General features: G+C 69.3%; 53 protein-coding genes and 1 tRNA gene (2 of these 54 running past the window's edge). 29 read left to right on the top strand and 25 right to left on the bottom strand.

The features are described from left to right. Positions 1-331, bottom strand: the 5' portion of a protein-coding gene (locus B141_RS0123195) for a hypothetical protein (protein ID WP_026257501.1). Its footprint begins 914 nt before the window's first position; 331 of the gene's 1,245 nt are visible here — the first part of the coding sequence; it begins with the start codon at positions 329-331; its stop codon lies off the left edge, out of view. 578 nt (positions 332-909) lie between these two features. Here B141_RS0123195 and B141_RS42245 point away from each other — a divergent pair. From B141_RS42245 to B141_RS0123170, 5 genes are read left to right on the top strand one after another with little or no spacing between them, the layout of a single operon-like run. Then, positions 910-1,902 carry an AAA family ATPase gene (locus tag B141_RS42245; protein WP_157181224.1) on the top strand — a complete coding sequence of 331 codons (993 nt, stop codon included), beginning with the start codon at positions 910-912 and terminating at the stop codon, positions 1,900-1,902. After that, positions 1,899-2,894 (top strand): DUF58 domain-containing protein, encoded by a 996-nt coding sequence (locus B141_RS0123185; RefSeq protein WP_020577578.1) that lies wholly within the window; start codon positions 1,899-1,901, stop codon positions 2,892-2,894. Before B141_RS42245 ends, B141_RS0123185 begins: the two co-directional genes overlap by 4 nt. After that, positions 2,891-3,844, top strand: coding sequence for a VWA domain-containing protein (locus B141_RS0123180; RefSeq protein ID WP_020577577.1), 954 nt, complete (start codon positions 2,891-2,893; stop codon positions 3,842-3,844). The genes B141_RS0123185 and B141_RS0123180 overlap by 4 nt, the downstream gene beginning before the upstream one ends. A 24-nt stretch (positions 3,845-3,868) precedes the next feature. Next, on the top strand, positions 3,869-4,630 hold the full coding sequence (locus B141_RS0123175) for a DUF72 domain-containing protein (RefSeq protein WP_020577576.1): 762 nt from the start codon (positions 3,869-3,871) through the stop codon (positions 4,628-4,630). A gap of 53 nt (positions 4,631-4,683) precedes the next feature. Then, positions 4,684-5,253: a DUF3145 domain-containing protein gene (locus B141_RS0123170; protein WP_020577575.1), complete on the top strand. Its 570-nt coding sequence runs from the start codon at positions 4,684-4,686 to the stop codon at positions 5,251-5,253. Positions 5,254-5,721: 468 nt separating this feature from the next. Here B141_RS0123170 and B141_RS0123165 read toward each other — a convergent pair whose 3' ends face one another. From B141_RS0123165 to B141_RS42240, 4 genes are all read right to left on the bottom strand, one after another. Continuing rightward, on the bottom strand, positions 5,722-7,104 hold the full coding sequence (locus B141_RS0123165; protein ID WP_020577574.1) for a (Fe-S)-binding protein: 1,383 nt from the start codon (positions 7,102-7,104) through the stop codon (positions 5,722-5,724). Positions 7,105-7,119: 15 nt separating this feature from the next. Continuing rightward, entirely contained in the window at positions 7,120-8,313 is a 1,194-nt protein-coding gene (locus tag B141_RS0123160; RefSeq protein WP_202805878.1) for an FAD-binding oxidoreductase, read from the bottom strand. Continuing rightward, positions 8,294-9,748, bottom strand: coding sequence for an FAD-binding oxidoreductase (locus B141_RS0123155; protein ID WP_020577572.1), 1,455 nt, complete (start codon positions 9,746-9,748; stop codon positions 8,294-8,296). The genes B141_RS0123160 and B141_RS0123155 overlap by 20 nt, the downstream gene beginning before the upstream one ends. A 198-nt stretch (positions 9,749-9,946) precedes the next feature. Beyond that, a complete protein-coding gene (locus tag B141_RS42240) occupies positions 9,947-11,383 on the bottom strand; it encodes an MFS transporter (RefSeq protein ID WP_020577571.1) in 1,437 nt (478 codons plus the stop codon). 174 nt (positions 11,384-11,557) lie between these two features. Between B141_RS42240 and aceB the strand changes: the two genes are divergently transcribed. Further along, complete coding sequence (aceB, locus tag B141_RS0123145; RefSeq protein WP_020577570.1) at positions 11,558-13,156, top strand: malate synthase A; 1,599 nt, start codon at positions 11,558-11,560, stop codon at positions 13,154-13,156. A 21-nt stretch (positions 13,157-13,177) separates the two neighbouring features. On the opposite strand, the gene B141_RS0123140 is transcribed toward aceB, so the two are convergent. After that, positions 13,178-14,284: an enolase C-terminal domain-like protein gene (locus B141_RS0123140; RefSeq protein WP_020577569.1), complete on the bottom strand. Its 1,107-nt coding sequence runs from the start codon at positions 14,282-14,284 to the stop codon at positions 13,178-13,180. Positions 14,285-14,326: 42 nt separating this feature from the next. Next, entirely contained in the window at positions 14,327-15,349 is a 1,023-nt protein-coding gene (locus tag B141_RS0123135) for a LacI family DNA-binding transcriptional regulator (RefSeq protein ID WP_020577568.1), read from the bottom strand. Between the two features lie 268 nt (positions 15,350-15,617). On the opposite strand from B141_RS0123135, the gene B141_RS0123130 reads away from it, so the two are divergent. After that, positions 15,618-16,031: a GNAT family N-acetyltransferase gene (locus B141_RS0123130; RefSeq protein ID WP_020577567.1), complete on the top strand. Its 414-nt coding sequence runs from the start codon at positions 15,618-15,620 to the stop codon at positions 16,029-16,031. A gap of 350 nt (positions 16,032-16,381) precedes the next feature. After that, positions 16,382-18,526, top strand: a complete 2,145-nt coding sequence (locus tag B141_RS0123125; RefSeq protein ID WP_169512962.1) for an alpha-amylase family protein — start codon at positions 16,382-16,384, stop codon at positions 18,524-18,526. A 249-nt stretch (positions 18,527-18,775) separates the two neighbouring features. Here the strand turns inward: B141_RS0123125 and B141_RS0123120 are convergent, their stop codons facing one another. The 7 genes from B141_RS0123120 to B141_RS0123090 all read right to left on the bottom strand — a co-directional run bounded on the left by B141_RS0123120 (position 18,776) and on the right by B141_RS0123090 (position 26,099). Then, positions 18,776-20,236, bottom strand: a complete 1,461-nt coding sequence (locus tag B141_RS0123120; RefSeq protein WP_020577565.1) for an acyl-CoA carboxylase subunit beta — start codon at positions 20,234-20,236, stop codon at positions 18,776-18,778. A gap of 47 nt (positions 20,237-20,283) precedes the next feature. Continuing rightward, positions 20,284-21,519 carry a beta-ketoacyl-[acyl-carrier-protein] synthase family protein gene (locus B141_RS0123115; protein WP_020577564.1) on the bottom strand — a complete coding sequence of 412 codons (1,236 nt, stop codon included), beginning with the start codon at positions 21,517-21,519 and terminating at the stop codon, positions 20,284-20,286. 217 nt (positions 21,520-21,736) lie between these two features. Continuing rightward, positions 21,737-21,982, bottom strand: a complete 246-nt coding sequence (locus B141_RS0123110; RefSeq protein WP_020577563.1) for an acyl carrier protein — start codon at positions 21,980-21,982, stop codon at positions 21,737-21,739. A gap of 65 nt (positions 21,983-22,047) precedes the next feature. Beyond that, on the bottom strand, positions 22,048-23,046 hold the full coding sequence (locus B141_RS0123105) for a beta-ketoacyl-ACP synthase III (RefSeq protein WP_020577562.1): 999 nt from the start codon (positions 23,044-23,046) through the stop codon (positions 22,048-22,050). Then, positions 23,043-24,230, bottom strand: a complete 1,188-nt coding sequence (locus tag B141_RS0123100; RefSeq protein WP_020577561.1) for an acyltransferase domain-containing protein — start codon at positions 24,228-24,230, stop codon at positions 23,043-23,045. The genes B141_RS0123105 and B141_RS0123100 overlap by 4 nt, the downstream gene beginning before the upstream one ends. An 88-nt stretch (positions 24,231-24,318) precedes the next feature. After that, entirely contained in the window at positions 24,319-25,491 is a 1,173-nt protein-coding gene (locus B141_RS0123095) for a PucR family transcriptional regulator (RefSeq protein WP_237742781.1), read from the bottom strand. A 131-nt stretch (positions 25,492-25,622) separates the two neighbouring features. Next, positions 25,623-26,099 carry an NUDIX hydrolase gene (locus B141_RS0123090; RefSeq protein WP_026257497.1) on the bottom strand — a complete coding sequence of 159 codons (477 nt, stop codon included), beginning with the start codon at positions 26,097-26,099 and terminating at the stop codon, positions 25,623-25,625. A 104-nt stretch (positions 26,100-26,203) separates the two neighbouring features. Between B141_RS0123090 and B141_RS0123085 the strand changes: the two genes are divergently transcribed. Next, positions 26,204-27,217, top strand: coding sequence for a PHP domain-containing protein (locus tag B141_RS0123085; RefSeq protein ID WP_020577558.1), 1,014 nt, complete (start codon positions 26,204-26,206; stop codon positions 27,215-27,217). A 714-nt stretch (positions 27,218-27,931) separates the two neighbouring features. Here the strand turns inward: B141_RS0123085 and B141_RS0123080 are convergent. Then, positions 27,932-28,543, bottom strand: a complete 612-nt coding sequence (locus tag B141_RS0123080) for a hypothetical protein (RefSeq protein WP_020577557.1) — start codon at positions 28,541-28,543, stop codon at positions 27,932-27,934. Between the two features lie 203 nt (positions 28,544-28,746). On the opposite strand from B141_RS0123080, the gene B141_RS0123075 reads away from it, so the two are divergent. The 3 genes from B141_RS0123075 to B141_RS0123065 all read left to right on the top strand — a co-directional run bounded on the left by B141_RS0123075 (position 28,747) and on the right by B141_RS0123065 (position 31,423). Next, positions 28,747-28,947, top strand: coding sequence for a hypothetical protein (locus tag B141_RS0123075; RefSeq protein ID WP_020577556.1), 201 nt, complete (start codon positions 28,747-28,749; stop codon positions 28,945-28,947). A gap of 181 nt (positions 28,948-29,128) precedes the next feature. Beyond that, the gene (locus B141_RS0123070; RefSeq protein ID WP_020577555.1) at positions 29,129-30,640 is read left to right on the top strand and encodes an SPFH domain-containing protein; all 1,512 of its coding nucleotides are present in this window, start codon (positions 29,129-29,131) and stop codon (positions 30,638-30,640) included. 198 nt (positions 30,641-30,838) lie between these two features. Beyond that, positions 30,839-31,423 (top strand): alpha/beta hydrolase, encoded by a 585-nt coding sequence (locus B141_RS0123065; protein ID WP_157181212.1) that lies wholly within the window; start codon positions 30,839-30,841, stop codon positions 31,421-31,423. A gap of 109 nt (positions 31,424-31,532) precedes the next feature. Here B141_RS0123065 and aceE read toward each other — a convergent pair whose 3' ends face one another. Beyond that, a complete protein-coding gene (gene aceE, locus B141_RS0123060; protein WP_020577553.1) occupies positions 31,533-34,298 on the bottom strand; it encodes a pyruvate dehydrogenase (acetyl-transferring), homodimeric type in 2,766 nt (921 codons plus the stop codon). A 244-nt stretch (positions 34,299-34,542) separates the two neighbouring features. Between aceE and B141_RS0123055 the strand changes: the two genes are divergently transcribed. From B141_RS0123055 to B141_RS0123035, 5 genes are all read left to right on the top strand, one after another. Further along, positions 34,543-34,755: a DUF1918 domain-containing protein gene (locus B141_RS0123055; protein ID WP_020577552.1), complete on the top strand. Its 213-nt coding sequence runs from the start codon at positions 34,543-34,545 to the stop codon at positions 34,753-34,755. After that, a complete protein-coding gene (locus B141_RS0123050) occupies positions 34,756-35,169 on the top strand; it encodes a YjbQ family protein (RefSeq protein ID WP_020577551.1) in 414 nt (137 codons plus the stop codon). A gap of 127 nt (positions 35,170-35,296) precedes the next feature. After that, complete coding sequence (locus B141_RS0123045; protein WP_020577550.1) at positions 35,297-35,728, top strand: DUF3052 domain-containing protein; 432 nt, start codon at positions 35,297-35,299, stop codon at positions 35,726-35,728. Between the two features lie 121 nt (positions 35,729-35,849). Further along, positions 35,850-36,314 (top strand): peroxiredoxin, encoded by a 465-nt coding sequence (locus B141_RS0123040; RefSeq protein WP_020577549.1) that lies wholly within the window; start codon positions 35,850-35,852, stop codon positions 36,312-36,314. 34 nt (positions 36,315-36,348) lie between these two features. Further along, a tRNA-Val gene (locus B141_RS0123035) sits at positions 36,349-36,420 on the top strand. A 19-nt stretch (positions 36,421-36,439) separates the two neighbouring features. Here B141_RS0123035 and B141_RS0123030 read toward each other — a convergent pair. Together B141_RS0123030 and B141_RS0123025 are read right to left on the bottom strand one after the other, a co-directional pair. Beyond that, positions 36,440-37,090 (bottom strand): response regulator, encoded by a 651-nt coding sequence (locus tag B141_RS0123030; protein ID WP_020577548.1) that lies wholly within the window; start codon positions 37,088-37,090, stop codon positions 36,440-36,442. Further along, the gene (locus B141_RS0123025) at positions 37,087-38,247 is read right to left on the bottom strand and encodes a sensor histidine kinase (protein ID WP_020577547.1); all 1,161 of its coding nucleotides are present in this window, start codon (positions 38,245-38,247) and stop codon (positions 37,087-37,089) included. Before B141_RS0123025 ends, B141_RS0123030 begins: the two co-directional genes overlap by 4 nt. Positions 38,248-38,444: 197 nt before the next feature. Here B141_RS0123025 and B141_RS0123020 point away from each other — a divergent pair, with 197 nt between their 5' ends. The 4 genes from B141_RS0123020 (at position 38,445) to B141_RS0123010 (ending at position 41,180) form a co-directional block, all read left to right on the top strand. Continuing rightward, a complete protein-coding gene (locus B141_RS0123020) occupies positions 38,445-38,903 on the top strand; it encodes a hypothetical protein (protein ID WP_020577546.1) in 459 nt (152 codons plus the stop codon). 6 nt (positions 38,904-38,909) lie between these two features. Further along, the gene (locus B141_RS46000) at positions 38,910-39,260 is read left to right on the top strand and encodes a hypothetical protein (RefSeq protein ID WP_020577545.1); all 351 of its coding nucleotides are present in this window, start codon (positions 38,910-38,912) and stop codon (positions 39,258-39,260) included. Positions 39,261-39,265: 5 nt separating this feature from the next. Further along, positions 39,266-39,745 carry an alpha/beta hydrolase gene (locus B141_RS45995; RefSeq protein ID WP_157181211.1) on the top strand — a complete coding sequence of 160 codons (480 nt, stop codon included), beginning with the start codon at positions 39,266-39,268 and terminating at the stop codon, positions 39,743-39,745. Positions 39,746-40,028: 283 nt separating this feature from the next. Further along, the gene (locus tag B141_RS0123010) at positions 40,029-41,180 is read left to right on the top strand and encodes a Gfo/Idh/MocA family protein (protein WP_020577543.1); all 1,152 of its coding nucleotides are present in this window, start codon (positions 40,029-40,031) and stop codon (positions 41,178-41,180) included. An 86-nt stretch (positions 41,181-41,266) separates the two neighbouring features. On the opposite strand, the gene B141_RS0123005 is transcribed toward B141_RS0123010, so the two are convergent. From B141_RS0123005 to B141_RS0122995, 3 genes are all read right to left on the bottom strand, one after another. Then, the gene (locus tag B141_RS0123005; RefSeq protein WP_020577542.1) at positions 41,267-41,557 is read right to left on the bottom strand and encodes a hypothetical protein; all 291 of its coding nucleotides are present in this window, start codon (positions 41,555-41,557) and stop codon (positions 41,267-41,269) included. Next, positions 41,557-41,700 (bottom strand): hypothetical protein, encoded by a 144-nt coding sequence (locus B141_RS49520; protein ID WP_020577541.1) that lies wholly within the window; start codon positions 41,698-41,700, stop codon positions 41,557-41,559. The genes B141_RS0123005 and B141_RS49520 overlap by 1 nt, the downstream gene beginning before the upstream one ends. A 202-nt stretch (positions 41,701-41,902) precedes the next feature. Then, positions 41,903-43,264 carry a mannitol dehydrogenase family protein gene (locus B141_RS0122995; RefSeq protein ID WP_020577540.1) on the bottom strand — a complete coding sequence of 454 codons (1,362 nt, stop codon included), beginning with the start codon at positions 43,262-43,264 and terminating at the stop codon, positions 41,903-41,905. Between the two features lie 107 nt (positions 43,265-43,371). Between B141_RS0122995 and B141_RS0122990 the strand changes: the two genes are divergently transcribed. Beyond that, entirely contained in the window at positions 43,372-44,559 is a 1,188-nt protein-coding gene (locus tag B141_RS0122990; protein WP_084678458.1) for an RNA-guided endonuclease InsQ/TnpB family protein, read from the top strand. Between the two features lie 44 nt (positions 44,560-44,603). Here the strand turns inward: B141_RS0122990 and uxaC are convergent, their stop codons facing one another. The 3 genes from uxaC to B141_RS0122975 form a co-directional block, all read right to left on the bottom strand. After that, positions 44,604-46,019 carry a glucuronate isomerase gene (uxaC, locus tag B141_RS0122985; protein WP_020577538.1) on the bottom strand — a complete coding sequence of 472 codons (1,416 nt, stop codon included), beginning with the start codon at positions 46,017-46,019 and terminating at the stop codon, positions 44,604-44,606. A gap of 91 nt (positions 46,020-46,110) precedes the next feature. Further along, positions 46,111-46,935 carry a sugar phosphate isomerase/epimerase family protein gene (locus tag B141_RS0122980; RefSeq protein ID WP_020577537.1) on the bottom strand — a complete coding sequence of 275 codons (825 nt, stop codon included), beginning with the start codon at positions 46,933-46,935 and terminating at the stop codon, positions 46,111-46,113. A gap of 52 nt (positions 46,936-46,987) precedes the next feature. Further along, entirely contained in the window at positions 46,988-48,016 is a 1,029-nt protein-coding gene (locus B141_RS0122975) for a LacI family DNA-binding transcriptional regulator (protein WP_020577536.1), read from the bottom strand. A 222-nt stretch (positions 48,017-48,238) separates the two neighbouring features. Between B141_RS0122975 and B141_RS0122970 the strand changes: the two genes are divergently transcribed. The 5 genes from B141_RS0122970 to B141_RS0122950 all read left to right on the top strand — a co-directional run bounded on the left by B141_RS0122970 (position 48,239) and on the right by B141_RS0122950 (position 52,950). After that, positions 48,239-49,066 (top strand): sugar phosphate isomerase/epimerase family protein, encoded by an 828-nt coding sequence (locus B141_RS0122970; protein ID WP_020577535.1) that lies wholly within the window; start codon positions 48,239-48,241, stop codon positions 49,064-49,066. A 181-nt stretch (positions 49,067-49,247) separates the two neighbouring features. Continuing rightward, entirely contained in the window at positions 49,248-50,336 is a 1,089-nt protein-coding gene (locus B141_RS42230) for a Gfo/Idh/MocA family protein (protein WP_020577534.1), read from the top strand. Continuing rightward, positions 50,333-51,175: a sugar phosphate isomerase/epimerase family protein gene (locus B141_RS0122960; RefSeq protein ID WP_020577533.1), complete on the top strand. Its 843-nt coding sequence runs from the start codon at positions 50,333-50,335 to the stop codon at positions 51,173-51,175. Before B141_RS42230 ends, B141_RS0122960 begins: the two co-directional genes overlap by 4 nt. Positions 51,176-51,187: 12 nt before the next feature. Continuing rightward, a complete protein-coding gene (locus B141_RS0122955; protein ID WP_237742780.1) occupies positions 51,188-52,489 on the top strand; it encodes a lactate racemase domain-containing protein in 1,302 nt (433 codons plus the stop codon). 62 nt (positions 52,490-52,551) lie between these two features. Next, positions 52,552-52,950: a hypothetical protein gene (locus B141_RS0122950; RefSeq protein WP_020577531.1), complete on the top strand. Its 399-nt coding sequence runs from the start codon at positions 52,552-52,554 to the stop codon at positions 52,948-52,950. 86 nt (positions 52,951-53,036) lie between these two features. On the opposite strand, the gene B141_RS0122945 is transcribed toward B141_RS0122950, so the two are convergent. Continuing rightward, entirely contained in the window at positions 53,037-54,026 is a 990-nt protein-coding gene (locus B141_RS0122945) for a pirin family protein (protein ID WP_020577530.1), read from the bottom strand. 145 nt (positions 54,027-54,171) lie between these two features. On the opposite strand from B141_RS0122945, the gene B141_RS0122940 reads away from it, so the two are divergent. Together B141_RS0122940 and B141_RS0122930 are read left to right on the top strand one after the other, a co-directional pair. After that, entirely contained in the window at positions 54,172-54,633 is a 462-nt protein-coding gene (locus B141_RS0122940) for a MarR family winged helix-turn-helix transcriptional regulator (protein ID WP_020577529.1), read from the top strand. 876 nt (positions 54,634-55,509) lie between these two features. After that, positions 55,510-56,409: the 5' portion of a glucuronyl esterase domain-containing protein gene (locus B141_RS0122930; RefSeq protein ID WP_020577527.1), read on the top strand. It continues 273 nt past the right edge of the window; only the first 900 of its 1,173 coding nucleotides appear in the window; it begins with the start codon at positions 55,510-55,512; its stop codon lies beyond the right edge, outside the window.

The following is a 56,409-nucleotide window of genomic DNA, read 5'->3' as shown; positions in this document are numbered from 1 at the left end:
GCGCCGACAGCCCAGCCGCGTCGAGCAGCGCGAGTGCCGCCTCAGGACGCCCGTCGGTGTACGCAGTTGCCACCCACGGCACCGCGTCGTACGGCGCCGCACCCAACACCTGCTCCGGCCCGCGTGCGGCGAGTGCGTCCAGGGCGGAGGTGAGCCGATCACGGACGGCGGAGTCGGCGGCCGCACCGGCGTGGAGCACCGTCAGCGCCGCGGCTCGCCCGGTCGGGTCGTACCCGAGAAAGACCACACCGGCCTCGTGTTCGGCGAGGCGGCCACGCAGGTGGAACAGCCCCAGTGTCGTCGGATCACCCGGGCGCAGGCCTTCGGTCATTCATAACCCCGTTTCGGTCGAAGGCGTCAGGACGGTGAGGTACACACAGTGAGACACGAACTGAGGCACACACGGTGTGGTTCCGGCCCGGCGCGGGCTTCGCCCGCCTGGGCCCACCCCCGCGGTGTGGGTTCCGGCCCCACGCGGGCTTCGCCCGCCTGGGCCTACCCCCACCACATGAGGTTCGCGCGGAGGCTCCCACACAGGGATGGCACCCTTGGTCGCGACGCCCGACGATACGACGTCCCCGTCTGGAGAGGAACCGCCACATGACGACGCCGGATCGGAGCGAGGTCTCCGCCGGGATGTCTGAGGATCACCCGGACGCGACCGTACCCGCCGAACGCGGTGAGGTCGACCAGGCCGCCTCGCCCGCTGTCGACGGCGCGCCCTGGCCCGGGAGCGACTCCCACCCCACGCCGGGGAGCGACGGCCAGCCGGCGCCCGGCCACCCGACGCCCGGCCACCCGACGCCCGCCCACCCGGCGCCGGGCACCACTCACCCGACCACCACCCACCCGACCTCCGCGCACCCGGGCACGGGTTCGGGCCCGGGCAGTGGGGTCGGCGCCGAGGCGATGCTCGCGGCGGAGGCGCTGCAGGAGGTGAAGCGGGTCATCGTCGGTCAGGAGCACATGGTCGAACGCCTCATGGTGGCACTCCTCGCCCGCGGCCACTGCCTTCTCGAAGGCGTCCCGGGCGTGGCCAAGACGCTCGCCGTACGCACGTTCGCGACCGTGGTGGGCGGGGAGTTCGCGCGGTTGCAGTTCACCCCTGACCTGGTGCCCTCCGACATCGTGGGAACGCGTATCTACCGGCCGAGCAAGGAAGCGTTCGACGTCGAGCTCGGCCCGGTGTTCGTCAACTTCGTCCTAGCCGACGAGGTCAACCGCGCACCGGCGAAGGTGCAGTCGGCGATGCTCGAGCTGATGGCCGAACGCCAGGTCTCCGTCGGCGGTCGGACGTTTCCGTTGCCGGCGCCGTTCATCGTCATCGCCACCCAGAACCCCCTCGAGTCCGAGGGCGTCTACCCGCTCCCGGAGGCGCAGCGGGACCGCTTCCTCGTCAAGGTCGACGTCCACCTGCCCGATGCCGAGGAGGAGTACCAGATCCTGGAACGCATGAGCGTCGATCCGCCGACGCCGCGCCAGATCCTGCACCCCGACCGCATCCTCGCCCTGCAGCAGGCCGCAGACCGGGTGTTCGTCCACCGGCTCGTCGCGGATTACGTCGTACGCCTGGTGCTCGCCACCCGCCGGCCGGTGGAATACCACCTGCCCGAGCTCACCCAGGTGATCGAGGTCGGCGCCAGCCCACGGGCCACGCTCGGCCTGGTGTCGTCCGCGCGGGCGCTGGCGCTGATGCGTGGCCGCGACTACGTGCTGCCCCAGGACGTCCAGGACGTTGCCCGGGACGTGATGCCGCACCGTCTCGTCCTCGGATTCGACGCGGTCGCCGACGGCTTGTCGGCGTCCAGTGTGGTCGAACGCGTCCTCGCGGTCGTCCCGCCGCCCCGTCCGGTCTGGAGGCAGGACACGCAGGGTGCGGCCGGTCGACCGGAGTTCCGGTGAGCCGGACGGCCCCGAGCGGGAACGCCGGTCAGCTCAGCCTGGCCCGGCTCGCACCCGAGCGGGCGCTGCGTCGCCTGGAACTCACCATCGTGCGCCGGCTCGAAGGCTTCCTGCACGGCGAGCACCTGGGATTGTTGCCCGGTCCCGGCACCGACCTTGCCGAGGCGCGGGCGTACCGCCCCGGAGAAGACGACGTACGCCGGATGGACTGGTCCGTGACTGCCCGCACGGCCACGCCGCACGTGCGGGACGTGATCGCCGACCGGGAGCTCGAGACCTGGGTTCTTGTCGACATGTCGGCATCGATGGACTTCGGTACCGCCGCGTTGGAGAAGCGGGAGCTCGCGGTCGCCGCGGTGGGCACGGTCGGTTTCCTCACCCACCGGCTGGGCGACCGGTTCGGCGGGGTGGTCGTGCGCGGTGGCCGGATCCGCCGCTGGCCGGCGCGGTCCGGTCGACTGGCGCTGTACGGGCTGTTGCGGTCGCTGTTGGCCGAGCCGCGAACGGAGCCGGAGGAGCCGGACGACGATTTCGCAACCGCTGTCGACCAGTTCTCGCGGGCCTATCAGCGGCGTGGTCTGCGGGTCGTCGTGTCCGACTTCCTCGACGGATCGGGCAACGACCCGGGGCTCCCGCTGCCCTGGGAGCGGGCGATGAAGCTCTTGTCTGCACGGCACCAGGTGCTGGCGGTCGAGGTGCTCGACCCGCTGGAGCTGGAGCTGCCCGACGTCGGCGTGGTGTGGTTGACCGACCCCGAGACGGGCGGGGTCCGCGAGGTCAACACTGGCGACGCGGCGCTTCGAGTGCGGTACGCCGAGGCTGCGGCAGCGCACCGCGAGCGGGTGCGCGCGACCCTTCGGCGGTCGGGTGCGGCCCACCTCACCCTGCGGACCGACCGGGACTGGGTGTCTGACACCGCGCGGTTCGTGCTCGGGCACCGCCGGGTCGCCCAACGACTGCATGGTCCACCGACGAGAGGAACCGCCGGATGACGTTCCTGGCTGCCGGACGGCTGTGGCTGCTACTGCTCGTCCCTCTACTCGTGGCGGCGTACCTCCTGCTGCAGTGGCGCCGCCGGAAGTACGCGATGCGGTTCACGAACCTCTCACTGCTGTCGCGGGTGGCGCCCAAGCGTCCCGGTTGGCGCCGACACGTCGCGGCAGCGCTCATGATCGTCACCGTGAGCCTCCTGGTCACGGCGTTCTCCCGGCCGCAGCTGGAGGTGGAGGTGCCCCGGGAACGCGCGACGATCGTCCTCACCGTGGACGTCTCGATCTCCATGCGCGCCGACGACGTACAGCCGACCCGGCTCAAGGCGGCCCAGGACGCGGCCCGGGAGTTCGTCAAGAACCTTCCGCCGAAGTTCAACATCGCGCTGGTGTCCTTCGCGGGTACGGCGAGCATCCTCGTGCCGCCGACCACCGACCGAACGGCTGTCTACCGCGCGGTCGACGGTCTCGAGCTCGCCCAGTCGACAGCGACCGGCGAGGCGATCTTCACGTCCCTCGACGCGCTCAAGCTGGTGCCAGCCGATCCGCAGCATCCGAAGGAGCCGGCGCCGGCCCGCATCGTCCTGCTCTCGGATGGCTACCGGAATGTCGGGCGGAGCGTCGAGCAGGGGATCCAGGCGGCGCAGGCGGCGAAGGTGCCGATCTACACGATCGCGTTCGGGACGCCGTTCGGCACGGTCGAGATCGAGGGCCAGCGGACGCCGGTGCCGGTCGACGAGAACACCATGCGCCAGATCGCCGAGGCCACCGGCGCCCAGACCTACACCGCGGCGTCCAGTCAGGAGTTGGAGCAGGTCTACTCCGATATCGGCTCCTCCATCGGATACACGAAGGAGCAGAAGGAGGTCACGTCGGCGTTGGTGGGCTACGGCCTCATCGCGGCGCTGGCCACCGCCGCCGCGTCCCTGCTGCTGCTCGGCCGCATCCCGTGACAAGCCGCTGGGCACAGTGGAGGCATGCCGATTCTCGTCGGGACCTGCGGGTGGAGCTATCGCGACTGGCGCGGGACCTTCTACCCGCCTGAGGTGCCGCAGCGGGCCTGGCTCAGCTATTACGCGGACCACTTCGCCACCGTTGAGCTGGACAACGCCTTCTACCGGCTGCCGTCGTACGACATGTTCGCGGCGTGGCGCGACGCCCTGCCCGGTGACGAGGTGGTCGCCGTCAAGGCGAGCCGGTACCTCACCCACATCAAGCGCCTGCGTGAGCCGGCCGAGCCCGTCGGCAGGCTGGTTGAGCATGCGCGCGGCCTTGGCGACCGGCTCGGGCCGATCCTGCTGCAGCTCCCGCCCAACCTCCGTGCGGATCGGGACCTGCTCGCGGAGTGCCTCGCGGCGTTCCCGTCCGACGTCCGCGTCGCCGTCGAGCCACGGCACGAGTCGTGGTGGACGGATGACGTACGCCGGGTGCTGGAGGAGCAGCGGGCCGCGCTCACCTGGACCGACCGGCTGGGGCACCCTCTGACGCCGCTCTGGCGTACCAGCGAGTGGGCGTATGTCCGCTTCCACGAGGGGCGGGCCACGCCGTGGCCGCGGTACGGCCAGGCGGCTCTGACGTCCTGGGTGAAGCGGATCGCCGAGGCGTATGAGGACGACGCGGATGTTCACGTGTACTTCAACAACGACCCTGGGGGTGCGGCCGTGACGGACGCCGCGGCGTTCGCGCGGGTCGCCCGCAAGGCCGGATTGACGGTGACCCGCACGCCCGACACGCCGTGACTGACGCGCGACACGCGGGGGACTCGTGGCGTGTCGTCCTTGGTTCGTGCACAATGATCGCGGCACTGGACTATCTGCCCGACGAGGACGCTGGGGAAGGCGCTCGCTCGACCGGAGAGGTGGTCTCGGTGACGACACGAGGCGTGCTGTACGTCCATTCAGCGCCGTCGGCGGTCTGCCCCCACGTGGAGTGGGCCGTCGCTGGTGTTGTTGGTGCGCGCGTGAACTTTGACTGGTCCGCCCAGCCAGTGTGCGTCGGTTCCTACCGGACCGAGCTTTCCTGGCAGGGCGAGCCGGGCACTGCGGCGACCCTTGCTTCAGCGCTGCGCGGGTGGCAACAACTTCGGTACGAAGTGACCGAGGAACCCAGCCAGGGCTGCGAGGGCGCCCGCTACTCCTACACGCCCAGCCTCGGAATCTTCCATGCCGTCACCGGCCCGCACGGCGACATCCTCATCCCCGAGGATCGGCTGAAGGCGGCGATGGTCAAGGCGAGCCTCGGCGAGACCACCCTCGAAGACGGGCTCGAGCGGCTTCTTGGCAAGCAGTGGGACGACGAACTCGAAACCTTCCGGCACGCGGGTGACGGCGCTGCCGTGCGGTGGCTGCACCAGGTCGTCTGAGAGCGAGGGGCGGGTCTTCACATCAGGCCGCGGAAATCGCGCGCGGACCTGTTGGCCCGTGACCTGGAGCGGGCGCGGAGTCACGAGATAGCGATCGCGGACAGTGTCAAAACAACCCCTTATGGCTACAGCGTGTATGCGAATGTGCCCGCTTTCCCTTTGCTGTAAGGGATATTGACGAAATTGAAAGAACTTACTGACTGCTAGGTCTTGACCTGGACATGGTCCCTATAGGTAATGTCTTGGTGACGCAGGGCGCATCTAGTGAATACCTCCCAGATGTGATGCAGGGCAACCAGACGTGGCCGCGCGGCGCCGACAGGGGCGACCTCGGCAGCCGGGAACGCGGCCGCACCACGTAGGGCGTGGCCGGAGTTATGGCCACGCCCTTGCCCTCGTAAATCCCCACTGTTGACCCCAACGCCGGAAGACGTTTCTCGGATTCTTCCGCGGCAGCACGGCCGTCCCCTAGCGCGGAAGGCCCGTCCCGCGGATGGACGCGTCGACGAGTTCGACGGGGTGCATCAGCGGGATGTGCTCGGCGCCCAGATGACGGCGGATCTGCAGCAGGCAGCCCGGATTGGCGGTGGCCACGGCGTGCGGATGGACCGAGCGCAGGTTCTCGACCTTGCGCGCGCCGAGGTCGGCGGCAGCCTCGGGTTCGAGCAGGTTGAAGACGCCGGCGGAGCCGCAGCAGAGTTCGGCCTCGGGGATGTCGACCACCTCCAGACCCGGGATGGTGCGAAGCATCGCGCGTGGCTGGGCGCGTACCCGCTGGGCGTGGCCGAGATGGCAGGCGTCGTGATAGGCGACCCGAGCCTCGATCGGATGTCTCGGCGCGCGGGGTTCGAGTTCGGCCAGCACTTCGGTGACGTCGCGGACCCTCGCCGCGAACGCCGCCGCCCGGTCGGCCCAGGCTGGATCGTCGCGTAGCAGCCCGCCGTAGTCCTTCATGGCAGACCCGCAGCCGGCCACGTTCACGACGATGGCGTCGACGTCGTACGTCTCGAACGTCTCGATGGTCTGCCGAGCCCGGTCAAGCGCCTCAGGCTCCCGCCCGGTGTGCATGCTGAGCGCGCCGCAGCAGCCCTGCCCGCGCGGGATGAGGACCTCGCACCCTTCGGCGGCCAGCGTTCGGACGGTCGCGGCGTTCACCTTGGTGAAGAAGACGCTCTGGACGCAGCCGGTCAGGAACGCGATCCGGCGCCTTGGCGTGCCGACGGCCGCGACCCGCTCCGGCACACGACCCGTGAGGTCGCGCAGGCGCACGTCGGGGAGCAGCGCCTCGAGCGCGCGGAGTCGGGCCGGAAGGCGGTCGACGACCCGCCCGCGGCGCAAGGCTCGGGCCAGCCCGAGGCGTTGGTAGAGGAGCCCGCCGAGGGCCGCGACGCGGAGCCGGGCAGGATAAGGGAAGAGCGCGAAGACCAGTCCGCGAAACGCCCGGTCGCGCCAGGTGCGGGCATGGTGGCGTTCGATCTGGGGCCGCATCGACTCCAGCAGCTTGTCGTACTGCACGCCGGACGGGCAGGCGGTGACACAGGCCATGCAGCCGAGGCAGGTGTCGAAGTGGCGTACCAAGGTCGCGTCGAACTCCGCGTCCCCTTCGCGTACGAGGTCCATGAGGTAGATGCGTCCGCGCGGGGAGTCCATCTCCTCGCCCCACAGGGCGTAGGTGGGGCAGGTCGGAAGGCAGAACCCACAGTGGACGCAGTCGTCGATCAGTTCCTTGGCCGGTGGGTGGTGGGCGTCGAAGTTGCCGTGCCGCTCCCGCTCGTCCACGGTGCCTTCGCCGCCGCTGGTCGAGGCGAAGATGTCACCGGGTTCCTGGAACTCCGCGACGTCCTGGCTCATAGGTACGCCCTCCCCTCAGGCGAACCACGGCGCGAAGCGGCCCGGGCCCAGCCGCTCGTCGTGGTCCATTCGCTTCTTGAGCGCCCGCAGCAGCGGCGCCGTCGCGGGCGCACGGCCCCAACTTCCAACAAGCTCGTCGAGCCCGGGGATCCGCTGGTGCAGCGTGACGCTTCCGCCCGCGGCCAGAACCTCAGAACGCCAGCCCGCCAGGACGGCCGCGTGCTCGGCGGGTTGACCACCGCGAAGACGTACCGTGTGAACGCCGATCCCGACGCTGGACGTCAAGGTTGCCTTGACGGAGGGTCCGGTGGTCAGAGCGTCGAGCCGCGCGGCCAACTGGGGGAGGAGATCGGGCCGCGTCCCCGCGCGGAGGACCGTGTCGCCGTCGCCTCCAACGACGGTGCCGGCGAGCGCCTGCCACACCGCCGTCTCGTCCGCGCCCTCGAGGACCTCGCCCGACGCGGCGAGGGCCACCGCCTTGCGTACCCGCGTCGCCACCCCAGAACGCGTCCCCTCGAACCGGATGAGCAGGCGCCCTTCGTGCCAGTCCAGGGCGACAGGCTCCAGCGGGCAGGCAAGCAGGGCGGTCGCGTGGGCGAACCCCGCCGCGACGTCGCACGGAACCGCGAGCGTCGCGGTCGCCTCCGGAAGCGGATGCAGGCGCAGGACGACCTCGGCGACCAGGCCGAGGGTGCCGAGCGAGCCGGAGAACAGCTTGGTGAGGTCGTACCCCGCGACGTTCTTGATGACATGCCCACCCGAGCGGGCCACCGTGCCGTCGGCCAGCACGACGGTGACGCCGATGACGAGGTCGCGGAGGGTGCCGTACGTCGCGCGAAGTGGCCCGCCGTCGGCGGTCGCGAGCAGGCCTCCGACCGTCGCACCGAGTGGGATCCGCGCCGCGTCGAGCGCCACCCGCTGCCCGTCAAGCCGCTCCTGCAGTGCGGCCAGCGACATACCCGCCCCCACGGCGACGGTCATGTCCGCGGGGTTGTACGCCAGGAGTTGGTCCAGCCCGGTGGTGTCCAGGACGACGTCGACGTCACCCACAGGCGCACCCCACGACTGGGCCGTGCCCGCACCGTGGAGGAGGACCCGCTGGCCGGACCGGGCGGCCTCGAACATCAGGTCGCGGGCCTGCCGCAGGTCACTCGGTCGCACGGTGGGCACGTCGCGTGCCTGCATCCGGTCAGAGACGCTCGATGACACCGGCAGCCTCCAGGGGGTGCGGGCGGTAGGGGCCGGGCTTCTCACCGCACAGCCGCGGTGTCGGGAGAACCTTGCCCGGGTTGCAGAGCCCGTCGGGGTCGAACGCCCGGCGTACCCGGTCCATCGTCGCGAGGTCCTCCTTGCCGAACATCACCGGCATCGAGCACGCCTTGTCCGTGCCGATGCCGTGCTCGCCCGACAGCGAGCCGCCCAGGTCGACACAGAGTTCGGCGATCGCCTTGGACAGCTTCTCGGCCCGGTCGTGCTCGCCCCGGGACTCGTCGTAGAGCACCAGGGGGTGGAGGTTGCCATCGCCCGCGTGGAAGACGTTGGCCACCCGCAGGCTGGCTTCGGCACCCATCGCGGCGATCGTGCTGAGCGCCTCGGTCAGCCGGGTACGCGGGACCACGCCGTCCTGCACGAAGTAGTTGGGGCTGATCCGGCCCATCGCGGCGAAGGCGGCCTTCCGTCCGGTCCAGATCCGGGCACGTTCGGTGTCGTCCGCGGCGATCCGGATCTTCGTCGTACCGTTCGCGTGGCAGATCTTCTGCACGGTTTCGAAGAGTTCGCCGCACTCGTCGGCCGGGCCGTCCAGCTCGATGACCAGGGCGGCGGGCGTGTCGAGGGTGTATCCCGCACCCACGGCCGCCTCGGACGCCTCGATCGCGAGCTGGTCCATGATCTCCATGGCCGCGGGGACGACGCCGGCGGCGATGATGCCGGTGACCGTGTCTGCCGCCTGCTCGATTGAGGGGAAGTCCGCCAGCAGGGTCCTGACCGTCTCGGGCTTGCGGAGCAGGCGTACGACCACCTTCGTCACGACGGCGAGCGTGCCTTCGGAGCCGACCACCAGCCCGCGCAGGTCGGGTCCGGCCACCTCGGGTGAGTCACCACCCAGCCACACCAGCGTGCCGTCGGGCAGGACCGCCTCGAGGGCGAGGACGTGGTGGGTGGTGAAGCCGTACTTCAGGCAGTGGGCGCCGCCGGAGTTCTCCGCGACGTTCCCGCCGATCGTGCACACCTGCTGGCTGGACGGGTCGGGCGCGTAGTAGAGGTCGTACGCCGACGCGGCCTGGCTGATCGCGAGGTTGGTGACGCCGGGTTCGACCACGGCCCGGTGGTTGGTCGGGTCGACCTCCAGCACGGCACGCATCCGCTGCAGGGAGACCACCACACCGTCGGCCACGGGGAGGGCGCCGCCGGACAGGCCGGTTCCGGCGCCGCGGGCAACGAACGGGATCTGGGCGCGGTGGCAGGCGGCCACGACCTCCGCCACCTCGGCCGACGATGAGGGGAGTACGACGAGCGCGGGGGTGACGCGATAGCCGGCCAGGCCGTCGCATTCGTAGGTCCGGAGTTCGGTGGGCTCGGAGATGACGCCCGCCGGCCCGACAATCGCCCGCAGAGTGTCTCGCAGGTGCTCGATGGCGTTCATAGGCGCTCGCCCTCCGCCGTTCATGGCTGCCGCCCCTCCGCGCCACGCCCGGCTTGGTCGCGCTGGCGACGGTGCTGTTCCGGCCCCGCACGGGCTTCGCCCGTCCGGGCCCACCCCCAACCCTGCCCGCTCGACCCCACGCTAACGCGTCGAAGCGCGGGCAGGTCGGCCCATACCGGCCAGCCTCGCGCCGAGCCCTCAGAGGTCGTCCACGCTGGCGCGGACTCGGCGCGCGGTCCCGTGCCAGGCGAGCGCGAGGATCACCAGGACCACGGACGCACAGGTCATGATCAGTCCGACCTGGTGCAGGCCGCGACTACTCAGCTCGTGCTCGAACACAATGCCGAGCACACTTGTCGACAGGATCGCTCCGAGGTACCGGAACGTCTGGAACAACCCACCCGAGGACCCCATCCGCGACGGCGGGCTGGCTTCGTACAACGCCGTCTGCAGGCCGAGGTTGTTGAACCCGCCCGGTATCCCGAAGAGGAGCGCGACGCCGACCAGGATCACCAGCGGCGTGGAGTCGTCGAGCACCTGGATGGTGAGGGCGGCGACGAGGAGCACGACCGAGCCGAGGACGAGCGTCGCCCGGGATCCCCGGCGGCCCACCATCGCGGCGGCGACCGGCGTCATCAGGACGCCCATCGCCGCGACGGGCAGGACGAGCAGACCGACGGTGTCGCTTGTGAACCCACGCACCGACCCCAGCCACAACGGGAGTCCGAAGAAGACGCAGTAGAAGACCAGGTTCACCCCGCCTTGCTGGATGAGGACCGAGGAGAGGTGGCGGTTGGCGGCGAGGCCGCGTACGTCGAGGAAGGGCACCGCCGTCGAGCGTTCGCGGACGACGAGGAGCACACCCAGAACGACCACCGCAGGAACCAACCACCACTGGGGATGGTCGGCCAAGGAGAGCAGGAAGATCAGCAGACCGGCGAGGGTGGCAGTGAACAGCGCGGTGCCCGGCAGGTCGAGCGTCTTCAGGAGGTCGCCGCGCTGCCGGGGCGGGTGCGGCAGGCGGGGAAGGAACCGGATCGCGAGGAGCGCGCCGACCGCGGTGACCGGCACGTTGACGAGGAAGACCGCCTGCCAGCCGGCCGAGGCGATGAGGAACCCGCCGATCACCGGGCCGAGTGCGGCGCTGGTCGCGGCCGCGATGCTGAGCGCGGCGAGTGCCCCGGCTGGTGAGCTGGGAGCACTGGGAGTACGCCCGCGCCCGCCGCCCGCGCTGCCCTGCCCAGGTCCCGCGGCGGCGGCCCGGATCAGCACGAGCGCGGCGGGATAGGCCGTGGAGGTCCCGAAGGCCAGGAGGACCCGGGCACCCACCAGCCACCAGAAGCCCGGGGCGAAGGGAGCCACCACCGACACCGCGCAGACCAGGCCGAGACCGGCCAGGAACATCCTCCGCGCGCCGAAGAGATCGACGAACCTCCCCATCAGCGGCTGCCCGACCGCCGCCGCGAGGTAGAAGCCGGAGACGAGCCAGCTGGAGGTCGCGACCCCGACCTCGAACTCATGCTGCAGCGGGACCAGCGCCACCGCGATCATCGAGGAGTTGAGGGGGTTCAGGAGGGTTCCGGGCGCTACGGACGCGATGAGGCGTGCGGGCGCTCCTGATCGTCCCTCGGGCACGCCGCTTATCCTCCCAGCCGCTGTCAAAAGGTCCTACCGCTTGCCACGGCCGATCCTCGACGTGCTCCTGCGGAGCCCCTCGCGGATGTGCTAGACGTGGCAGCGGGGCTCGTTTCTGCGGAACGCGCCCCTGTGCGCGAGGTTCGCACGGGTACACCGAGGAGGGCGCTGATCGTGGTGGATGTCACGGTGACGGGCAGTCAGGTCGAGCGCGGCGAGGAGGTGCTGACTGGCGAGGCGCTGGCGTTCCTCGGCGAGCTGCAGGAGCGGTTCGGGAACCGCCGCGACGAGCTACTGGTCCGGCGGCGCGAGCGCCGGGCCGAGATCGCGCGTACCGGCCGGCTGGACTTCCTCCCAGAGACCCGGGAGATCCGCGAGGACCCGAGCTGGCGCGTCGCGCCGGCACCGCCCGACCTGCTCGACCGGCGGGTGGAGATCACCGGGCCGACCGAGCGGAAGATGACGATCAACGCCCTCAACTCCGGGGCGAACGTCTGGCTCGCCGATCTCGAGGACGCCAACACACCCCACTGGGCGAACGTCATCGGCGGCCAGGTCAACCTGCGGGACGCGATCCGCCGCGAGATCTCCCTCAGCTCGCCCGACGGTAAGTCGTACACGCTGCGCGAGGATGCCCCGCTCGCCACGATCGTCGTACGCCCGCGCGGGTGGCACCTCAACGAGCGCCACCTGCGGCTCGACGGCAAGCCGCTGGTGGGTGCGCTGGTCGACTTCGGGCTTCACTTCTTCCACAACGCGCGGGAGCTTCTCGACCGGGGGAGCGGACCGTACCTCTACCTGCCCAAGATGGAGAGCCATCTCGAGGCCCGGTTGTGGAACGACGTGTTCACCTTCGCCGAGCAGCGACTGGGCATCCCGGCCGGTACGATCCGCGCGACGGTCCTCATCGAGACGATTCCCGCGGCGTTCGAGATGGAGGAGATCCTCTACGAGCTGCGCGAGCATGCCTCGGGCCTGAACGCCGGGCGCTGGGACTACCTCTTCAGCATCATCAAGAACTTCCGCGACGCGGGTCCGTCGTTCGTCCTCCCCGACCGCAATGCGGTGACCATGACAGCGCCCTGCATGCGGGCTTACACCGAACTCCTGGTGGCGACCTGCCACGGTCGTGGCGCCTTCGCGATGGGTGGGATGGCGGCGTTCATCCCGAGCCGGCGCGACCCGGAGGTCAACAAGACCGCGCTCGCCAAGGTGCGCGCTGACAAGGAACGCGAGGCCTCTGACGGCTTCGACGGCTCCTGGGTCGCCCACCCTGACCTGGTGCCGATCTGCAAGGAGGTCTTCGACGCGACCCTCGGCGACCGGCCGAACCAACTCGACCGCCTGCGCGACGACGTGACGGTCACGGCCGACCAGTTGCTGGACGTGAAGTCGACGCCGGGTTCGGTCACCGAGGCCGGCCTCCGCAGCAACATCTCAGTGGCCCTGCAGTATCTCGCCGCCTGGCTCGGCGGCAACGGCGCGGTGGCGATCTTCAACCTGATGGAGGACGCCGCGACCGCCGAGATCTCCCGCTCCCAGATCTGGCAGTGGATCGGTAACTCCGTCAAGCTCGACACCGGCGACATCGTGACCCCGGACCTCGTCCACCGGATCGAGGACGAGGAACTCGCCAAGATCCGCGATGCCGTCGGGGATGACGCCTTCGCCCGCGGACACTACCCGCAGGCGCGGGAGTTGTTCGAGAAGGTCGCGTTGGCGCCCGACTACGCCGACTTTCTCACGATCCCGGCGTACGACCTCATCGACTGAACGCCCGCGCCCGCCGCCTGCTCAGCCCGAAGGCGCGGTGGTCGCGGGGAGCGGCAGCCCGAATCCGGGAGCGTCGGGCACGTGGAGCATCCCGTCGAGAAGTTGGTACGCACTGCCGTCGACGCCTTCGGTGTGCCCCGGCACCCCCTCGACGACCAGGACGTTGCCGAGCCCGGCGGCGAGTTGGGCGGCGTACAGGGTTTTCAGCGGCTGTCCCCAGGCGTGGGGAGAAGCGCGCACGCCGACCTCCTCCAGCACCGGCATCACCCGCCGCCAACGACTGATGCCGTACGACATGACGTCCATGAGGAGGACGTCGAGCAGTCCCTCCTCGCTGAGGTGCAGCAGGAACGGTACGTCGGGCGCGGCCTCGCCGTCGGCGATCAACGTCCCCGAGCCCCGCCGGGTGAGTTCGGCACGGAGCCGGCGGAGATCTGCCCGCGTCTCCTGGAAGGGTTCCTCCACCCAGAACAACCCGCAGTCGGCGACCTCGTCGAGATAGCCGAGGAAGCTCTCGCCGGTGTAGCCGTCGTTGGCGTCCACGAGGATCTCCGCCTCCGGGTAGGCGGCGCGCACAGCCCGGGTGACCTCGATGTCGCGACGGAGCCCGGCATCGGCGTCCATCCACCGGTGGCCGCGGCCGATCTTGAGTTTGAACGCGCGGAAGCCGAGGTCGTGGTCGGCCCGGCAGTTGGCGAGCACCGCGTCGAGGCCGCGCGGCGCGTCTGCGGGGTCGAGGTCGTCGAAGTAGATGGCGCCGTCGTAGCAGGGAACGACGGTCTCGCCGCGGCCGCCGAGCAGCTGGTGGACGGGCAGCCCGAGGATCTGCCCGGCGAGGTCGTGCAGCGCGAAGTCAAGCGGGAGGGCCTGCGGCTCGATGGTCCCGACGGCCGGGTCGAGGAGGTCATCCACTCGGCGTCCGACCAGTCCCTGGGTGCCCTGGAGATCACCGGCGGCGATGCCCCAGCCGGTCGCGCCGGTGTCGGTGTGGACGACGGCGACCGGAACGGACCCGCCGGCACCGTGCGAGCCGAGCCGGGCGTTGCGCCCGACAGTGCGTGGGTAGTGGTCGCGCAGCACGTGGCTGTCGATGCGTGCGATGCGATGGTCGGCGAGGGTGGCGGTCATGGCACATTGCCTCCGGGAGATGCCGGGTCAGGGACGGCAGGGTCAGGGGACAGGTGTGTGTGCGGTCGAACCACGGATCACGAGGTCGCACGGGAGCCTGGTCACGACCGGCTCGGCCGAGGGGTCGGCGATTCGCCTGCGGAGAAGGTCGACGCCGCGGTCGACGATCGCTCCCACCGGCTGATCGACCGTGGTGAGGTCGAACGACTCCCACGATGCCATGTCGGTGTTGTCGAAGCCGGCGACCCAGAGGTCGTCGGGAACCCGCACCCCAAGCGAGCGGGCGCCGTCGAGAACGCCGAACGCCAGGACGTCGGTGATGGCGAAGATCGCCGTCGGCGGATCGTTCTGGCTGAGCATCCGGCGGGCGGCGGCGTGCCCGTGCTGGTGGGAGAACCCGCCGACGGCGACGTTGCTCGGTCTGATGGTGATGCCGGCTTCGGCCAGTACCGCCCGGAAGCCCTGCTCCCGGTCGCGGGCGGTGCTCACCGAGAGCGGTGAGGTGACGAGGCCGATGTCGAGGTGGCCGGCCCGGAGAAGGTAGGCCGCGAGGTCCCGCGCTCCCTGCCAGTTGTCGCCGAGCACCTGGTCGCAGGCCAGTTCCTCGATACCGCGGTGCAACAGGACCGTCGGGATACCTGAGGAAAGGGCAAGCGTGTGCAGGCGGGACGTGAAGGTGGCCGAGGTGAACACGAAGCCGTCAACCAGGCGCTGCTGGATCGCCTGGCCGGCAGCCGCCTCGTCCGGGTCGTGTTCGACGTTCCACAGGATCATCTGCAGGCCATGAGCGCTCAGCTTGCGGCCGATGAGGTCGAGCATCGTCGAGTGGAACGGGCTCGTCACCCGGGACATGAAGACGCCGACGGCATCGGTACGCCCGGTCTTCATGGCGCGCGCGACGGCGTTCGGGGTGTAATTGGATTCCGCCAGGACCTTCAACACCCGGGCGCGAGTCTCGGCGTTGACCCGTGGGCTGTTCGTGAGCACGCGTGACACGGTCGACTGGGACACTCCGGCGAGCCTGGCGAGGTCCCGGCTGGTGAGCGTGCGTGGTGGACTGCCCATGCCTACTCCCTCCTGCGCGTCGTCGCACCATCCTGCCGTCTTTCGACAGCTGTTCGGGAGGCACGTGCGCCGGCGCGGAGACGGTCATCACCTTCTTCCGCGGAAGAATTCCTCAGATGCACCAGCCCGCAGGAGCAGGGCCGATCTCCTGGCAGGGTCAGGGAAATCCAGTCGACCCGCACCCCGCGCACGGATAGCGTCCTTCTTCCGCGGCCGAATCTCATGGTCGGCGATGGCGTACGGCCCCCGAAGGTGAAGGGACGGCACCATGGCACCACCGGCGACGCAGGACGGCGAGTTGGCCGTCGTTGCCAACGAACCGTTGACAGACGCCGAACTCAACGAACTCTTCGCCGCGTCCTGGTCGCAGCATGGCTGGACGGACTTCAGCCGATTGTTGGAGCGGAGTCTGGCGTGGGTGACGGCCCGCCGGGACGGACGCTTGGTGGGATACGTCAACGTGGTCGGCGACGGGGGCCGGCACGCGTTCATTCTCGACACCACCGTGCATCCAGACGAACGCCGGCGCGGACTTGGGCAACGTCTCGTCAGCATCGCCGCCGACACCGCGCGGGCGGCGGGAGCCGAGTGGTTACACGTGGATTACGAGGAACACCTGGACGGCTTCTATCGCGGCTGTGGTTTCCGCACCACCCATGCGGGACTCATGCGGCTGACCTGAGACCGATCCCAGAAGACCGCACACCGGGAAGGTCTGCGGACCGCCAACGTCGCATCACCCGCGCCGCCGGCGAAGTTGACCATGGCCGACGAGAACCGATAGACACGTCTACGCACCTCGGCGGCCGAGTCCCCGCTGTCGGGGCTGTTTCCGCCGTGATGGAGGCGTTCTGCCCTGTCGGCATTCGCATATCGACGGCCCGGTTGGCCGCTCGGTGCGGGCCGCGCCCACCTGTCGTGGGCGTTCTGTCCTCTGTCGGCCCATGGGGTCGGGTCCGCACAGTGAGCCCCCACATGATCGCTCTCGGTACCCTGCATGGACGCGCGAGCAGTGATCGAGAGGATCTGCGGATGAGCGGGGCACAGGACGAGCCGTGGTATTGGCGGACTCTCCGATGGGGTCAGACCAACCTGACCGAAATCGACCCGGCGCGCTACGACGCCGCATGGTGGCGGGATTACTGGCGGCGGACCAGCGTCCAGGGCGTCATCGTGAACGCCGGCGGAATTGTCGCCTATTACCCGAGCGAACACCCGCTGCACCGGCGTGCGGAATTCCTCGGGGATCGGGATCTGTACGGCGAGATCGTGAAAGCGGCACGGGAGGAAGGGCTCAGCGTCCTCGCCCGCATGGACTCCAACCGCGCCGACGAGACGTTCTATCTTGAGCACCCCGACTGGTTCGCCGTCGACGCCGACGGACAGCCGTTCAAAGCCGGCAACCTCTACCTCGCCTGCGTCAACGGGCCCTATTACCGCGAGTATCTTCCCGCCGTACTCGCCGAGATCGTGCGGCGCAGCAGCCCTGACGGCATCACGGACAACAGCTGGAGTGGTCTTGGCCGCGACCACATCTGCTACTGCGTGTCCTGCCGGCGCGGGTTCCGCGAGTCGACCGGACAGGACCTGCCACGCCGCCGTGACTGGGACGACCCGGCGTACCGCCAGTGGATCGAGTGGAGCTACGCCCAGAGGCTCGGCATCTGGGACCTCAACAACGCGGTCACCTCACGCGTCGGCGGTGAGGACTGTCTCTGGATCGGCATGAACGCCGGCGACCCGCTGGCGCAGAGCCTGCACTTTCGTGACTACAAAGCGATCTGCGAACGCGCGTCGATCATCATGCTGGACTCGCAGTTTCGCCGGGGTGCCGGCTTCTCTGCCAACGGTGACAGCGGCAAGCTCGTCCACGGACTGCTCGGATGGGACGCGTTGATCCCGGAGAGCACCGCGATGTACGACGCGGGGATCCCGACGTTCCGGCTGGGCAGCAAGCCCGAGGCCGAGACACGGATGTGGGCGGTGGAGGGGTTCGCCGGTGGCCTGCAACCGTGGTGGCATCACATCGGTAGCCATCACGAGGATCGCCGGCAGTATCACACGGCCCGCCCGTTGTTCCGCTGGCACGAGGCCAACTGCACCTATCTGCAGGACCGCGATCCCATCGCCACGGTCGGTGTGGTGTGGAGCCAGCGCAGCCTCGACTTCCATGGCCGCGACGAGCCGCAGGAACGCAGTGTCGACCCCTACCGCGGTGTGGTGGACGCACTGATCCGGGCCCGGATCCCTTACCTGCCGGTGCACGCCGACCACATCGAGCGGGACGCGGACCAGTTCGAGGTTCTCGTGCTGCCCAACGTCGGAGCGCTGAGCGACCGCCAGTGCGCGCAGATCCGATCGTTCGTCTACGACGGTGGCGGCCTGGTCGCGACCGGGGAGTCGAGCCTGTACGACGAATGGGGCGACCGCCGGCCCGACTTTGCCCTGGCCGACCTCCTGGGCGTACACGCAACAGGTAGCCACCACGGCAGTTTCGCGCCGTCAACCCCGGATTGGCAGGCGTACGACGGCCATACGTACCTTCGGATCGAGCGTTCGGAGAAGCTACCCGAGGAGATCGTGGCAGGGTTCACTGAGACCGACCTGCTGCCGTTCGGTGGGCGGCTCGAGGTTGTCCGCGCCGACGAGGACGCGACGGTCGCCATGACGTGGGTTCCGCCGTTCCCGATCTACCCGCCCGAGAAGGCGTGGATGGCGCGAACCCACAGCGGCCTGCCGGGCCTCGTCACGCGCGTCCGGTCGAACGGCAGCCGGATCGCCTACCTCGGGGCGGATCTCGACCGGCGCTACGCCCGCCACCACCACCCAGACCATGGCCGGGTGCTCGCGAACGCCGTCCGCTGGGCGGCCTGCGGCTGGGTGGCGCTGGAGGTCGACGGTCCGGGCGTTCTCGACTGCCACCTGTATCGCCAGGGTGATTCGGTGATCCTCCATCTCGTCAACCTCAACCAGGGTGGGGCCTGGCAGGGCGCGCTTGACGAGTTGGTGCCGGCGGGCCCGTTCGCGGTGCGGGTGCGGATGCCGGGGGAGCGGGTGGCCAACCGGGCGCGTCTCCTCGTCGCCGAGCGGGACGCGCAGGTACGCGACGAGGATGGCTGGTCCTCGGTCGTGGTACCCCGGGTCGTCGACCACGAGGTGATCGTCCTCAGCGCCTGAGCTGGCGGCGCCGACCCGCACCGATCCTCGGGCACGAAGGAATTCCTGAGCCAGCGCGAGCTCGAGGTCCTCATCCTGATCGCGCAGGCCCCCACCAACCGCGACGACGCCGCCCCGAATGACCACGTATACGTGGCGCGTACCTGCCTCACATGGCACCGGCACCATGTGAGGCGGGCAATGACCACGTATACGTGATCATTCGGGCCGGGCTACGGCGTGGCAGCGAGGATCGTCCGGTGCGGGACGCTAGAGCGGGATGTTCCCGTGCCGGCCGCGCGCGTCCGTCGCCTCGGCGAGGGCGGCCGCCAGCTGGCTCCGCGTCTGCTTGGGTGTGACCACCTCGTCGATCACACCGATCGAGATGGCCTTGTCGAGGCCGCCCACGATCTTCTCGTGTTCGGCGGCGAGTTCGGCCTCGACCTTGGGACGGATGTCGGGTTCGACCTCCGCCAGCTTGCGCCGGTGCAGGATCCGGATCGCGGCGATCGAGCCCATGACGGCGATCTCCGCCGTTGGCCAGGCGAAGACCTTGGTCGCGCCGAGCGAGCGGGAGTTCATCGCGATGTAGGCGCCGCCGTACGCCTTGCGGGTGACCAGGGTGACGCGGGGTACGACGGCCTCGGCGAACGCGTGGAGCAGCTTCGCGCCCCGCCGGACCACGCCGTCCCACTCCTGCCCGACCCCGGGAAGGTAGCCGGGTACGTCCACCAGGACGACCAGCGGAACCCCGAACGCGTCGCACATGCGGACGAACCTCGAGGCCTTCTCAGCCGACGTGGAGTCGAGGCAGCCGCCCAGGCGCAGCGGGTTGTTGGCGATCACGCCGACGGTCCGCCCGCCGAGCCGGCCGAGGCTCGTCACGATGTTGGGCGCCCACCGCGGGTGCAGCTCGATCGTGGTGCCCTCATCGAGCAGGTGGTCGATCAGCGGGTGCACGTCGTACGCCCGCCGCGGCGAGTCGGGCAGCAGATCCGCCAGATCGAGGTCCTCGACCGAGGAGACGTCAATCGTGCCCTGCGACTGGAATCCCAGGAGCGTGGCCAGCCGGCGGGCCTCGTCGAGGGCGCCCTGCTCGCTGTCGGTGATGACGTGGACGACGCCGGAGCGGCGACCGTGCGGCTCGGGTCCACCGAGCCGCAGCATGTCGACGTCCTCACCGGTGACCGAGCGGACCACGTCCGGGCCGGTCACGAAGATGCGGCCCTCGGGGCCGAGGATCACCACGTCGGTGAGTGCCGGGCCGTACGCCGCACCGCCAGCCGCAGGTCCGAGCACGACCGAGATCTGCGGTATCCGCCCGGACGCACGGGTCATGGCGTGGAAGATGAGACCGACCGCGTGCAGTGACAACACGCCTTCGGCGAGCCGGGCACCGCCGTTGTGCCACAAGCCGATGATGGGTACGCCGTCAGCCAGCGCCCGGTCGTACGCCTGGACAACGACGTCACAGCCTTCGTGTCCCATCGCTCCGCCCTGGATGGTCGGGTCAGAGCAGAAGGCGACGACCGGGCGGCCGGCGATCGTGCCGGTCACGGCGAGCATGCCGCTGTTGTCCTCGGGTGTGAGGAGCGAGAGGCTGCCTTGGTCGAGCAGTGCTGCGAGCCGGTTGCGCGGGTAGCGCGGGTCCTGCTCGCGGGGCGGCTTGGCCGGCTTCGCAGCGGTGTTGGCCGCTGTCGCGGTGTCGGCGGGATTCTCGGTGACGGTCACGTCCCTTTCACTCCGGTGCTGGTCAAGGTATGCGCGGGTGGGACCGCTCAGACCGTACGGAAAGCGATGACGAGGTTGTGGCCGCCGAACCCGAACGAGTTGTTGATCGCGGCGAGCTGGCCCTCGGGCAGCTTGCGAGGCTCCACGGCGACGTCCAGACCCACCTCGTCGTCGAGGTTGTCGAGGTTGATGGTCGGCGGGACGACCCGGTGGTACAACGCGAGGACGGTGGCGATGGACTCGGCCACGCCCGCGGCGCCGAGGAGGTGCCCGAGGGCCCCCTTGGGAGCGGTCACCACCACATTCTGCGCCGCCTCGCCGAATACGGCGCGGATTCCGACCGCCTCGGCCACGTCTCCGGCCGGCGTGGAGGTCGCATGCGCGTTGATGTGGATCACCTCGTGGGGTGCGAGGCGCGCGTTCGTCAGCGCCTCGCGCATCGCGAACGCGTTGCCCTTACCCTCCGGATCCGGCTGCACGATGTGGTGCCCGTCGGCGGACGCGCCCGCCCCGGCGACCTCGGCGTAGACCCGTGCGCCGCGGCGTTCGGCGTGCTCGGCGGACTCGAGAACCATCACCGCGCCGCCTTCCCCGAGCAGGAACCCGTCACGGGCCTTGTCGAACGGCCGGGACGCGTGCTGCGGGTCGTCGTTGCGGCGCGACAGAGCCATCATGGCGCCGAACGCGGCCATCGGCAGCGGGTGGATGGCGGCCTCGGCGCCACCGACCACGGCGACGTCGGCCTTGCCCGAGCGGATGAGGTCAAGCCCGTGGCGGATGGCCTCGTTGCCGGACGCGCACGCCGCCACCGGGGTCTGGACGCTTGCCCGGGCACCGATGTCGAGCCCGACCCAGGCGGCTCCGCCGTTCGGCATGATCATCGGGATGGTGTACGGCGTGACGTGCCGCGGGCCCTTCGTACGAAGGGTGTCGTAGACGTTGAGCATGCTGATCAGTCCGCCGATGCCCGACCCGAGGGACACTGCGATCCGCTCGCCGGGTACGTCGGCGTCAGCCAGGCCCGAATCCTTCCAGGCCTCCCGGGCCGCGACCATCGCGAACTGCTCGTAGCGGTCGAGCTTGCGGGCCTCCACGCGAGACAACACCTCGCCGGGGTCCACAGCAGCGGGCGCGGCGATCCGCGCCGGTAGGTCGGCGAAGGCTTCGTCGGTGAGTACCTGCGCGTTGGTACGACCCGACAGCAGGCCGTCCCAGGTCGAGGCGACGTCGCCGCCGAGTGGGGTCGTGGCACCTAGTCCTGTGATGACAACCTTGGTGCTCATCGGGTTCTCCTCTGTTTCTCTGCCGATGGCGGGAGTGGGTACCCGGCGGGCGTTGCCCGAAAGGACCCTGAGCCGCCCGTTGGCGGGTGGTCTCCGGCGGACCGGCCCCCGTGGGACCGCAGCCCCGAAATGCCGGCGTCGCAGAGCATGACGTGACGCGGGTGCCGGGTGAGCGAACCGGTGGCGGCACACCCGCCCGGCGTGTCCCGCGTCGGCGTCATCCCTGCGAGCGCTCGATGTAGGCGACGGCGTCGCCCACGGTCTTGAGGTTCTTCACCTCGTCGTCGGGGATCTTGACGCTGAACTTCTCCTCGGCCGCGACAACGACCTCGACCATCGACAGCGAGTCGACGTCCAGGTCGTCCGTGAACGACTTGTCCAGCTGGATGTCCTCGGTGGGAATGCCCGCGACCTCGTTGACGATCTCCGCGAGTCCGGTGCGGATCTCCTCGGTGGTGGCCATGCCTTGGTGCTCCTTCTTTTTCGTGGGTGCCGCGCCCGGGGGATCAAGGGCGAGGTCGACTGTGGTTAGGGGACCCGGATCACCTGGGCGGCGTAGACCAGTCCGGCCCCGAACCCGATGATCAGTGCGGTGTCGCCGCTCTTCACCTCGCCCGCCGCGAGCATGCGCTCCATGGCGAGCGGGATCGAAGCGGCGGAGGTGTTGCCCTGCTCGGCGATGTCGCGGGCGATCGCCACGTGGCTCGGAAGTTTCAGAGCCTTGACCATCGCGTCGGTGATCCGCATGTTCGCCTGGTGCGGGATGAACGCGTCGAGGTCGGCGATGCTGACGCCGGCGCGTTCGAGAGCCTCCTCGGCAACCTTGGCCATGGCGTATGACGCCCACCGGAACACCGGGTTGCCCTGCATCACGAGGTAGGGGTACTCACCGGAGGAGAGGGCGTCGTCCCACGGCGCCTTCTGGCGGATGAGGTCGGCCGCTCCACCGTCGGAGCCCCAGACGACGGGACCGATGCCGGGTTCCTCCGACGGGCCGACGACGACGGCGCCCGCCCCGTCGCCGAAGAGGAACGCCGTCGAGCGGTCCTTCAGATCGGTGAGGTCGGACAGACGCTCGACGCCGATGACCAGGACGTACGTCGCCGAGCCGCCACGCACCATGCTCTGGGCGAGCTCGACGCCGTAGCAGAAGCCAGCGCACGCCGCGGAGATGTCCATCGCCGCGGCGCCGTCCGTGCCGATCTCCGAGGCGATCGTGGTCGCGATCGCCGGCGTCTGCGAGAAGTGGGAGACCGTCGAGACGAGAACGCAGTCCACCTGGTCGGCCTGGATACCCGCACTGGCGAGGGCCTTGCCCCCGGCCGCGACGGACATCGAGGCCACCGTCTCCTCCGGTGTGGCCCAGCGCCGGCTCACGATCCCCGAACGCGTACGGATCCACTCGTCGGAGGAGTCGATGTGTTCACAGATCTCGGCGTTCGTCACGATCCGGGATGGGCGGTAGACGCCCACACCGAGAATGCTGGCGTGCTGGGCGCCGCCTGAGGTACGGATCGCGCTGGTCACGATGTGCTCACCGCCGGGTGGAGTCGTACCAATGGTTGGCCCGGGGAGACCGGATCGCCGTCCTCCACCAGCCACTCGACGATGGTGCCGCCGTGCGGTGCGGACACGGGCAGGTCGTCGCGCAGGCTCTTGACGTTGCCGACGATGGTGCCGGGCGTGAGCGCGGCACCGGCCGGCTGGTCGGGGGCGAGGCTGAAGATGCCCTTCATCGGTGCTACCAGGAGCCGCCAGGTCGGGTTGCCCTCGAGCGGGCCGCCCTCACCGTGCTTCTCGACGAACGCGCGGGCGTCGTCAAGCTGGTCGGGTGTCTTGAGGGCGAACGTCTCGACCCCGGGCATGGCCCGCCGCGCGATGCCGGTCAGCGTTCCCGCCGGTGGCATCTCGAGCATGCCGGTGACACCGAGGTCGCGCATCGTCTGCATGCAGAGGTCCCAGCGGACCGGCGAACTCACCTGCGTCACGATTCGCTGCAGGACCTCACGTCCGTCGTGGACGATGAGCCCGTCGCGGTTGGAGAGCAGGCGGGTACGCGGGTCGTGGGTGCTGATCGCCCGGGCATAGCCGCCGAGGAGATCGACCGCGTGGGCGACGTAGTTGGTATGGAACGCGCCCGCGACCTGGAGCGGGACGAGTCGGGTGCGGGCGGGCGGGTCCTGGGTGAACCGCTCGAGGTCCTCCAGGGTCCCGGCCGCGACGACCTGTCCCGGACCGTTGTTGTTGGCCGCGATGAGCCGGTGGCGTTCGATCGCCGCGAGGACCTCCTCCGGGTCGCCGCCCAGGACCGCCATCATCCCGGTCGGCGTCTTCGCCGCGACCTGCGCCATTGCCTTGCCGCGTTCACGTACGAAAACCATCGCTTGCTCGGCGCTGATCACCCCGACACCCGCGGCGGCGGTCACTTCGCCGACGCTGTGGCCCGCCGCGAGGTCGATCACGCGGAAGGCGTCTGCCGGATGGGGGAACAACGCGAGTGCTGCGACCAGACCCGAGGCGACGAGGAGCGGCTGCGCGATCGCAGTGTCGCGGATCGTCTCCGCGTCCGCCTTGGTGCCGTAGTGGATGAGGTCGACATCGCTGACGGCGGACAGCCAGCTGATCCGGTCGGCGAATGTCGGGTCCTCAAGCCACGGTGTGAGGAAGCCAGGCGTTTGCGCCCCTTGCCCAGGCGCGACGATGACGAGCACGAAATCCACGATGACGGCTGAACGGCCCGGAAGGGGCGACCTGGTAACACGAATCTTGCCGGCGGGTCTCTGTAGGAACCCTACAAACTCATTCAGACTCAGGCTCGCCGTGGGCGTGCAAACGACCCAATGTCAGGGCGATTCGGAGGGTGTACGCATGCCGCGGGTTCGACGGTGCGTAGCCAGTGAGCTCGGTGATCCGCCGCAACCGGTAACGCACGGTGTTGGCGTGGACGAAGAGCATCCGCGCGGTGGCCTCGACCGAGCCGCCGTTCTCGAAGAACGCGGCGAGCGTCTCGAGGAGCACCGGTCCGGTGTCCGCGAGCGGTGCGAAGACGTCGGTGACGAGTTGCCGGCGGGCATGGGCGTCGTCTGAGAGCGCGCGTTCGGGAAGGAGTTCCTCGGCCGCCACCGGTCGCGGCGCGTCGAGCCAGGCGGGAGCGGCGCGGTAGCCGGCGATGGCCGCCCGGGCGGCGCCGGAGGCGGCCAGCAGATCGGGTACGACGGGGCTGTAGACGACGGGTCCGGGTCCGAAATGCGCCGCGAACCCGCTGGCTGCCTTGTGCGGGTCCTTGGCTCCGCCGAGGATCACGATCAGTCGGTCGCCCTGGACGCCGGTCAGGACGTCGAGTCGAGCGTGCCGGGCGTCCCGCCGGATGAGTTCGACTCCGGCCTCGGCATCTCCGACCGGCGTACGCCCCACCACGACGAGGACCTGGGTGGTCTCTGACCAGCCCAACGCGGCGACGCGGGAACGCACGGCTTCGTCGGTCTCGCCCCGCAGGACCGCATCGACGATGAGCGCCTCGAGGCGCGCGTCCCACGCACCTCTCATCTCCGCGGCCCGGGCGTAGACCTCGGCGGCTCCGAAGGCGATCTCACGGGAGTAGAGGAGCACCGCCTCGCGGACGGTCGCCACGTCGGCGGCCGGCACGATGTCGTCGACACGTTCCTCGACGACTTCGATACCGATCCGGATCATCTCGACGGTCTGGTGCAGGGTCACCTTGCGGGTGAGCTCGCGGGGCGCCGTCCCGAGGACGTCGGCGGTGAACACCGGTCCGACACCGGGATCGCGGAACCACGCGACGAACGCGGCGATGAACGTCTGGGCCACCAGCCCGATCCAGGACCGGTCCTGAGGATTCATACCGCGAAACCACGAGAGCCGTTGCTGCATCCGCTCGATCGTGGCGGAGGCGAGCATGCCGCTGGCCCGCTCGAGGTGGGATGCGGCGGTTGCGCGGTTCAGACTCGACACGTGGGAAGTGTCGCACGCGGACACCGCACGACCGTGACAGCCGGTGAGCATCGACCAGATAGGACGTACCGCGTGCCGCCTTTTGTCTGTTTTGTCGGTTTCGCACCAGCTCCGCAGGGGCTGCCGGTCGGTCAGCCGATGTGAGCGGCCCCGCCTGGCTGCCAGGCGAGCCCGTCATCGATCCGGAGCCGCATCGCGGGGTGGATCGACAGCTCCGGGAGCTCGGGGATCGGGACCCAGCGGACGGCGCTGTTCTCCGTCGCCTGGCCGCGAAGGCGCCCGCCAAGAGCGCGGGCCTTGAAGCAGAGGCTGAACTGCTGGCGTACCTCGCCGTCCTCGTACCTCATCACGTGCCCCGGATCGGTGTAGATGCCGACCAACCCGACCAGGGCGATCTCGATGCCGGTCTCCTCGCGGGTTTCGCGGATCGCCGCGTCGGGCGCGGATTCGCCGAGATCGACGCCGCCGCCCGGGACCGCCCAGTAGCCGTTGTCCGCGCGGTGGACGAGGAGGACGCTTCCGTCCCGCACGACAACCACCGTGACCGACGGGACGATGGTGTTCGCCGGCGGTGCGGTCGGATCGTGGTAGTAGTCGACGCGTCCCACGTCGCAGAAGATACGAGAGCCCGCCACGTCCGTACGCACCGGCAGGGCGAAGAGTCCCGGCTCGTGATCGCCGCCCCGGTCCGCACGGCCTCTATGGTGTGAACGTGACTGCGGCGGTCGACCAGCTGAAACAGATCGCGTTCCTGCTCGAGCGGGCACGCGCCCAGACACATCGGGTGCGGGCGTTCCGCAAGGCCGCCTGGGCGTTAGAGAAGCTCAGCCCCGACGAGTTCGAACGCCGGGCGGCGGCCGGCACGCTCACCGAGCTCCCCGACGTCGGACCCGTCTCCGCCAAGGTCGTGACCGAGGCGCTGGCCGGCGAGACCGCGGGCTACCTGGCCAAGCTCGAGGCCGAAGCCGGTCCCCTCGTGCAGGAAGGTGAAGGGCTCCGGCAGGCCCTCCGGGGTGACCTGCACACCCATTCGGAGTGGTCAGACGGCGGCAGCCCGATCCGGGAGATGGCCGAGACCGCGCGCGACCTCGGCCATGACTACATCGCCCTCACCGACCATTCGCCCCGGCTCAAGGTGGCCCGCGGGCTCTCCGTCGACCGGCTTCGCCAGCAACTCGACGTCGTACGCCGGTTGAACGCCGAACTGGCGCCGTTCCGCATTCTCACCGGGATCGAGGTGGACATCCTCGAGGACGGCTCGCTCGACCAGCGACCAGAACTCCTCGCCGAACTGGACGTCGTGGTGGCGAGCGTGCATTCGAAGCTGCGGATGCCGGCTGAGGAGATGACCCGGCGGATGGTGACAGCGATCGCGAACCCCGCCGTGGACGTCCTCGGCCACTGCACCGGCCGCCTCATCACGGGTGAGCGTGGCACCCGGCCGGAGTCGACGTTCAGGGCGGAGATCGTGTTCGAGGCGTGCCGGCAGTTTGGAGTCGCGGTCGAGATCAACTCCCGGCCGGAGCGGCTCGACCCGCCCCGCCGGCTGCTGCGGCTCGCCGTGGAACAGGAGTGTGTGTTCTCGATCGACACCGACGCGCACGCGCCCGGTCAGCTGGACTGGCAGCCCTATGGTTGCGCCCGGGCCGAGGAATGCGGTGTGCCGCCGGAGCGGGTGATCAACACCCGTCCGGTCGAGGAACTCCTCGCGTGGACCCGCGAGTAGCGGCGAACGCGGGACCGTATTGCCCGCACGTCGCCGGTTGTCTCAGGCGTTTCCTTGAACGCCACGTCGCCGTAACTCGCGAGCGATCTCGCATAGTGGGCGCGTCGCGAACCGCCGGGCGGCGCCGTCCAGTACGTGAGACATGAGGCCGCGCATCCAGAGGCTTGTTCAAAACTCCTGGTCGCCGCACTGCCGTGTGAGGGTCCAAATGATCACGTAAACGTGGTCATTGCCTGCCTCACATGGTGTCGGTGCCATGCAAGGCATGCAATGACCACGTTTACGTGATCATTTGGCTCTCCAGCCAAGGGGGCCTGGAACTCGCATGGAGTCTTGAAGAAGACTCCCAAGGATCACCAAGGATTCTGGTCATATAGCGACGAAAATCCTTCATGATCATGGCCCGCCGCTCCGGCGAAGTTTGAATAAGCCTCAATGTTGGCCGCCGGTTATCCCGCCATCGGGGTTGGTTGGGTGTACGCGACGCGAGACGGGCGCGACCTCACGCGGCAAGTCCTCACCATGCAAGGCGAATTGAGCATGCTTCGTGAGGCATGCCGCCTCAGGTCGCGCCCCTCTCGAATGGCGTACACCCAACTGTTTCGGATGCTGCGAAACCAGGGGGCAACCCCGAGTTGTCATAGGTTTCTCGGCTAAGAGACCGAGAAGCCTATGACAACTCCGCAAGCCCTGGACGTGAGAGTGCCCGGCACTTCACCGCGAAGCGATATGATTCAGCGCTTCCTTGGGATAGCACACCGAGATGGGGAGAGAGTCGCCCTCCAACTGGAACTGGTACACGTGCTGTCGTCCGAGCGCTGACCAGCTGATCGGAATGCTGGTGATGGTCGAGTAACCGTCGTTCTGGCATGGCGGCTTGGTGACGGTGACCCAGAGCGTGATCTCCTCGTCGGGTTTCAGAGTTACCGGGAACTCCTTCACCTCGTCTGGATGCCCACCCCAAAGGTTGTCCCGGCCCACGGAGGGTGCCCAGCGTACCCGTAACAGCCATGGCTCGTCAGCTGGCAACCCGTGAAGCCGGACTGGGACCATGCCCTCATTTCGAAGGGAGTACTGCACCGTGCCGGTTTGGCCACGGGGAGCCGTGAGGATATAGCGGGTTCGCTCGACCCCGTCGGTCAGCACCTTGATGGACGGACTCTGAATGCCGCCGGAGCTTCCGGGCGCGAGGGGTGCGTACACCGACGGGATGACCACCCAGGCCGCCCCGACGACGACCACCAACGTGAGCGCGGCTTTCCATACCCGGGCTCGTCGTGTCCTGGCCGTCTTCGCCGCGTCAAGGAGCTCCTGTGTGCTCGTCATGGGCGCCCTCCCTGCGCGGGATGGTACTGCTTCGGTCGATCATGGCCAGTGGTTTCGCGGAGATCGACCGCTCGCCTGGTGGAGACTGGGTACGCCGCGTTCCGCGCGTTCACAGGACGGCAGTCGTCGCGTGCGTTCGGTGAGCGGATAGCGTTCAGCTACGGCGGTTTGGCGCGGTAGTGGCCTTCGAGCGAAGGGACGGAATGGTCGGCAAACAGGGCAGGGTCACCGGGACGATCGGCCCCGGGCTGGTCGGTGAGGTGATGGTGCCGATCCGTGGTGGCGTGGAGGCGTTCTACGCCTACCCGAGCATCCCCGGGGAAGCGTTCGAGATCGGCGCCCTCGTGGTCGTCGTCGAATACCACGCACCACGGACCGTCTACGTCGCCGCCGCTCTCGGGTAGGTCGCCTCCGGTCTTTCCGGGCCGGTCTCGGCGAGCGTGACGAGGCCCCGCGGTCCTCGACCCACACCGTCATCCACAGGTCCGCCGCAAGATCGCCACGCGAGTGATCTGCTGCCCCTATGCTTGGCGAGCCTCACGTCGAGGCGGACACGGGGTTGTGAGGGGAGCTCTGAGCGGATCCATGCCGTGGTACATCTATGTGGCCATCGTGGCCGGCGCGATTATTGTGCTCATTCTGGGATTCCGTGGGATCTGGAAGGTCGCCGAACCCAACGAGGCGCTCATCATTTCCGGGCTCGGCGCCAGAGGCGAGAACGCCGACACCGCCGAGAGTCTCGGCTTCAAGATCGTGACTGGTAAGGGAAAGCTGGTGCTTCCGGGTTTTCAGACCGCCCGGCGCCTGCTCCTTGATTCGCGATCCGCGACGCTGCAGGTCGGCTGCGTCACCAAACAGGGAATTCCGGTTCATGTGCGGGGCGTGGTTATTTACAAGGTCGGTGACGACTTCGCGTCCATCGCGAACGCCGCTCGACGGTTCCTCGACCAGCAGAATACCATGGACAGCAAGATCCACGAGCTGTTCGCCGGACATCTGCGTTCGATCATCGGCAATCTCACGGTCGAGGACCTCATCCTCAACCGCGAACGCCTCGCGTCGGAGATCCGGGGTTCGTCCGCCGACGAGATGAGCAAGCTCGGTCTGGTCGTCGACTCGTTCCAGATCCAGGAGATCGAGGACACCACCGGCTACATCGCCAACCTCGGCAAGCCGCACGCCGCCGCGGTCGCCGCCCAGGCCCGGATCGCCGAGGCCCAGCGCGACCAGGAGGCGACCAAGGCCGAGCAGGACGCCATCGCGGAGAAGGCCGCCTCGATCCGGGAGAGCCAGATCAGGCAGGCGCAGTACCAAGCCGAGATCGACCAGGCCGCCGGTAAGGCCCGGCAGTCGGGGCCCCTCGCGGAAGCCTCGGCCAAGCAGGACGTGATCCGGGCCGAGACCGAGGCGGCCCAGCTCGCGGCGCAACTCGCCGAGCAGAAGCTGCAGTCTGACGTACGCAAGCCAGCCGACGCCCGCGCCTACGAAACCCGCACGCTGGCGGACGCCGACCGTGACGCCCGCATCTCTGCGGCCCAGGCGGAGGCGAAGGAAACCGAGCTGCGCGCACAGGCCGAGGCGACCCGGGTCAAGACGGCCGCGAACGCCGAGTCCGAGGCGACCCGGATGCGCGGTGAGGCGCAGGGTCACGCCACCCGCGCCACCGGTGAGGCCGACGCGGCAGCGGCCCAGGCACGCGGCCTCGCCGAGGCCGAAGCCGCCAAGGCGAAGGGTCTCGCCGAGGCGGAGGCGCTCAAGGCGCGCGCCGCGGCGCTGGCCGAGAACCAGGAGGCGGTCGTCGCCCAGCAGCTGGCCGAGAAGTGGCCGGAGATCGTGGGCGCCGGAGCTCAGGCGTTCAGCAACGTCGACCACATGGTCGTGCTCAACGGCGCCGACGGCGTTTCCGACCTGCTGGCCAAGGCCCTCACCATGGGTGGCACCGGGCTCGGGATCGCCCGCAACCTGCTGAACGCCATGCAGGAGAACCCGACCGCGGATGGCCGCGTCGCCGCCGGTGCCAACGGCAACGGCAACGGCAAGCCCGCCGCCGCGGACGGCGCTCCCGCCACCTTGGCGACGCCCGAGCAGAGCTCCTGACCCGGCGCTCTCGAGGCAACGCTCGGCGAGGGCGGTGTCCAAGCCGCCCTCGCCCGGCATCTCCAGCCACCGTCGTGACAAGCGACAGCACGGCACTGACCAGAGGTCGCGCGGCTAGGGCCGTCCTACACCTGCGGCCGGCGCCGCGCGGCGCTGGCTGCGCGTCCCTAGCCGCGCGACCTCGTAGGCTGGAGAACCGTGGCATTCGGACCCCGTACCCGCCATGAAGGCGATCCCGCTCGCGTGGCCCTCGTCGTTCCCGGAGTGGGCTACAGCCCGGCGATGCCGCTGCTGTTCTGGACCGGTCGGACCCTCAACCTTCGCGGATGGACCGTTCAGGAGCTCTGGTGGTACGACCGGACACCGCCGCGCGAGGGTGACTGGCCGGCATGGGTGCGGGCGGCGGTCACCGAGTCGCTGGACCATGAGACCCGCGCTCGCGAGTTCGTCCTCATCGGTAAGTCGCTCGGCAGCCTGGCGATCCCGGTGGCGGTTGAGCGTCAGATTCCCGGGATCTGGCTGACGCCCCTACTCAACCAGGATGTCGTACGCGCGGCCGTGACCGGCCTACCGGCGCCGACGCTGCTGGTCGGTGGCACCTCCGACCCGACCTGGGATGGTCAGGTCGCACGGACGAGCGGACACCAGGTCTGCGAGATCGAGGGCGGCGACCACGGCCTGGAGGTGCCGGCTGGCCCGGTCGCCTCGGTGCTGGCGTTCGCCGACGTCGTACGCGCGACCGAGGATTTCGCCGACCAGCTGACCAGGTCGGTCGGGACCTGATCACGGCTCAAAGCGAAGAGCGGGGCGGGGACCCTCTCCCGAGAGAGTCCCCGCCCCTTTGCTCCGCTTGTGCTCGCCTGACCTGAACGGATCGGGTGAAAGCACCCGGTCAGGCGTCGCCGCCCTCCTGCGCGACGTGGCGTACGGCGGTGGGGTCGGCGATCGCGTACCGCTCCGAGGCCTCCCGGACCGTCGACGGCTTCACCTCACCCCGCCGGGCCAGTGCGGCAAGGGTCGCCACCACGACCGACGGTGCGTCGACGTTGAAGAACCGCCGGGCCGCGGGCCGGGTGTCGGCGAAGCCGTAGCCGTCGGTGCCGAGCGAGGTGTACTCGCCAGGGATCCACCGCGAGATCTGGTCGGGTACGGCTCGCATCCAGTCGCTGACCGCGACGAACGGACCCGGCGCGCTCTCGAGCTTCTGCGAGACGTACGGCACCTTCTGATCGCCCTCGGGGTTCAGGAGGTTCCACTTCTCGCAGGCGACGGCCTCGCGGTTGAGTTCGTTCCACGAGGTCACCGACCAGACGTCGGTCGCGACGCCCCATTCGTCGCTCAGCATCCGCTGAGCCTCGAGCGCCCACGGCATGCCCACACCGGAGGCGAGGATCTGGGCGCGCGGTGTGCGCCGCTCGACCTGGCCGGAGTGCGGCGCGTAGAGGTAGAGCCCGCGGAGCAGACCCTCGACGTCGACGTTCTCCGGCTCGGCCGGCTGGGCGATCGGCTCGTTGTAGACGGTGAGGTAGTAGAAGACGTCCTCGCCGTTCGGGTGCTCCTCCGTCGAGCCGTACATCCGGCGCAAGGCGTCCTTGACGATGTAGGAGATCTCGAACCCGAACGCCGGGTCGTAGGCCACACACGCCGGGTTGGTCGCCGCCAGCAGCTGGGAGTGCCCGTCAGCGTGCTGGAGGCCCTCGCCGGTCAGCGTCGTGCGTCCCGCGGTGGCCCCAATGAGGAACCCGCGTCCCAGCTGGTCGCCGAGCGCCCACATGAAGTCGCCGGTGCGCTGGAACCCGAACATCGAGTAGAAGATGTAGACGGGGATCATCGGCTCGCCGTGGGTGGCGTACGCCGTGGCCGCGGCCGTCATCGACCCCATGGCGCCGGCTTCGCTGATGCCCTCGTGGAGCAGCTGGCCCTTTTCGGACTGTTTGTACGACAGGAGCAGCTTGCGGTCGACGCCTTCGTAGGTCTGCCCGTGCGGGTCGTAGATCTTCGCCGTCGGGAACATCGAGTCCATGCCGAAGGTGCGGAACTCGTCCGGCGCCATCGGCACGAAGCGCGCGCCGATCTCCTTGTCGCGCATGAGGTCCTTGAGCAGGCGTACGAACGCCATCGTGGTGGCGATCTTCTGCTTGCCCGAACCCTTGCGCAGCTCGCTGTAGACCGGGTCGCCGGGCAGCTTGAGCGGCGTGGGGTGGACCCGGCGCTCGGGCAGCGCGCCGCCGAGCTGGCGCCGGCGCTCGAGCATGTAGGCCATCTCGTCGGAGTCCTTGCCCGGGTGGTAGTAGGGCGGCAGGTCGGACTCGTCGATGTCCTTGTCGGAGATCGGGAGGTAGAGCCGGTCGCGGAACTTCTTGACGTCGTCCTTGGTGAGCTTCTTCATCTGGTGGGTCGCGTTGCGGCCCTCCAGCGCCTCGATCGTCCAGCCCTTGATGGTGTGGGCGAGGATCACCGTCGGCTGGCCGACGTGCTCGGTGGCGGCCTTGAACGCGGCGTAGACCTTGCGGTAGTCGTGACCGCCGCGGGAGAGCTTGCGGAGGTCGTCGTCGGAGAGCCCTTCGACCATCTTGCGCAGGCGCGGGTCGCCTCCGAAGAAGTGCTCGCGGATGTACTCCCCGGTCTCCACCGAGAAGGTCTGGAACTGCCCGTCCGGCGTGGTGTTCATCTTGTTGACGAGCGTGCCGTCGACGTCCTGGGCGAGCAGTGGGTCCCAGTCGCGGCCCCAGATGACCTTGATGACGTTCCAGCCGGCGCCGCGGAAGAAGGACTCGAGCTCCTGGATCACCTTGCCATTGCCGCGGACGGGGCCGTCGAGCTGCTGCAGGTTGCAGTTGATGACGAAGGTGAGGTTGTCGAGCTCCTCGCGGGAGGCGACCCCGATCGCGCCGAGGGACTCCGGCTCGCCCATCTCGCCGTCACCGAGGAACGCCCAGACGTGCTGCTGGCTGGTGTCCTTGACCCCGCGGTTCTGTAGGTAGCGGTTGAACCGCGCCTGGTAGATCGCGTTGACCGCGGTGAGCCCCATCGAAACGGTGGGGAACTCCCAGAAGTTGGGCATCAGCCGCGGGTGCGGGTAGCTCGACAGGCCATGGCCGGCCCCGTGGGACACCTCCTGCCGGAACGCGTCGAGGTGCTGCTCGGTGAGCCGGCCCTCCAGGAAGGCCCGGGCGTAGATGCCCGGCGAGGCATGCCCCTGGATGAAGATCTGGTCGCCGCCACCGGGGTGGTCCTTGCCGCGGAAGAAGTGGTTGAAGCCGACTTCGTAGAGGCTCGCGGCCGACTGGTAGGTGGCGATGTGCCCGCCCACCTCCAGGCCCTTGCGGTTGGCCCGGGAGACCATGATCGCGGCGTTCCACCGGATGTAGGCGCGGATCCGGCGCTCGACATGCTCGTCTCCTGGGAACCAGGGCTCCTTGTCGGGCGGGATCGTGTTGATGTAGTCGGTGCTCCGCAGGGCCGGCACGCCGACCTGGCGTTCGCGGGCGCGTTCGAGCAGCCGCAGCATCAGGTAGCGAGCGCGCTCTTGTCCACGTTCGTCGAGGACGGCGTCGAGGGACTCGATCCATTCACGGGTCTCGTCTGGATCGATGTCAGGGAGCTGGGTGGGGAGACCATCTGTGATGATGGGCCTACGCTCTGCTCCAGAAGCCACGGCGATCCCTTTCTCGGGGTGTGGGGGATAAGGGTCGGCCCCACAGACACTCCTGTACGTCCTCCAATATTGTCCCGCGACAGCTGGGACGTCACGCTGGGCGGTGCTCGTGCCGTAGTCGGCCGACAAGTTTCTGAGCGGCGTACGACGGTCCGGGATGTCTGGCCAGGCCCTCCCGGGAGGGTTTTCACCCAACCTGTGAGCGGGCAGTCTCTGTGACATCGCTACCCGGGGGAGGCCTGTGATGCACGCGAAGGTTGGTGACCGACTTCACGTCTACGGGCGGCACGTCGGTAACCCCGCGAAGGTGGGGCGTATCGTCGAGGTCCGCGGCGAAGACGGAAGCCCACCCTACGTCGTCCAGTTCGATGACGGCCACGAGGCTCTCGTGTTCCCAGGTCCTGATGCGGTCGTCCAGCGCCCTACCAGAAGCAGGGCCAAGGCCAGGAGAGAGTGAATGCGAAGCCAGGTCGTCGGTGTCCAGACCGGTCCAGAGCAGGTCGTACACGACCTCACGGACCTCTGCGAGCGGTTCCTCGCCGACACCGCCCGCGGCAGCGACGGCCTGCTTCATGTCTTCGTCCCCCACGCGACGGCGGGGCTCGCGCTGATCGAGACCGGCGCGGGGAGTGACGACGACCTGCTCGCGATCCTCGGCGCGTTGCTGCCGGCTGACTTCGGTTGGCGTCACCGGCACGGCGCACCCGGGCACGGTCGTGACCATGTGGTTCCGGGGTTGCTCGCCCCTTATGCCACGCTTCCGGTACTCCACGGGCGCCTCGAGCTTGGGACCTGGCAGCGGGTGTGCCTGGTGGATACCAACCGCGACAACCAACACCGGAACGTCCGACTCTCCTTCCTGGAGGGCTGAGGCTGTCCCGGTTGCGCCAGAATGTGATCCCACGAGTGCGCGCGACACTCCGTGGGCACTTGCGTACGACGCGCCGGCACGCTGGACTACCGGCCAGCACGGTTCTAAAGACAAGGAGGACTACGTCGTGAGTGCGACCGCAGGCGAGGCCGAGGGCCAGTCTGGGCCGGCAGAGCGGCTGGGGCTACAGCCGGGCATGGTGGTGCAGGAGCTCGGCTGGGACGATGACGCTGACGAGGACCTGCGCCGAGCGATCGAAGAACACACCGGAAGTGAGCTGGTCGACGACGAGTACGGCGATGTGGTCGACGCGGTGATCCTCTGGTGGCGCGAGGACGACGGCGATCTGGTCGATGCCCTCGTCGACACCAAGACGGACCTGACTGACGGTGGCGCCATCTGGCTGCTGACGCCGAAGGTGGGTCGTGACGGGTACGTCGACGCGAGTGACATCGCGGAGTCCGCTCCCACCGCCGGACTGTCGACGACGACCAGCAAGTCGGTCGCGCCAGACTGGTTGGGGACCAAGCTCGTGACGCCGCGGGCTCGCCAGCGCTGAGAGTGTGGAGGTGCCGCGCCGCCGACGGCGGCGCGGAGGTCGTACCGGCACGTGGCCGATCCGGGCCGGTACGCCCGACACGCGGCTCAGGACGAGGGCCGGCACGAGGGGAGGGAGAGGTATGCCTGTGACCATCGGCGCGGAGGCGCCTGACTTCGCGCTCAAGGACCAGCACGGCACCGAGGTCCGGCTCAGCGGGTTCCGCGGCACCAAGAACGTCGTCGTGGTCTTCTATCCGTTCGCGTTCACCGGCGTCTGCACTGGAGAGTTGCGCGTGCTCCGGGACGAGTTGCCCCGCCTCGAGGGCGACGACACGGCACTGGTCGCGGTCTCGTGTGACTCGATGTTCGCGCTGCGGGTGTTCGCGGAGCAGGAGGGGCTGGCCTTCCCGCTGCTGTCCGACTTCTGGCCGCATGGGTCGGCCGCGCGGGCGTACGACGTCTTCGACGAGGATCGCGGCTGCGCGGTGCGGGGCACCTTCGTCGTCGACCGGTCGGGCATCGTCCGGTGGAGCGTCATCAACGCCATTCCGGACGCCCGCGACGTGAGCGAGTACCTCAAGGCGGTGGAGGACCTGCGCGGCTGATCTCGCGCACCCGGTAACCTGTCGCCTCGACCCCGGGGCCGTAGCTCAGTGGAAGAGCATCGCGTTTACACCGCGAGAGTCGGCGGTTCGAGCCCGTCCGGCCCCACTTCAGTTCCGCTCGCGCGCTAGATCAGGCCGGCGTCGTGGGCGAGGAGGGCGACCTGCGTCCGGTTGGTCAGGTCGAGCTTGGTCAGGATGTGTGAGACGTGCGCCTTGACCGTGGTGAGGCTCATCGCCAACTCGGTGGCGATGTCGGCGTTGGAGCGGCCTTGGGCGACGGCGATGACGACGTCGCGTTCGCGTGGGGTGAGGGCGGCGAGCGTGGCGCGTGCCCGCTCGTAGGCGGCGGCGCCGGAGGCGACCTGCTGCATGAGCCGGCGGGTCACGGTCGGGGACAGGATCGGCTCACCGGCTGACGCGGCATGGACCGCCTGGGCGATCTTGTTCGGTGGCGTGTCCTTGAGCAGGAAGCCGCTGGCGCCCGCGCGCAGGGCTCGGACGATGTGATCATCGGTGTCGAAGGTGGTCAAGACGATGACTTCGGGTGGGCGTGGGCGGCGGCGGATGCGTTCGGTCGCGGCGATGCCGCTCATGCCGGGCATCCGGATGTCCATGAGCACCACGTCGGGCGAGTGCCGGTCGACCGCGGCGAGGGCTTGCGTACCATCGGCTGCCTCGCCGACGACCACGAGGTCGTCCGCGCCGTCGAGCATCATCGTGATCGCGCCCCGGACGAGCGGGTCGTCATCGACGATCAGGACGCGGATCGGTGTCATGCCGGCCACGGTAGCCAGGCGGACAGCCGGAACTGCCCGGAGGCGTCGATCTCGTGCGTCAGGCCGCCGCCGGCGAGCCCCACTCGTTCGGCCAGGCCGATCAGCCCGGTCCCGGCTCCGGGTGCCGTCGGGCTGTGGGCCACGGTCTGGTTGCGGACGAGGATGGTCAGGCGCGAGCCGGGAGCACCGGCGAGCGCGAGAGTCACCGCCTGCCCGGGGGCGTGCTTGCGCGCGTTGGTAAGTGCCTCCTGCACGATCCGGTACGCGGTGCCGCCGATCTGCGGCGGCGCGTCAGATGCGTGGAGGCTGCCGTCGACCCGGATGGGCTGGCCGGCTGCTCGTGCCTCCTCGATCAGTCGGTTCAGGTCGGCAAGCGTGAGCGTCGCCGGCGCGTCGATGTCGGCATCGTCCGCATCGTCAGGGGCGTCGCGGCGCAGGAGCGTGATCACCTCACGAAGCTCTTCGAGCGCCAGGTGTGCGCTGTCGCGGATGACGGCAGCGGCCGCGGTAAGCCGTTGCGGTGAGGAGTCGGGGCGGTACTCGATCGCTCCCGCGTAGGCGGCGAGCAGGGACAGCCGGTGGGCGAGTACGTCGTGCATCTCGCGGGCGATCCGGGTGCGTTCGGCCAGCCGGGCTTCGGCCACCCTGCGCTGCTGTTCCTGCTCGGCCCGGCGCGCGCGTTCGCACAGCGCCGCCAGCAGGTTGCGCCGGGCCTGAGCCCAGGTGCCCCAGCCCAGCAGCGCCGCGTACGCCGCTGTCATCAACAGCAGCCACCACTGGTAGGACAGGCCGGGCATGAGGCGCCAGAGACCCTGCACCGCCTGCCCCGCCGCGCCGGTCACGGCGACCACCACCGCCTGGCGGAACGGCCGCGCCCGCGCGGTGTAGAGCGCGGCGAAGCTCGCGACCGGTGTGGCCGCCGGGGACACCGCCGCAAGCAGACCCGCCACGATGCCGCCGGTGATCGGCTGCCGCACGATCCATGCGGTCGTCGCCAGGGACAACGCGGCACTCGCCAGATCAACCCCGACGAGCGCGGGCGACTCCGAGCGGGTCGTCGCCCATGCCGTCAACCCCACCAGCACGCCGATCGCGGCCACCGAGATCGCCGTCGCGACAGCCCTCGACCGGAAGTCCACCCAGGTCACGGCGTTCACGGGCAGCAGGCTACCGAGCCGCCAAGAGGAGCCACCACCTACTAAAGAAGGTGCCGCCGGCCCGCCTGGGAGGAGGCAGCGGCGCACGCTGGCCGATGCGGGCAGGCCAGCTCCGGCGCCACGCTGCGGCTCATGACGAAAACCATGGTTCTGACCGTAGGCGCGATGGTCATCGGCGGGATGCGTTGGAGCAGCCGATGACCACGCTGTTCGTACAACGCAAGCGGGGCGCGTTCGCCTTCGGCACGGCAACGTTGCAGACGGGGTGGACGTGGCGGCGCGGCGAGATCGGTATCGGCGACCGGGTCTGGACTCTCGAGCCGACCGACCGCCACCGCATCGGGGTTACCGCGTACGCCGGCAGCCACCCGGCCGTGCGGCTGCATCCGCGGCAGTCGCATGTGCCCGGCCCTGGCGAGCCAGTCCGCTGGCGTCCCGGGCACCGCGCCGGCGAACTGACCCGCGACGGCCGCCGCATCCGGCTGCGGATCCCCGCCTTCTCCAGGGGACCGGTCCGTGTCGATGTCAGCGGCGATTGGCCCGCCCTCGACCTCGTCGTACTCACCGCGGTCTTCGCCCTGATGGCCCGCCGCCGACAGCGAACCCTGACGATCGCGGCGATCGTCGGGGCCACCGGCCACGGCCCGGTCGGGTGACGCACGATGCCCTGGGGATATCTGATCTCGGCCGCCTTCCCGGGCGTGTGCGTCCTGGCAGTGATCGCAGCGCGCCGCTCACCACGGCCACCGGCAACCGCCTTCTTCCACCTCGGGTTCGTCAACGAGGCTCCGTTCCTCGCCGCCTACTGGCTGATCGGCACCACCGCTCTCGCTGGCGCGCAGGGCGACCTGAACACCGCGGTCGGCTGGCTCGCGTTCGCGATCAGCCTCATGACATTGGGCGGGCTTACGGTCATCGCCGTCCGGGCCCTGCCTGCCGGCCGCGTCGTCACGCAGGCGCTGGCCGAGCAGTTGGGCCCGCACCCCACGCACCCCGGGTGCGCGTCCCGGTGATGCCCATGCTGCTGTGGCCATTCCTGCGCCGCCGCTTCGACGTGCGGCGAATACCGAACCTCCGCTACGCCGACGCCAAGCGCAACACCCTCGACCTCTACCACCACCGCACCCGTGGCAGCGGCCGGCCGGTCTTCATCCACTTACCCGGCGGTCGGTTCTCTCGCGGCCGCAAGAGCCAGGAATCCCTGCGGCTGATCCACCACCTCGCGCGTTCCGGCTGGCTGTGCATCAGCGCCAACTACCGGCTCAGCCCGGCCGCCAGCCGCCTCGACCAGCTCAGGGACATCAGGAAGATCATCACCTGGGTGCATGACCACGCGCGCCCTTACGGCGCCGACCCGCACACGATCGTCATCGCAGGTGGTTCGGCCGGCGCCTACCTCGCCGCGCAGACCGCCCTCACAGACATGTTCCACTCCCCGCGCTCCAGAGCCGTCACCGAAGGGGTCCAGACCTTCCTGGGCAAAGTCCTCACCAGGTAGGCGGACGTCCTGGCTCATCGCGCCGTTCGTGCCGGTGAGGCCGTTCGCCTGCCGACCCCGCCATGCTGGGCGCTTCCTCTCCACAGGATGTTCCGTGTCAGGGGTTGTGCGCGCCTGCTGACCGGTGAGCTCGCAACGTCGCCGCCGGGCGGCACTGGCAGATCCGTTGACTCCACCGTCCGCATTAGGCAGCGACGGTAACAACGACCCTTCGGGCATGACAGGGTGAAGGAAACCTGCCACAGGTAAACGATCAGCTGAGCATCTGGCGGAGGGCTGGCACATGTCACAGCAGGGAGCCGAGGAGCTGGGCGCACAGGAGCGGAGTCCGCTTCGGATCGGCGTGTTGGGCGCGGGGATGATCGCCACGACCGGTTACGGCGTTCTCCCCAACCTGAAGTGGATCCCCGAAAAGGCGACCGTGGTGGCGATCGCCGACCCGGTGGTGGAGCGGGCACGGGAAGCCGCGAAGGAGTTCGGCATTCCCGACGTCTACTCCACTCTTGACGCGATGCTGGAGGGATCCGAGCTCGACGCGGTGGTCAACCTGACACCGATCACCTTCCACGGTGACACGTCGTTGAAGATCCTCCGGGCGGGCAAGCACCTGGCGACCGAGAAGCCGCTCGCGACCACGATGGAGGACGCGGACGCGATCGTGGAGATCGCCGCGGCGCAGGGGCTGACGGTGGTGTGTTCGCCGCCGGACGCGTTGTTCCCGGCCTACCAGGAGGCGCGTCGACTCCTCGACGAGGGGACGATCGGGAAGGTCACGTTCGCACGGGTGCGTAGCTCCCACGCTGGTCCTGGCGGTAGCCCGTTCGGTTGGCCGGCCGACCCGACGTGGTTCTACCAGCTGGGCAGCGGTCCGCTTCTGGACATGGGTGTCTACGGCATCCACGAGATCACGGCGTTGCTTGGTCCGGCCGAACGCGTCGTCGCGTTCTCCGGCATCACCGAGGCCACCCGGGTGGTGCGCGGTGGGCCGTTCGCCGGCAAGACCATCGACGTGACGGCCGACGACAACACGCTGTTCATGCTCGACTTCGGCGGCGCGACGTTCGCGGTCGTGGACGGAACCTTCAACGTGCACGCGGCGAAGAGCCCCAAGATCGAGATGTTCGGCCGCAGGGGTGTGCTGAACATCCGTGACGGAAGTGCCGCCGGGGATGGGCCGCTGGAGGTCTATCGCACCGATGCGCTGCCCGGGCTGGACGGATGGGTGACCCCGGGCGGTTGGGGGCTGAGCGGGCGGCAGGAGTGGTTCGACAAGCTGAACCGGGCGGTGCTGGTGGACCACCTGGTCGACTCGGTGTGGTCGGGCCAGCGGGCGGTTCTGAGTGCTGAGCATGGCCGCCATGCCCTGGAGATCATGCTGAAGGTGGCCGAATCGGCGCGCACCGGCCAGGCGCTCGACCTGTCGACGACGTTCTGAGTCAGAGCCCGGCCGTTGCCGCCGACCGCTTCGCGCTCAACCTGGTGGAGGTTTCCCCGCGTGGGCAACCTCCACCAGGTTCGCATCTACATGATCCGTAGGCGTTTGAGGATGCCTCGGCGTGCGGTCAGGAAACCTCGCCGGCCGATGGTGCGCCGGGAGTTCGAGGTGCTCATCCGGCCAGCGGTGAGCAGGTAGACGAAGCCCGAGACCAGAGCCGCCGTCGGCGGCCGGACGGGGGAGTGTGGCAGGCGGTGCCGGCCGGGCGTATTGCTGGATTCGGGGGCTGGCCAGGCCGTTTGCTCGGCACCAGCCCAGGGCGCGTATTCCACGGGAGTGTCGTTGTCGTTCGTACGCTGTGCCTGCTTCGTCGGCATCAGGCCGTCCCGGACGTCTCGATCTCCCCGAAGGTGCGCGCCGACCACCTCTGGGGGTACGACACACCTCCGGCAGCCGATCCGGTGAAATCGAAGGCGTACGAGCGATCCGGGGCGCGGAACGCGAACAGCGAAGGCGTCATTTGCCGGGCTCCTGGGTCGTTGCAGTGATGCGGGATCGCCAGGGGCTGGGGCAATGCCGACGCAGTGTCGCAGCGATATTACATGTCGTGACATTTCTTGTGATCGCAAGGGCAACAGACATGCCGGAGGCGTACGCAAGGGGTGCTTGCACACCCGCAAGCACCCCTTGCGCCGCTCCGGACGAAGCACACTCCGGCAGCGTCAGCCGACGAGCTCCCGGTAGGTGTCCGCGACCGCGCGCACGAGTTCGGTGTCCTCGCCCAACTTCGGCTCGAGGAAGGCGAGGATCTTGCGCGCCGCCACGGGAGCGCTGGCCGTCGCGGCGGCCACCAGCTCGGCCCCGCGCGGATCGCGCACCGTGGTGCCGTCGCGCAGGTGGGCGATCCACCCGGCCAGGGCCCTGATACCTGCCGGCGGGAGCGCGCCGTTCGCCCGTTCGCGGGTCAGTACCGGGAGCACCCGGATCGGCAGCTTCTGTGAGCCGTCCATCGCGATTTGCGCGAGGTTGTGCCGGATCCGCGGGTTGGCGAACCGCTCCAGCAGATCGGCGCGGTAGCGCCCGACGTCTTCCGCCGACAGCGGGAGATGGCGGGCCGCCTCGTCCCACCACTCCTCGACCCAGGACCGGCAGACCGGATCACCGATCGCCTCGGCCACGGTGGTGTGCCCGCGGGTCGGTCCCGCGTACGCCAGAAGCGAGTGCGCGCCGTTGAGCAACCACAGCTTGCGCTGCTCGAACGGCTTCACGTCGTCGACGAACCGCGCGCCACCGCGTTCCCACTCAGGCCGACCCGCGGGGAAGTCACCGGCCAGCACCCACTCGGTGAAGGGTTCGGTCACGACCGGGCTCGCGTCGGCGTAGCCGGTGAGCTCCGCGACCACCTCCCGGTCTTCTGGGGTGGTCGCCGGCGTGATGCGGTCGATGGTCGTCGAGACGAACGACACGTTGCCGCCCACCCATTCGGCCAGTCGGGCATCGACCGCGGCCGCGAGTTCTGTGACCACCCGGCGCACGGCCGGGCCGTTGTCGATGAGGTTGTCGCACGGGACGATGGCGAGGGGTCCTGCGTCGGCGGCCCGCCGCGCGGCGAACCCCGCGACCAGCCGGCCGGGCACCGTCGTCATGTCAACGGCGCCGGCCCGGAGCCGGAGCCGGAGCAGGTCGTCGGCCACCGCTGGATCGCCGAGGTTGGGTCCACCGCCCGGGCCGCGGCGGTATCCCGCCTCGGTGACGGTCAGGGTCACCACGGCGACCTCCGGCGAGGCGATCACCTGCTGCCAGGCCTCGACGTCGGCGCCGTCGTACGCGGTCGACAGGCTCGCCACGAGTTCGGTGCGGTCGCCGTCACGGCCGCGGACGAGCAGGTGGTAGAGGCCATCCTGCGCGCGCAGCGGGACCGCCGCGTCCGGGCGGCGCCCGGTGAACGCCGCGATCCCGGTGGGCTCGCCGGCTCCGGCGTTCGCGACATGGGTGTACCACGCCTGGTGGGCGCGGAAGAACGCGCCGAGGCCGAGGTGGACCGAACGGATGGGGGCGGCGGGGCCGGCCGAAGGCGCCGCCACGCGGTTCAGAGGCTTCATCTAATGCGCGGCATGGAGACCCTGGCCTTCAGACCGGGGAGACGCCGCTTCCTCCTTGGGATGTCGGTGGCGGCCGATAGCGTGCTCGGATGCGGTTTCGTCTTGTGCCCACGCCCGCTCAGGAGCGGATGTTGCTGGGGCACTGCGCACACGCCCGGTTCGTGTGGAACCTCGCGTGTGAGCAGCATCAGCATTGGCGGCCTGGGCGGTCGAGCGCGCCGGGCTATGTGGAGCAGTCCCGCCAGCTGACCGAGGCGAGGAAGGCGTTCGGGTGGCTGGCGGCGGGGTCGCAGACGGTGCAGCAGCAGGCATTGCGGGACTTCGCCCAGGCGACGGCGAACTTCTTCGCTGGGACGCATCGCAGGCCGACGTGGCGTAAAGCCGGACGGCATGAGGGGTTCCGGATCGTCGGGAAGCGCGGCAAGCAGTGGGATGTGCGGCGGGTGTCCCGCAAGACCGGCGAGATGTGGGTTCCGAAGGTCGGCTGGGTGCGGTTCCGCTGGTCCCGCCAGGTCCCTGATGGAGTCAAATCGTTTCGGGTCGCCCGGGACCGGGCTGGCCGCTGGCATGTGGCGTTCGCCGTGGTCCCCCAGCCGGTCCCCGCACCTGGGACGGGTGCGGTCGTGGGCGTGGACCGCGGTGTCGCCACCTCCGCTGCCCTGTCCTCGGGTGAACGGCTGTCCGTACCTGGTTTGCGCGAGACCGAGGCGAGGCGTCTGCTGCGGCTGCAACGAAGACTGTCGCGTGCCAGTCGTGGCTCGAAGCGGCGAGCTGACGTCAAGGCCGCGATCGCGCGGATCAGGGCACGTGAGACCGACCGCCGTAAGGACTGGGTGGAGAAGACCTCCACCGAGTTGGCACGCCGGTTCGATGTGATCCGGGTGGAGGACCTGAGAATCCGGCACATGGTCCGTTCGGCGCACGGCACCATGCAGGTGCCCGGGACGAACGTGCGGGCCAAAGCTGGACTCAACCGGTCCATCTATGCGGCTGGGTGGGGTCGGTTGGTGACCCGGCTGGAGCAGAAGGCTCCTGGCCGGGTGGAGAAGATCAACCCCGCGTACACGTCTCAGACCTGCAACGCCTGCGGGCATTGCGACGCGAAGAACCGTCAGAGCCAAGCGGTCTTCGTCTGTCGCGCCTGCGGGCACGCAGCCCATGCTGACGTCAACGCGGCACGCAACATCGCGGCAGGGCGTGCCGTGACTGCGCGGGAAGGCCCGCCGCCGGGTGAGCCGGTGAACCGCGAACCTCAACCTGTCCTCCTCTCCACATAGGAACGATCGGTTGGCATCCCCGGGTGTTCACACCGGGGAGGACGTCAAGACACCTGGAAGGTCGAGGCGGGCAGGTGGTAGGCGAGGTCGCGGGCGGTCTCGGCCGCCTCGTCCTCGGGCAGACGGTGCTCGGCGACCAGCTTCGCGAGGTACCCGCAGTCAAGCCGGCGGGCCATGTCGTGGCGGACCGGGATCGAGCAGTAGGCGCGGGTGTCGTCCACGAAGCCGGCCGTCTTGTGGAAGCCGACCGTGTCTGTCACCGCCGCACGGAACCGGATGATCGCGTCCGGTGTGTCGATGAACCACCACGGCGCTCCCACGAACACCGACGGGTAGAACCCGGCCAGCGGCGCGATCTCACGGGAGAAGACGTCCTCGTCGACCGTGAAGAGCACCATCCGGAAGTTCGGGTGCGTGCCGTACCTCTCCAGCAGCGGGCGCAGCGCCCGGGTGTACTCCGTCACCACGGGGATGTCGCATCCGACGTCGCGGCCATACGCCTCGAAGGTGGCGGTGTGGTGGTCGCGAAGGACTCCCGGGTGCAGCTGCATGACGAGACCGTCGTCGCAGGCCATCCGGGCCATCTCGGTCAGCATGTGCCGGCGGAAGGCCGTGCTTTCCTCAGGAGTGGCGGCGCCTTGCAGCGCGGCGGCGAAGATCCGCTCGGCTTCGGAGGTTTCGAGCGGCGCCGAGCCGGCGTCGTAGTGGCCGTGGTCGGTGGCGGTCGCGCCGTGCTGCTTGAAGTACGCCCGGCGTTGCTCCAGCCCGGCGATGTACCCGGCATAGGTGGTGGTGTCGAGGCCGCTCGCCTCGCCGAGCCGCGCCACCGAGCGCGCCCAGTCATCGCGGTTGGGATCGAGGTAGGCGTCGGGCCGGAACGTGGGGACCACCCGGCCCTTCCACGCGGGGTCGTTGGCCAGGCGCTGGTGGTGGTTGAGGTCGCTGGCCGGGTCGTCGGTGGTGGCCAGCACCTCGATGTTGAAGCGTTCGAACAACGCCCTCGGCCGGAACGCGGGTTCGGCGAGGCGTTCGGTCAGCTGGTCGAAGAGCGCGTCGGCGGTCTCGGCCGACGGGCGCAGGTGGACCCCGAACACCTCCACGAGCTCGGACTCCAGCCAGTAGCGCGAGGGCGTGCCCCGGAAGGCCCACCAGTGCGCGCAGAAGGTACGCCAGATCTCGCGCGGATCCACCTCGACCCGCGGCTTTCCGGGCGGCACGCCGAGGCGGTCCAGCGACACCCCGTGGGCGTGGAGGAGCCGGGTGACGTAGTGGTCGGGTACGACGAGGAGGTTGGCCGGGTCGCCGAACGGCTCGTCGTCCGCCAGGAGCGAGGGCTCGACGTGACCGTGCGGCGAGATGATCGGCAGGTCCGCCACCTGGTCGTACAACCGGCGGGCGATCGATCGCAGCGCGGGTTCGGTCGGGAACAGCCGGTCGGGGTGGAGTTCGATCTCGCTCATCCGATCCTTTCTCCTGGGTCGTCGTGGCTCGTCGTACGGGCAGGCGTGCGCGGGGTGTCGCTCGGCGACTGGCTCGGGGCGCTCACCGCGCTCACCGCGGCAGGAGGTTCCTCAGGTACGCCGCGTACTGCGGGAGGGCCACGTCCGGCTCCTCGATTTCTGGGTGCCAGGCCTTCTCCCACTCGACGCTGACGTACCCGTCGTACCCCTCCTTCGCGAGCAGGTCGACCACCTCCGCGAGGGGCATGCTGCCCTCGCCAGCCAGCTGGAGGTCGAACCCGGTAGGGGAGTAGCGCGCGGAGTCCTTGATGTGGACGTGCCGGATCCGGTCGGCGAGGCCGCGCCAGGTATCTTCCAGCGCCTCGCCGGTGCGGTAGGAGTGCAGGACGTCCCACAGGATGGCGAGATCGTCGTTCGGTGCGTACGACAGCAGCTCGCTCATCTGCGCGGCGGTGCAGAAGCTGTCGTGGGTCTCGAGGACCGTCGTGACGCCCTCCGCTCGGCTGGCCGCGGCGGCCTCGGCGAGGCCTTCGGCGATCCGTCTGGTCGTGTCCTCCCGGTCGGGCGAGGAGTCGGGTACGGCGCCGCCGAACACCCGGATGTACGGCGCGCCGAGCTCGTTCGCGATCCACGTGTAGGTGCGGGCAGCCTGGTGTTGTGCGGCCCGCTCGGCCGGGTCGGGCGAGGTGAACCGCACGCTCGTGTCGAGGCAGGCGACCTCGATGCCGGCGTCGTCGAGCTTGCGCCGGGTCTCCTTGATGCCCGCCGGTGAGAACTCCGGGAGCTTCTCCAGAGCGACCTCGCCGCGCAGGAACCTCAGCTCGACGCCGTCGTAGCCGCTTTCGGTAGCCGTCGCGACTACCTGGTCGAGGGTGTACTGCGGACAGCCGAGTGTGCTGAAACTCAGTTTGATCACGATCGCCTCCGCTGGTGGGTGAGGGGGCCGTGCGGGTCGTGCGAGTGCTGGCTCATCCAGTTACTTCCTGCCGCAGGCGGGTGGGCGCCTCGGAGGTGCTGTCCCGGATGGTCAGCCGGGTGGGAAGGACGATGTCGCGGCGTGGCGCCGCGCTGTTGTCGAGCAGCCCGAGCAGTTGGTCGACGGCCGTGCGGCCGGCGGCCTCGATCGGTGCGGTGAGTGTCGTCAGTGGGGGATGGCAGAAGTCGGCGCCGAAGATGTCGTCGCAGCCGACCACGCTGATCTGGTGGGGTACGTCGATACCGCGGGCGCGGAGCCGTCGCAGGACGCCGATCGCCAGCAGGTCGTTGAACGTCACGACCGCGGTGACGTCCTCGAGGAGCACCGCGTCGGCACCGGCGACGCCGGCGTCGACCGTCGGGGCCAGCGGACCGATGCGGACGGCGTGGAGCCCCCGCCGGCGGGCCACGGTCTGCAACGCCCGCCAGCGCCGCGCGTCCGACCACGATGCGCGCGGCCCCGCGAGGTAGGCGATCCGGCGATGGCCGAGCGACGCGAGATGCTCGACGGCCTGCCGGGTCCCCTGGGCGCTGTCGATGAGTACGCCCGGCACCGGTGGCACCCGCCGGTTGACGACCACCAGCGGCTTCCTGGCGTACGCCGCGCGCAGGCGGGAGTCCGACAGGCGGGAGGAGGCGAGGACGAACCCGTCGACGGCGCCGGCGAGCCGGTCGACGACAGTCGTCTCCGTGTCGCTGGACTCCTCGGTGTCGGCCAGGACGAGGGTGTAGCCGGCCGTGGCGGCGGCGCGCTCCGCCCCGCGAATGAGGTCGAGGAAGAACGGGTTCGTGATGTCGGGCACCAGCAGGCCGAGCGTCCGGGTCCGGCCGGACGGGAGCGCGCGGGCGATCGGGTTGGGCTGGTAGCCCATCTGCTCGGCGGTGTCGAGGATGCGTTGCCGGGTGGCGGCGTTCACGCGTTCGGGACGGGAGAACGCACGGGACACGGTGGAGGCGGCGACTCCACAGCGGGCGGCGACGTCGTGGATCGTCGGCGCGCGCTGTTGGTCGCGTGCGGCCACCTGCCCTCCTCTGCGTGAGTTTCGGCGTACGAACTGAGCCGGTCCCGGACGGCTCAGTGTCGCCCCCTTGACAAGGTTTGGCAACCGGTTGCCATAGTTGCCACAACCGGTCGTGTGTCCAGCGTCGCCGGACGTTGGGTCAGTGCTGTGGGGCTCCGCGGGCGCGCGCGTGGTCCCCCGCAGGCTCGACCGGACGAGAGAACTGAGGAGCCGTAAACCACGATGTGGACCCTCTCCGGATTCGCCGACGAGATCGACCCTGACCCGCACACGCAGTTCCAGACTCTGAACGAGCTCGGCATCCGGTACGTCGAGTTCCGCAGCGCCTGGGGGACCAACGTCCTCGACCTCGACGACGACCAGATCGCCGAGCTCAAGCGGCTTCTCGAGCAGTACGGCATCGCCTTGTCCGCGGTGGGGTCCCCCATCGGCAAGGTCGGCATCCACGACGACTTCGACGAGCACCTGGCGCGCTTCGACCGGGCCCTCTGGGTCGCCCGCGAGCTGGCGGCGCCGTACATCCGGATCTTCTCGTTCTGGATGCCCGACGGCGACGACCCCGCCAAGCACCGCGACGAGGTGCTGCGCCGGCTGTCCGCGCTCGCGGCCCGGGTCGGCGACCAGGACGTCGTGCTCGCCCACGAGAACGAACGCAAGATCTATGGCGACATCCCGTCCCGCTGCCTCGACATCGTGGAGTCCGTCGGGTCGGAGAAGCTGCGGCTCGTCTGGGATCCCGCGAACTTCGTGCTGTGCGACGTCGCGCCGTTCACCGACGGGTTCGCGAGCCTGCGGCCCTACATCGACTACCTGCAGATCAAGGACGCACTGGCGGCCGAGGGCCGGGTGGTGCCGGCAGGTGAGGGCGACGGCGAGATCCCGGAGACGATCCGCGCGCTGCGCGCCGACGGCTTCGACAGCTACTTCTCGATGGAGCCGCACCTTGCCTACATGGGGGAGTCCGGCGGCTTCTCCGGCCCTGAGCTCTTCGCCAAGGCGACCCGGGCCTTCACCGGTCTCCTCGACGCCGAAAGCATCCCCTACCAGTGAGGTGCCCGAAGCGGCACCGGCAAACGCCAGCCTGACCGGCGGAATGATCACGTAAACGTGGTCATTACCCGCCTCGCATGGCATCGATGCCATGTGAGGCAGGTAATGACCACGTATACGTGATCATTCCGGGCCGGGCCCAGGTCGAGACACCGTCCGAGGGACGACAGAAGGGGCACAAATGCGATTCGCAGTGATCGGCGCCGGGGTGATCGGTCGCACCCACGCCCAGACCATCCAGTCCTTGAGCCCGCGGGCCGAACTGGCCGTGGTGGTGGACACGATTCCCGAGCGGGCGCAGGAACTGGCCGGACAGCTCGGTATCGAGGCGTCCACCGCCCTGAAGGAGGTGCTCGCGCGCGCCGACGTGGACGCGGTGACGATCGCCACGCCCAGCGGTCAGCACTCCGATGCCGCGGTCGCCGCGCTCGACGCCGGCAAGCATGTGATCATCGAGAAGCCGCTGGACGTCAATCTCGAGGCGGCCCGCCGGGTGGCCGAGGCCGAGAAGCGTTCGGATCGTACGGCGATGGTGGTGAGCCAGCACCGCTACGACCCCGCGAGCCTGATCGTGCACGAGGCGGTGAAGGCGGGGAAGTTCGGCCGGCTCACCTCCGGCAACGCGATCATGTCGTGGTGGCGCAGCCAGGCCTACTACGACTCCGGTGACTGGCGCGGCACCTGGGCGCTCGACGGCGGCGGCGCCCTGATGAACCAAGGGATCCACACCATCGACCTGCTCGCGTGGTTCATGGGCGAGCCGGTCGAGGTCTACGCGTGGACCGGTCGCCTCGCGCACGAGCGGATCGAGGTCGAGGACACCGCGGTGGCGACCGTGCGATTCGCGAGCGGTGCGCTGGGTGTCGTGCATGGTACGACCGCGGCGTACCCCGGACTCACCACCAAGATCCACGTGCACGGCGACCGGGGCTCCGCGGTGGTCGACCACAACAAGCTCACCTACTTCCACGCGGCCGGCGACGATGCCGAGGAGTACGCCTACGGCGCAGGCGGGCAGGCCAACCAGGCCGAGGCGGTCCTCGCCGCGAGCGGCCACGCCGAGGAGAAGGAGGACACCGGCCCGAAGGTGGCCGGGATCAGCGCCACCTCCCACACGACGCAGTTCGTGGACTTCCTCAACGCCGTCGACGAGGGGCGCCCGCCGCTGGTCACCGTCGCGGACGCGACGCAGACGCTCGCGCTCATCCGCGGCATCTACGAGTCCGCGCGCCGGCAGGCCCCGGTGAAGATCAAGGAGCTGACCTCATGAAGTTCGCCGTCTTCACCGCGAGCCTGCCCGAGTGGACGCCGGAGGAGGCGGTCACCAAGCTCTCCGAACAGGGCTGGGACGGCGTCGAGTGGCGGGTCGTCGACCAGCAGCCGCCGTCGGGTGCGAGCGGCTTCTGGCAGGGCAACAAGTGCACCTGGCCGCTGTCGTCGTTCGAGGACGACGTACCCCGGATCAAGGAGATCACCAAGCAGGCCGGCCTCGGCATCCCCTCGATCGGCGCGTACGCCCGGTGCGATGAGGTGGCGGACGTCGAACGCCTGATGCGTGGTGCCGCCGCGCTCGGGGTGACGCAGATGCGGGTGCCGGTCGGGAAGCCCGGGCCGGAGGGCTACAACGCGGCGTTCGAGCAACGCCGTAAGGAGTACCGCACGATCGCCGAACTCTCCCAGCAGTACGGCGTGAAGGCGTTGATCGAGCTCCACCACCAGTCGCTGACCTCCAGCGCCTCGGCGGCGGCGAGGTTCGTCGAGGGCTTCGACCCGGCACACGTCGGCGTCATCCACGACGTCGGCAACATGCTGCGCGAGGGCTATGAGTACGACCCGTGGAGCCTGCAGATCCTCGGTGACCACCTGGCCCACGTCCACGTCAAGAACGCCGCGCCGGTGGCGAAGCCGGTCGAGGGCGCCAACCGTACCGACTGGAGCTGGGAGTGGGCGCCGATGCGGCACGGCGTCGGTAATCTGCCCGCGCTCTTCGCGGCGCTCAAGGAACACGGGTACGACGGGTGGGTGTCGGTGGAGGATTTCTCGACCGAGGTCCCGCTCGAGGAGCGGGTGCGGGACAATCTCGCGTATCTCCGTGAGATCAGCGACTGAAGTGGGTGAGTCGTGGCAGTGCAGCAGGTGGGCGGTCCGGGTCAGGACGTGATGCCGGAGGAGGCGCGGCGCTTCGTCAACGATGCCTTGCGTTCGGTGCCGTTGGAGGGGCGCAGCCTGTGCGTCGTCGTTCCTGACTCCACGCGCACCTGCCCACTGCCGCTCCTCTTGGGCGCCGTACACGGGGCGGTGCACGGCCGGGTCAGCCGGCTCACCGTGCTCATCGCGCTCGGCACCCACGCGCCGATGGACGAGACACAGCTGGCCACCCACCTCGGCTACCGTCCGGGCCGGCTGGCGGAGACCTATCCCGGCACCACGGTGGTCAACCATGAGTGGTGGGTCCCGGAGGCGCTCACGGTGGTCGGGGAGATCCCCGCACCAGACGTGGCCGAGCTTTCGGAGGGGAGGTTCGACGAGCCGGTCGTGGTGCGGGTCAACCGGCACGTCGTCGATCACGATGTTGTGCTCGTCGTGGGGCCGGTCTTCCCGCACGAGGTGGTGGGCTTCTCCGGCGGCAACAAGTACTTCTTCCCCGGGGTCGCGGGCCGCGAGGTCATCGACCTGTCGCACTGGCTGGGCGCGTTGATCACGAACGCCGAGATCATCGGGACCCCGGGAGTGACGCCGGTACGCGCGGTGATCGACCGGGCGGCGAGCCTGATCCCGTCCGAGCGGTTGTGTCTTGCGGCCGTCGTGGCGTCGGGATCTCATGAGCGGCTCAACGAGGAGCCGAACGCGACGATGAGCACCGGCCTGCATTCGTTGGCGTTCGGGACGCCCGAGGAGGCGTGGGCCGCGTCGGCAGGGGTCTCGGCGCAGACCCACGTGCGCTACCTCGACCGCCCGGTCCGCCGGGTGCTCTCGCTGGTGGCTGGCCGGTACGACGAGCTGTGGACCGCGGCGAAGGGGATGTTCAAGGTCGAGCCGGTGGTCGCCGACGGCGGCGAGGTTGTGCTGTACGCGCCGCAGGTCACCGAGGTCAGCCGGACGCACGGCGCGGAGATCGAGAAGATCGGCTACCACTGCCGCGATTACTTCACCGGCCAGTGGGAGCGGTTCGGGGACGTCTCGCGCTCGGTTCTCGCCCACTCGACCCACCTGCGGGGCGGAGGTACGTATGACCCGGTGCTTGGGGAGGAGCGCTGCCGGGTCACCGTGACGCTGGCGACCGGGATGGACGAGGCCCGGACGCGGGCGCTGGGCCTGGCCTACCGCGACCCGGCGAGCATCGACCCCGACGAATGGGCCCGCGATCCTGACACGCTCGTCGTACCGAACGCCGGAGAGATTCTGTTCCGTCTCAGGTCCTGACTCGCCTTCAGGTGTCGGCGCGCTCCGTCTTGATTGGGGCGAGCCTTGGCGGAAGGAGATCGATGGACCCGCGGAACGCAGCGAAGCTGCACAAGAAGATCGCCGCGGCAGGCGAAGCGGCGCTGTCGCGGAGCGGCTACGTGACGGCGGTCGACGCGTTGCTCGCGACTGGTTGGCTGGGGCCTGCGGACGTCGAGGAGTGGCGGCGAGGGCGCGTCGCCTTCCTCGAGCAGGTGGTGGAGGCGAGCCTGCCCAAGATCAGCACCGCGATGCGAGTCTTCCACCAATGGGCTCGAAGTCGCGGGCTGCGACCAAGCCAGACGGCATACGTCAGCTGGACGAAGCCGCGTCGCCCCCTCCGTTTCAGCAAGTCAGGCGCCGCGAACATCGAACGCGACTACAGCACCCACTGGCTTCCACCGCAGGATGTGCGGCCCGGTACGCCTTCCGAGTTGTCATAGGTTTCTCGGCTTCGGCGTACGAGCGGAGTTGCGGGAGCTCGCCGCCCTCGTCCAGTAGGGCAGGCGAGCTCCCGCGGTGCGGCCGGTTACTCAGCGTCGGGCGTAGCCCCGTGCACGTCCGCGTGGGCGGCGGGGATGCTGCCGAGCCTGCCGGCCTGGTAATCCTCGAACGCCTGCAGGAGTTCGGCCTTGGTGTTCATGACGAACGGACCGTACGCCGCGACCGGCTCGCGAATCGGCTGGCCGCCCAGGATGAAGACCTCCAGGGCCGCCGTCCGCGAGTCCTGCTGGGCGTTCGCGGCGACCGTGATCGCACCTCCCGCGCCGTACACCGCGAGCTGCCCCGACTCGATCGGCCGGTGTTCGGACCCGACGGTGCCAGTACCCGCCAGCGTGTAGACCAGCGCGTTGAAGTCGCGATGCCACGGCAGGGTGAGCGCCGCGCCCGGCGTGATGGTCGCGTGGACCAGCGTGATCGGGGTGTACGTCGATCCCGGTCCGGGGTGTCCGGCGACCTCGCCGGCGATGACCCGGACCAGCGCCCCGCCGTCGGCGGAGCTGAGCAACGCCACCTTGCTGGACGTGATGTCCTGGTAGCGCGGTGGTGCGAATTTCTTGGCCCGCGGCAGGTTGACCCACAGCTGCAAGCCGTGGAACAGTCCGCCGCTCACGACCAGGTGCTCCGGCGGGGTCTCGATGTGGAGGATGCCAGCACCCGCGGTCATCCACTGGGTGTCCCCGTTGGTGATCAGACCGCCGCCGCCGTTGGAGTCGGAGTGCTTCATCTCTCCGTCGATCATGTACGTCACGGTCTCGAAGCCGCGGTGCGGGTGCCACGGGGTGCCCTTCGGCTCGCCCGGCGCGTACTCCACCTCGCCCATCTGGTCCATGTGGATGAACGGGTCCAGGCTGCGCAGGTCCACTCCGGCGAAGGCCCGCCTGACGGGGAAGCCCTCACCCTCGAAGCCCTTGGGTGCGGTGGTCACCGAGACGACCGGACGGTCTTCGTCAGTCATTGGGTTGGGTTGCGGGACGCGCGGCAATGCCAGCGTGTTCTCAACGGTGACGGCGGGCATGGCTGCCTCTCTTCCCAGAATTGTGGCGGTCCGTCCCGGGTTGCGCCCGCTGGGACCTTCCACGGATCGGATCGTTGAAGTGTCAACGACTTGCACCCTACTCAATGTCGTTGCGCTGTCAATCATTCCCGGTAGGCTCGCCGTCATGGACGAGGTGCGATGGCTCGACGCGACCGAGCAGGAGGCCTGGCGGGCATACCTGGACACCACCCGGCTTCTCATACAGACCCTGGGTCGGCAGTTGGAGACCGACGCGGGGATCTCGTTCACCGATTACGAACTCCTGGTGCATTTGTCCGAAGCGCCCGAACGCCGGATGCGGATGCGGGACCTCGCCGACGCGACTCTGGCAACCCGCAGCGGCGTCACCCGGGCGGTCACCCGGCTGGAGCGGGCCGGATGGGTACGCCGCGTCGAGTGCGAGGACGACCGGCGGGGTATGCACGCCGAACTTACTGACGCCGGCATGGCCAAGCTCGAGAAGGCCGCGCCGGGTCATGTCGCGGCGGTTCGGGAGCAGATGTTCGACCTCCTCAGTTCGCGGGAGGTAGAGCAGTTACACGCCCTCTGCGCCCGTATGCGCAAACACCTGGAAGCCGGCCGCTAATGAAGCCTGTTCAAACCCGCGGCGCTGGCAACTTGGTGGCTCTGAGTGGGGCGAAAGCCAACCTGGCTGAGGCGCGTCGGCTTCTCCGCCAGGTCAGGGTGATGTCGATGGTCGATCTCGCATAGTGAGCGATATTCGGGTCGAAGCTTGATCAACTTGCAGAAATCGCCCAAGATCCGCGCGAATCGTGGGCGATTTCTGCTAGTTGATCATGAGTGCTGCGAGTCGTCCGGTAAGCCATCCGAAATCTGGACCGCTCGAGACCTCAATGAGGGGGCGTCTCACATTGTGTACACCTTCTGCGGTGCGAGACGGGGGATATCCCTACCAGGCAAGGCAAATTTGCCTAGTGAGGTGGGGACTTGGCGCGTGAGGTCCGCCAAGGGGTGTACACGATGTGAGACAGAAGCCTGGTTTCTCAGTATCCGATACGGCCGGGTGTACGCCATTCGAGACGGCCGCCACCTCACGTGGTATCTCCCGACGAAGCAGCTGAATTCGCCTTGCTTGGCGACGACTTGTGGCGCACGAAGACCCGAACTGTCTCACAACTGCGATGCCTTACCTAAACACCTCACCCCTTACAGCGGAACCTCGGCGCGATCGGTACAGCGTCAGTCGGCGACTCCGGTGGACGCGGGCCCTCGTCCGTAGCGCCCGAGGCGGCTCTACTTCGCACCTGACCCGTCGCGGTTCTACGGCTCGGTCGGCTGCGGCCCGACCGCGTTCGCGCCGGCCCTGGTCACCGCGTGGATTCTGGCCAGGAGTCTGACGCTCATCCGTACTGACCGGCGCGGTGCCAGCCAGTAGCCTCATGACGCTGCTCCGAGCTTCGTTCAGCCTGCCCCGCCAAGCCCGCGCGAGACGAGGAACGCCATGGTCGACACGACGATCGGACGGCTGGCCCTGCCCGACGGGCGGCTGTCAGTGCCCGGAGGTCTGCCTGACCCGCTGGTCTGTGCCGACGGGAGCGTGGTGACGTCGGCGGAGGAGTGGTACGCCCGACGCCGGCCGGAGTTGCTGGAGTTGTTCGCGAGCCAGATGTTCGGCCGGACGCCGGATACCGCGATCGCCGTCCACCGTGAGGTCCTGTCCGAGGAGCCCGCGGCGCTGGACGGGCGGGCGACCCGGGTCGAGGTGCGGCTGTCGTTCGGGCCAGCGTCAGACGGGCCGGGCATGACATTGCTCATCCACCTCCCCAACGAGCCAGCGGGCGACCGGGCGCCGACGTTCCTCGGTCTGAACTTCCGTGGCAACCAGGCGGCGGAGTTCGGGGACCCGACTGAGCCCGACGTGCTCAGGCAGCGCTGGCCGCTGGAGCGGATGATCGAACGCGGCTACGCCGTCGCGACCGCGTGGTACGAAGACCTCGACCCCGACGTCGACGACTTCTCCAACGGCGTACACCCACTCTTCTACACCGACGGACAGACCCGCCCCGGCCCCGACGAGTGGGGTGCCATCGGCGCGTGGGCGTGGGGGCTCAGCCGGGCGCTCGACCACCTTCAGGAGGACTCACGGGTGGATCCCGAGCGCGTGATCGCGGTCGGCCACTCCAGACTTGGCAAGACCGCGATGTGGGCCGCCGCGCAGGACGAACGCTTCGCGATGGCGGTGTCCAACAACTCCGGATGCGGGGGCGTCGCGCTGTCCCGCCGTCGCCACGGCGAGACGGTCGACGCGATCACCCGGAGGTTCCCGCACTGGTTCTGCCCGAACTTCTCGGCGTACGCGGACCGCGAGGAGACGCTGGCCTTCGACCAACATCAGCTCGTC

The organism is Actinopolymorpha alba DSM 45243 (assembly GCF_000373925.1).
Taxonomy (GTDB): domain Bacteria; phylum Actinomycetota; class Actinomycetes; order Propionibacteriales; family Actinopolymorphaceae; genus Actinopolymorpha; species Actinopolymorpha alba.
The sequence above is the reverse complement of the archived record's forward strand: the minus strand, read 5'-3'. Positions and strand labels throughout refer to the sequence as shown.

What these genes read in the sequence shown, in the direction of transcription:
- B141_RS42245 (WP_157181224.1), top strand. Translation starts at nt 910, where the DNA reads ATGCTCGCGGCGGAGGCGCTGCAGGAGGTGAAGCGGGTCATCGTCGGT.
- B141_RS0123180 (WP_020577577.1), top strand. Translation starts at nt 2,891, where the DNA reads ATGACGTTCCTGGCTGCCGGACGGCTGTGGCTGCTACTGCTCGTCCCT.
- B141_RS0123175 (WP_020577576.1), top strand. Translation starts at nt 3,869, where the DNA reads ATGCCGATTCTCGTCGGGACCTGCGGGTGGAGCTATCGCGACTGGCGC.
- B141_RS0123170 (WP_020577575.1), top strand. Translation starts at nt 4,684, where the DNA reads ATGATCGCGGCACTGGACTATCTGCCCGACGAGGACGCTGGGGAAGGC.
- B141_RS0123165 (WP_020577574.1), bottom strand. Translation starts at nt 7,104, where the DNA reads ATGAGCCAGGACGTCGCGGAGTTCCAGGAACCCGGTGACATCTTCGCC.
- B141_RS0123155 (WP_020577572.1), bottom strand. Translation starts at nt 9,748, where the DNA reads ATGAACGCCATCGAGCACCTGCGAGACACTCTGCGGGCGATTGTCGGG.
- B141_RS0123140 (WP_020577569.1), bottom strand. Translation starts at nt 14,284, where the DNA reads ATGACCGCCACCCTCGCCGACCATCGCATCGCACGCATCGACAGCCAC.
- B141_RS0123135 (WP_020577568.1), bottom strand. Translation starts at nt 15,349, where the DNA reads ATGGGCAGTCCACCACGCACGCTCACCAGCCGGGACCTCGCCAGGCTC.
- B141_RS0123130 (WP_020577567.1), top strand. Translation starts at nt 15,618, where the DNA reads ATGGCACCACCGGCGACGCAGGACGGCGAGTTGGCCGTCGTTGCCAAC.
- B141_RS0123125 (WP_169512962.1), top strand. Translation starts at nt 16,382, where the DNA reads ATGAGCGGGGCACAGGACGAGCCGTGGTATTGGCGGACTCTCCGATGG.
- B141_RS0123115 (WP_020577564.1), bottom strand. Translation starts at nt 21,519, where the DNA reads ATGAGCACCAAGGTTGTCATCACAGGACTAGGTGCCACGACCCCACTC.
- B141_RS0123110 (WP_020577563.1), bottom strand. Translation starts at nt 21,982, where the DNA reads ATGGCCACCACCGAGGAGATCCGCACCGGACTCGCGGAGATCGTCAAC.
- B141_RS0123080 (WP_020577557.1), bottom strand. Translation starts at nt 28,543, where the DNA reads ATGACGAGCACACAGGAGCTCCTTGACGCGGCGAAGACGGCCAGGACA.
- B141_RS0123075 (WP_020577556.1), top strand. Translation starts at nt 28,747, where the DNA reads ATGGTCGGCAAACAGGGCAGGGTCACCGGGACGATCGGCCCCGGGCTG.
- B141_RS0123070 (WP_020577555.1), top strand. Translation starts at nt 29,129, where the DNA reads ATGCCGTGGTACATCTATGTGGCCATCGTGGCCGGCGCGATTATTGTG.
- B141_RS0123055 (WP_020577552.1), top strand. Translation starts at nt 34,543, where the DNA reads ATGCACGCGAAGGTTGGTGACCGACTTCACGTCTACGGGCGGCACGTC.
- B141_RS0123050 (WP_020577551.1), top strand. Translation starts at nt 34,756, where the DNA reads ATGCGAAGCCAGGTCGTCGGTGTCCAGACCGGTCCAGAGCAGGTCGTA.
- B141_RS0123040 (WP_020577549.1), top strand. Translation starts at nt 35,850, where the DNA reads ATGCCTGTGACCATCGGCGCGGAGGCGCCTGACTTCGCGCTCAAGGAC.
- B141_RS0123030 (WP_020577548.1), bottom strand. Translation starts at nt 37,090, where the DNA reads ATGACACCGATCCGCGTCCTGATCGTCGATGACGACCCGCTCGTCCGG.
- B141_RS0123020 (WP_020577546.1), top strand. Translation starts at nt 38,445, where the DNA reads ATGACCACGCTGTTCGTACAACGCAAGCGGGGCGCGTTCGCCTTCGGC.
- B141_RS46000 (WP_020577545.1), top strand. Translation starts at nt 38,910, where the DNA reads ATGCCCTGGGGATATCTGATCTCGGCCGCCTTCCCGGGCGTGTGCGTC.
- B141_RS45995 (WP_157181211.1), top strand. Translation starts at nt 39,266, where the DNA reads ATGCTGCTGTGGCCATTCCTGCGCCGCCGCTTCGACGTGCGGCGAATA.
- B141_RS0123010 (WP_020577543.1), top strand. Translation starts at nt 40,029, where the DNA reads ATGTCACAGCAGGGAGCCGAGGAGCTGGGCGCACAGGAGCGGAGTCCG.
- B141_RS0123005 (WP_020577542.1), bottom strand. Translation starts at nt 41,557, where the DNA reads ATGCCGACGAAGCAGGCACAGCGTACGAACGACAACGACACTCCCGTG.
- B141_RS49520 (WP_020577541.1), bottom strand. Translation starts at nt 41,700, where the DNA reads ATGACGCCTTCGCTGTTCGCGTTCCGCGCCCCGGATCGCTCGTACGCC.
- B141_RS0122990 (WP_084678458.1), top strand. Translation starts at nt 43,372, where the DNA reads ATGCGGTTTCGTCTTGTGCCCACGCCCGCTCAGGAGCGGATGTTGCTG.
- uxaC (WP_020577538.1), bottom strand. Translation starts at nt 46,019, where the DNA reads ATGAGCGAGATCGAACTCCACCCCGACCGGCTGTTCCCGACCGAACCC.
- B141_RS0122970 (WP_020577535.1), top strand. Translation starts at nt 48,239, where the DNA reads ATGTGGACCCTCTCCGGATTCGCCGACGAGATCGACCCTGACCCGCAC.
- B141_RS42230 (WP_020577534.1), top strand. Translation starts at nt 49,248, where the DNA reads ATGCGATTCGCAGTGATCGGCGCCGGGGTGATCGGTCGCACCCACGCC.
- B141_RS0122960 (WP_020577533.1), top strand. Translation starts at nt 50,333, where the DNA reads ATGAAGTTCGCCGTCTTCACCGCGAGCCTGCCCGAGTGGACGCCGGAG.
- B141_RS0122950 (WP_020577531.1), top strand. Translation starts at nt 52,552, where the DNA reads ATGGACCCGCGGAACGCAGCGAAGCTGCACAAGAAGATCGCCGCGGCA.
- B141_RS0122945 (WP_020577530.1), bottom strand. Translation starts at nt 54,026, where the DNA reads ATGCCCGCCGTCACCGTTGAGAACACGCTGGCATTGCCGCGCGTCCCG.
- B141_RS0122940 (WP_020577529.1), top strand. Translation starts at nt 54,172, where the DNA reads ATGGACGAGGTGCGATGGCTCGACGCGACCGAGCAGGAGGCCTGGCGG.